The 48,035-nt window shown below is 68.9% G+C and carries 50 protein-coding genes and 5 pseudogenes; 26 read left to right on the forward strand and 29 right to left on the reverse strand.

Features of this window, described 5'->3' with window-relative positions:
- Positions 1–225 precede the first annotated feature (225 nt).
- The 3 genes from AB0N07_RS33505 to AB0N07_RS33515 all read right to left on the reverse strand — a co-directional run bounded on the left by AB0N07_RS33505 (position 226) and on the right by AB0N07_RS33515 (position 2,161).
- The gene (locus tag AB0N07_RS33505; RefSeq protein ID WP_365841583.1) at positions 226–1,095 is read right to left on the reverse strand and encodes an ABC transporter permease; all 870 of its coding nucleotides are present in this window, start codon (positions 1,093–1,095) and stop codon (positions 226–228) included.
- A complete protein-coding gene (locus AB0N07_RS33510; protein ID WP_365841585.1) occupies positions 1,092–1,697 on the reverse strand; it encodes an ABC transporter ATP-binding protein in 606 nt (201 codons plus the stop codon). Before AB0N07_RS33510 ends, AB0N07_RS33505 begins: the two co-directional genes overlap by 4 nt.
- Positions 1,698–2,032: 335 nt before the next feature.
- Positions 2,033–2,161 carry a hypothetical protein gene (locus tag AB0N07_RS33515; protein ID WP_365841587.1) on the reverse strand — a complete coding sequence of 43 codons (129 nt, stop codon included), beginning with the start codon at positions 2,159–2,161 and terminating at the stop codon, positions 2,033–2,035.
- 17 nt (positions 2,162–2,178) lie between these two features.
- On the opposite strand from AB0N07_RS33515, the gene AB0N07_RS33520 reads away from it, so the two are divergent.
- On the forward strand, positions 2,179–2,409 hold the full coding sequence (locus AB0N07_RS33520) for a hypothetical protein (protein WP_365841589.1): 231 nt from the start codon (positions 2,179–2,181) through the stop codon (positions 2,407–2,409).
- Between the two features lie 330 nt (positions 2,410–2,739).
- On the opposite strand, the gene AB0N07_RS33525 is transcribed toward AB0N07_RS33520, so the two are convergent.
- Positions 2,740–3,144, reverse strand: a complete 405-nt coding sequence (locus AB0N07_RS33525) for a helix-turn-helix domain-containing protein (RefSeq protein WP_365841591.1) — start codon at positions 3,142–3,144, stop codon at positions 2,740–2,742.
- A gap of 144 nt (positions 3,145–3,288) precedes the next feature.
- Between AB0N07_RS33525 and AB0N07_RS33530 the strand changes: the two genes are divergently transcribed.
- Entirely contained in the window at positions 3,289–4,161 is an 873-nt protein-coding gene (locus tag AB0N07_RS33530) for an SDR family oxidoreductase (RefSeq protein ID WP_365841593.1), read from the forward strand.
- Positions 4,162–4,195: 34 nt separating this feature from the next.
- Here the strand turns inward: AB0N07_RS33530 and AB0N07_RS33535 are convergent.
- The 4 genes and pseudogenes from AB0N07_RS33535 to AB0N07_RS33550 all read right to left on the reverse strand — a co-directional run.
- Positions 4,196–4,461 (reverse strand): annotated as a pseudogene (locus tag AB0N07_RS33535) (transposase); the annotation flags it as partial.
- Positions 4,462–4,604: 143 nt separating this feature from the next.
- Positions 4,605–4,863 (reverse strand): annotated as a pseudogene (locus tag AB0N07_RS33540) (IS630 family transposase); the annotation flags it as partial.
- A 323-nt stretch (positions 4,864–5,186) separates the two neighbouring features.
- Positions 5,187–5,312 (reverse strand): hypothetical protein, encoded by a 126-nt coding sequence (locus tag AB0N07_RS33545; RefSeq protein ID WP_365841595.1) that lies wholly within the window; start codon positions 5,310–5,312, stop codon positions 5,187–5,189.
- 82 nt (positions 5,313–5,394) lie between these two features.
- Positions 5,395–6,558, reverse strand: coding sequence for an epoxide hydrolase family protein (locus AB0N07_RS33550; RefSeq protein ID WP_365841597.1), 1,164 nt, complete (start codon positions 6,556–6,558; stop codon positions 5,395–5,397).
- 101 nt (positions 6,559–6,659) lie between these two features.
- On the opposite strand from AB0N07_RS33550, the gene AB0N07_RS33555 reads away from it, so the two are divergent.
- Positions 6,660–7,259 carry a TetR/AcrR family transcriptional regulator gene (locus AB0N07_RS33555; RefSeq protein ID WP_365841599.1) on the forward strand — a complete coding sequence of 200 codons (600 nt, stop codon included), beginning with the start codon at positions 6,660–6,662 and terminating at the stop codon, positions 7,257–7,259.
- A 1,045-nt stretch (positions 7,260–8,304) separates the two neighbouring features.
- Here the strand turns inward: AB0N07_RS33555 and AB0N07_RS33560 are convergent.
- On the reverse strand, positions 8,305–8,889 hold the full coding sequence (locus tag AB0N07_RS33560; protein WP_365841601.1) for a CGNR zinc finger domain-containing protein: 585 nt from the start codon (positions 8,887–8,889) through the stop codon (positions 8,305–8,307).
- A gap of 51 nt (positions 8,890–8,940) precedes the next feature.
- On the opposite strand from AB0N07_RS33560, the gene AB0N07_RS33565 reads away from it, so the two are divergent.
- Together AB0N07_RS33565 and AB0N07_RS33570 are read left to right on the forward strand one after the other, a co-directional pair.
- The gene (locus AB0N07_RS33565; protein ID WP_365841603.1) at positions 8,941–10,386 is read left to right on the forward strand and encodes an MFS transporter; all 1,446 of its coding nucleotides are present in this window, start codon (positions 8,941–8,943) and stop codon (positions 10,384–10,386) included.
- 52 nt (positions 10,387–10,438) lie between these two features.
- Positions 10,439–11,560, forward strand: a complete 1,122-nt coding sequence (locus AB0N07_RS33570; protein ID WP_365841605.1) for an epoxide hydrolase family protein — start codon at positions 10,439–10,441, stop codon at positions 11,558–11,560.
- A 917-nt stretch (positions 11,561–12,477) separates the two neighbouring features.
- Here the strand turns inward: AB0N07_RS33570 and AB0N07_RS33575 are convergent.
- The 4 genes from AB0N07_RS33575 to AB0N07_RS33590 form a co-directional block, all read right to left on the reverse strand.
- Positions 12,478–13,449, reverse strand: coding sequence for an MBL fold metallo-hydrolase (locus AB0N07_RS33575; RefSeq protein ID WP_365841607.1), 972 nt, complete (start codon positions 13,447–13,449; stop codon positions 12,478–12,480).
- 80 nt (positions 13,450–13,529) lie between these two features.
- Entirely contained in the window at positions 13,530–13,826 is a 297-nt protein-coding gene (locus tag AB0N07_RS33580; protein WP_365841609.1) for a hypothetical protein, read from the reverse strand.
- A 246-nt stretch (positions 13,827–14,072) separates the two neighbouring features.
- On the reverse strand, positions 14,073–14,639 hold the full coding sequence (locus tag AB0N07_RS33585) for a hypothetical protein (RefSeq protein ID WP_365841611.1): 567 nt from the start codon (positions 14,637–14,639) through the stop codon (positions 14,073–14,075).
- A gap of 474 nt (positions 14,640–15,113) precedes the next feature.
- A complete protein-coding gene (locus tag AB0N07_RS33590; protein WP_365841613.1) occupies positions 15,114–15,719 on the reverse strand; it encodes a TetR/AcrR family transcriptional regulator in 606 nt (201 codons plus the stop codon).
- A gap of 161 nt (positions 15,720–15,880) precedes the next feature.
- On the opposite strand from AB0N07_RS33590, the gene AB0N07_RS33595 reads away from it, so the two are divergent.
- The 5 genes and pseudogenes from AB0N07_RS33595 to AB0N07_RS33615 form a co-directional block, all read left to right on the forward strand.
- A complete protein-coding gene (locus AB0N07_RS33595; RefSeq protein WP_365841616.1) occupies positions 15,881–16,375 on the forward strand; it encodes a cupin domain-containing protein in 495 nt (164 codons plus the stop codon).
- A gap of 59 nt (positions 16,376–16,434) precedes the next feature.
- Positions 16,435–17,244, forward strand: a complete 810-nt coding sequence (locus tag AB0N07_RS33600; protein ID WP_365841618.1) for an alpha/beta hydrolase — start codon at positions 16,435–16,437, stop codon at positions 17,242–17,244.
- Between the two features lie 152 nt (positions 17,245–17,396).
- Positions 17,397–18,734, forward strand: a complete 1,338-nt coding sequence (locus AB0N07_RS33605) for a DHA2 family efflux MFS transporter permease subunit (protein WP_365841621.1) — start codon at positions 17,397–17,399, stop codon at positions 18,732–18,734.
- A 127-nt stretch (positions 18,735–18,861) separates the two neighbouring features.
- Positions 18,862–19,038 (forward strand): hypothetical protein, encoded by a 177-nt coding sequence (locus AB0N07_RS33610; protein ID WP_365841623.1) that lies wholly within the window; start codon positions 18,862–18,864, stop codon positions 19,036–19,038.
- A gap of 288 nt (positions 19,039–19,326) precedes the next feature.
- A pseudogene (locus AB0N07_RS33615) lies at positions 19,327–19,526 on the forward strand (IS5/IS1182 family transposase); the annotation flags it as partial.
- 494 nt (positions 19,527–20,020) lie between these two features.
- Here AB0N07_RS33615 and AB0N07_RS33620 read toward each other — a convergent pair.
- The 4 genes from AB0N07_RS33620 to AB0N07_RS33635 all read right to left on the reverse strand — a co-directional run bounded on the left by AB0N07_RS33620 (position 20,021) and on the right by AB0N07_RS33635 (position 22,505).
- Positions 20,021–20,428, reverse strand: a complete 408-nt coding sequence (locus AB0N07_RS33620; protein WP_365841625.1) for a VOC family protein — start codon at positions 20,426–20,428, stop codon at positions 20,021–20,023.
- 296 nt (positions 20,429–20,724) lie between these two features.
- Positions 20,725–20,922, reverse strand: a complete 198-nt coding sequence (locus AB0N07_RS33625; protein WP_365841627.1) for a hypothetical protein — start codon at positions 20,920–20,922, stop codon at positions 20,725–20,727.
- 165 nt (positions 20,923–21,087) lie between these two features.
- Positions 21,088–22,089 (reverse strand): winged helix-turn-helix domain-containing protein, encoded by a 1,002-nt coding sequence (locus tag AB0N07_RS33630; protein ID WP_365841629.1) that lies wholly within the window; start codon positions 22,087–22,089, stop codon positions 21,088–21,090.
- A gap of 203 nt (positions 22,090–22,292) precedes the next feature.
- Positions 22,293–22,505 carry a hypothetical protein gene (locus tag AB0N07_RS33635; RefSeq protein WP_365841631.1) on the reverse strand — a complete coding sequence of 71 codons (213 nt, stop codon included), beginning with the start codon at positions 22,503–22,505 and terminating at the stop codon, positions 22,293–22,295.
- Between the two features lie 757 nt (positions 22,506–23,262).
- On the opposite strand from AB0N07_RS33635, the gene AB0N07_RS33640 reads away from it, so the two are divergent.
- Positions 23,263–23,892, forward strand: a complete 630-nt coding sequence (locus AB0N07_RS33640; protein ID WP_365841633.1) for a hypothetical protein — start codon at positions 23,263–23,265, stop codon at positions 23,890–23,892.
- A gap of 52 nt (positions 23,893–23,944) precedes the next feature.
- Here AB0N07_RS33640 and AB0N07_RS33645 read toward each other — a convergent pair whose 3' ends face one another.
- The gene (locus AB0N07_RS33645; RefSeq protein ID WP_365841635.1) at positions 23,945–24,559 is read right to left on the reverse strand and encodes a PadR family transcriptional regulator; all 615 of its coding nucleotides are present in this window, start codon (positions 24,557–24,559) and stop codon (positions 23,945–23,947) included.
- A 100-nt stretch (positions 24,560–24,659) separates the two neighbouring features.
- Here AB0N07_RS33645 and AB0N07_RS33650 point away from each other — a divergent pair, with 100 nt between their 5' ends.
- Positions 24,660–25,118 (forward strand): hypothetical protein, encoded by a 459-nt coding sequence (locus tag AB0N07_RS33650; RefSeq protein ID WP_365841637.1) that lies wholly within the window; start codon positions 24,660–24,662, stop codon positions 25,116–25,118.
- Positions 25,115–26,323, forward strand: coding sequence for an NAD(P)/FAD-dependent oxidoreductase (locus AB0N07_RS33655; protein WP_365841639.1), 1,209 nt, complete (start codon positions 25,115–25,117; stop codon positions 26,321–26,323). The genes AB0N07_RS33650 and AB0N07_RS33655 overlap by 4 nt, the downstream gene beginning before the upstream one ends.
- 1,224 nt (positions 26,324–27,547) lie before the next feature.
- Here AB0N07_RS33655 and AB0N07_RS33660 read toward each other — a convergent pair.
- Together AB0N07_RS33660 and AB0N07_RS33665 are read right to left on the reverse strand one after the other, a co-directional pair.
- Positions 27,548–28,291, reverse strand: a complete 744-nt coding sequence (locus tag AB0N07_RS33660; protein WP_365841641.1) for an SDR family NAD(P)-dependent oxidoreductase — start codon at positions 28,289–28,291, stop codon at positions 27,548–27,550.
- A 65-nt stretch (positions 28,292–28,356) separates the two neighbouring features.
- The gene (locus AB0N07_RS33665) at positions 28,357–29,070 is read right to left on the reverse strand and encodes a VC0807 family protein (protein WP_365841643.1); all 714 of its coding nucleotides are present in this window, start codon (positions 29,068–29,070) and stop codon (positions 28,357–28,359) included.
- Between the two features lie 217 nt (positions 29,071–29,287).
- Between AB0N07_RS33665 and AB0N07_RS33670 the strand changes: the two genes are divergently transcribed.
- From AB0N07_RS33670 to AB0N07_RS33685, 4 genes are all read left to right on the forward strand, one after another.
- A complete protein-coding gene (locus tag AB0N07_RS33670) occupies positions 29,288–30,580 on the forward strand; it encodes a sensor histidine kinase (RefSeq protein WP_365841645.1) in 1,293 nt (430 codons plus the stop codon).
- Positions 30,520–31,176, forward strand: a complete 657-nt coding sequence (locus AB0N07_RS33675; RefSeq protein ID WP_365841647.1) for a response regulator transcription factor — start codon at positions 30,520–30,522, stop codon at positions 31,174–31,176. The genes AB0N07_RS33670 and AB0N07_RS33675 overlap by 61 nt, the downstream gene beginning before the upstream one ends.
- A 150-nt stretch (positions 31,177–31,326) precedes the next feature.
- Complete coding sequence (locus AB0N07_RS33680) at positions 31,327–31,491, forward strand: hypothetical protein (protein WP_365841649.1); 165 nt, start codon at positions 31,327–31,329, stop codon at positions 31,489–31,491.
- Between the two features lie 91 nt (positions 31,492–31,582).
- Entirely contained in the window at positions 31,583–32,164 is a 582-nt protein-coding gene (locus AB0N07_RS33685; RefSeq protein ID WP_365841651.1) for a hypothetical protein, read from the forward strand.
- Positions 32,165–32,411: 247 nt separating this feature from the next.
- Here AB0N07_RS33685 and AB0N07_RS33690 read toward each other — a convergent pair whose 3' ends face one another.
- Positions 32,412–32,684 carry a hypothetical protein gene (locus tag AB0N07_RS33690; protein WP_365841653.1) on the reverse strand — a complete coding sequence of 91 codons (273 nt, stop codon included), beginning with the start codon at positions 32,682–32,684 and terminating at the stop codon, positions 32,412–32,414.
- Between AB0N07_RS33690 and AB0N07_RS33695 the strand changes: the two genes are divergently transcribed.
- On the forward strand, positions 32,677–32,862 hold the full coding sequence (locus AB0N07_RS33695; RefSeq protein WP_365841655.1) for a hypothetical protein: 186 nt from the start codon (positions 32,677–32,679) through the stop codon (positions 32,860–32,862). The genes AB0N07_RS33690 and AB0N07_RS33695 overlap by 8 nt on opposite strands.
- 931 nt (positions 32,863–33,793) lie before the next feature.
- Here the strand turns inward: AB0N07_RS33695 and AB0N07_RS33700 are convergent.
- Positions 33,794–34,699, reverse strand: a complete 906-nt coding sequence (locus AB0N07_RS33700) for a LysR family transcriptional regulator (RefSeq protein WP_365841657.1) — start codon at positions 34,697–34,699, stop codon at positions 33,794–33,796.
- 139 nt (positions 34,700–34,838) lie between these two features.
- Between AB0N07_RS33700 and AB0N07_RS33705 the strand changes: the two genes are divergently transcribed.
- The 3 genes and pseudogenes from AB0N07_RS33705 to AB0N07_RS33715 form a co-directional block, all read left to right on the forward strand.
- Positions 34,839–35,657, forward strand: a complete 819-nt coding sequence (locus AB0N07_RS33705; RefSeq protein WP_365841659.1) for a 3'(2'),5'-bisphosphate nucleotidase CysQ — start codon at positions 34,839–34,841, stop codon at positions 35,655–35,657.
- A gap of 41 nt (positions 35,658–35,698) precedes the next feature.
- Entirely contained in the window at positions 35,699–36,295 is a 597-nt protein-coding gene (locus tag AB0N07_RS33710) for an NAD(P)-binding domain-containing protein (protein ID WP_365841661.1), read from the forward strand.
- Positions 36,296–36,656: 361 nt separating this feature from the next.
- Positions 36,657–36,920, forward strand: a pseudogene (locus AB0N07_RS33715) (polysaccharide deacetylase family protein); the annotation flags it as partial.
- 26 nt (positions 36,921–36,946) lie between these two features.
- On the opposite strand, the gene AB0N07_RS33720 reads toward AB0N07_RS33715, so the two are convergent.
- The 3 genes from AB0N07_RS33720 to AB0N07_RS33730 are packed head-to-tail and all read right to left on the reverse strand — an operon-like array spanning position 36,947 to position 41,169.
- Entirely contained in the window at positions 36,947–38,329 is a 1,383-nt protein-coding gene (locus tag AB0N07_RS33720) for a HAMP domain-containing sensor histidine kinase (protein ID WP_365841664.1), read from the reverse strand.
- The gene (locus tag AB0N07_RS33725) at positions 38,326–39,003 is read right to left on the reverse strand and encodes a response regulator transcription factor (RefSeq protein WP_365841667.1); all 678 of its coding nucleotides are present in this window, start codon (positions 39,001–39,003) and stop codon (positions 38,326–38,328) included. The genes AB0N07_RS33720 and AB0N07_RS33725 overlap by 4 nt, the downstream gene beginning before the upstream one ends.
- Before the next feature lie 3 nt (positions 39,004–39,006).
- Positions 39,007–41,169 (reverse strand): MMPL family transporter, encoded by a 2,163-nt coding sequence (locus AB0N07_RS33730; protein ID WP_365841669.1) that lies wholly within the window; start codon positions 41,167–41,169, stop codon positions 39,007–39,009.
- A 204-nt stretch (positions 41,170–41,373) separates the two neighbouring features.
- Here AB0N07_RS33730 and AB0N07_RS33735 point away from each other — a divergent pair.
- Positions 41,374–41,460: pseudogene (locus AB0N07_RS33735) on the forward strand (M24 family metallopeptidase); the annotation flags it as partial.
- A gap of 206 nt (positions 41,461–41,666) precedes the next feature.
- Here the strand turns inward: AB0N07_RS33735 and tnpA are convergent.
- Entirely contained in the window at positions 41,667–42,095 is a 429-nt protein-coding gene (tnpA, locus tag AB0N07_RS33740; protein ID WP_365841671.1) for an IS200/IS605 family transposase, read from the reverse strand.
- A gap of 26 nt (positions 42,096–42,121) precedes the next feature.
- Here tnpA and AB0N07_RS33745 point away from each other — a divergent pair, with 26 nt between their 5' ends.
- From AB0N07_RS33745 to AB0N07_RS33755, 3 genes are all read left to right on the forward strand, one after another.
- Entirely contained in the window at positions 42,122–42,298 is a 177-nt protein-coding gene (locus tag AB0N07_RS33745) for a hypothetical protein (RefSeq protein WP_365841673.1), read from the forward strand.
- Positions 42,299–42,333: 35 nt separating this feature from the next.
- Positions 42,334–43,320 carry a transposase gene (locus AB0N07_RS33750; protein WP_365841675.1) on the forward strand — a complete coding sequence of 329 codons (987 nt, stop codon included), beginning with the start codon at positions 42,334–42,336 and terminating at the stop codon, positions 43,318–43,320.
- Positions 43,321–43,618: 298 nt separating this feature from the next.
- Entirely contained in the window at positions 43,619–44,023 is a 405-nt protein-coding gene (locus AB0N07_RS33755; protein WP_365841677.1) for a hypothetical protein, read from the forward strand.
- 99 nt (positions 44,024–44,122) lie between these two features.
- On the opposite strand, the gene AB0N07_RS33760 is transcribed toward AB0N07_RS33755, so the two are convergent.
- On the reverse strand, positions 44,123–44,437 hold the full coding sequence (locus AB0N07_RS33760; RefSeq protein WP_365841679.1) for a hypothetical protein: 315 nt from the start codon (positions 44,435–44,437) through the stop codon (positions 44,123–44,125).
- A gap of 642 nt (positions 44,438–45,079) precedes the next feature.
- Between AB0N07_RS33760 and AB0N07_RS33765 the strand changes: the two genes are divergently transcribed.
- Positions 45,080–46,075: a hypothetical protein gene (locus tag AB0N07_RS33765; protein ID WP_365841681.1), complete on the forward strand. Its 996-nt coding sequence runs from the start codon at positions 45,080–45,082 to the stop codon at positions 46,073–46,075.
- Between the two features lie 96 nt (positions 46,076–46,171).
- On the opposite strand, the gene AB0N07_RS33770 is transcribed toward AB0N07_RS33765, so the two are convergent.
- Together AB0N07_RS33770 and AB0N07_RS33775 are read right to left on the reverse strand one after the other, a co-directional pair.
- On the reverse strand, positions 46,172–47,050 hold the full coding sequence (locus tag AB0N07_RS33770) for a GNAT family N-acetyltransferase (protein ID WP_365841683.1): 879 nt from the start codon (positions 47,048–47,050) through the stop codon (positions 46,172–46,174).
- A 23-nt stretch (positions 47,051–47,073) separates the two neighbouring features.
- Positions 47,074–47,907 (reverse strand): lipase, encoded by an 834-nt coding sequence (locus tag AB0N07_RS33775; RefSeq protein WP_365841685.1) that lies wholly within the window; start codon positions 47,905–47,907, stop codon positions 47,074–47,076.
- Between the last annotated feature and the right edge of the window lie 128 nt (positions 47,908–48,035).

A 48,035-nucleotide genomic window follows, 5' to 3' on the forward strand; every position in this document is an offset into this window, starting at 1 on the left:
TCAACCCGCCACCGAACGCGTCACCTACACCCTCCAGCTCCACCCACTCACACCACGACCGCAGTCATCCTGAAACGATCAAGGAAGCGACGTTGCCTGATGTGCTGCTCATGCGTACTCCTTCGTCGGTGTCGTGAGGGTGAGGGCCTGAATGTGTGCCCGCACTGCGATCTGCCGGAGAGACAGCTGATGCCGCCCGAATCGGGTGAGTGCGGCGGATATCAGTTACAGGGCGTCCGGTGAGGAGTTCTGGCTGGCAGTTGGTGCACGTTGGGCTTCGAGTGGCGCAGCGTCGCGTGGTCGCGCGGCTACGGACCGGTCGGGACGGCTTGGTTGGGGCAGGGCGTTGCGGGTGCGGTGGTGGAAGGCCAGGAGGCCCAGGAGTGCGGTGGCGGCGAACCAGAGCAGCTGCAGAGCGAGGTATGCGGGTGCGGAGGTGGTGGAGAACCCTGCCGCGGTGGCGGCTTGGACGGAGCCGTAGGTGGGCAGCAAGCGTGTCAGCGGGTTGTCGGCACCGGAGCTGACCATGGGGTTTTGCAGGGCGACGTCGATGACGCTGGTCATCACCAGGGCGAACATGCCCTCGACCTCGCGGCGCAGCAGGGAGCCGAAGACCACGCCCATGGCGCCGTAGGTCAGCGCCGCGCAGAACAGGGCGGCGGCGAGCAGGCAGGGCTGTTTCGGCGTCCAGGCGATGCACATGGCTTCGGTGGCGTAGGCGGCCAGTAGGGCGGAAGCCAGGATCATGGAGGCGGCCTTCGCCAGGACGAGATGAGTGCGGGGGTAGCCGGCCATGGCCAGGCGCCGGTCGAAGCGCCCGCCGGTGAAGGTCGCGGCGAACATCATGAACCCGGTGACCAGGGTGACGGCGTTGAGGGCACCGGTGATCTGCGTCAGCTCATTGCCGGCAGGCGCCAGCCTCTCTCCGGTGGCGACCAAGTGGAACGGGGCCGCTCTGCGGGGGATGGTGAGGTAGACCAGGCTGACCCAGGTGGGAATGAAGAAGACGACCAGCAGCATGGCGAACCGGTTGCGGGCGTGCTCGATCAGGTCGTACCGGGTGGCTGTGGTGAACAGGTTCAGGTGTGTCTTCATGCCGCTGCTGCCGTCTCCAGGCGCAGCGCGCCCGCCTCCAGGCGCCATAGCTCGTCGAGCCGTTCGGTGTCGTAGGCCAGATGGGAGACCACCAGGACCGAGCGGCCGGCGTCGCGCAGCCGGGCGGCCAGCTCCCAGAACCGCTGGTAGGTGTCCCAGTCGAAACCCTGGTACGGCTCGTCCAGCAGCAGAACCTGCGGGTCGTGCATGAGCGCGAGGGTGAGGTTCAGCTTCTGCCGGGTCCCGCCGCTGAGCACCCCGGCGCGCACATCGGCGTACTGGGAGAACCTCAGAGCCTCCATGACCGTCTCGGCATGACGCAGGTCGGCAAGCGCGAAGGCCGTCTTGAAGAACTCCAGGTGCTGCCGGACCGTCAGAGCGTCGTTGAGGACCACATCCTGCGGGCAGTAGCCAAAACGCCCCCGGTGATGCACCGCACCACGATCCGCACGTAGTTCACCGGCGAGGATCTTCAACAGGGTCGTCTTGCCGGCACCGTTCTCGCCGACTATCCCGGCCAGCACACCGGGCCCCAGGTCCAAGTCGATCCCCCGCAGGACCGCATGCCGACGATAGGCATGATGCACCCCCCTGACCTCCACCGCGCCGTCCCACCCATCCCGTAGGCACTAGTAGCCAGATCATCCGCAAATGCGGTGGTACGGATACAGCAAGATCCACAGACCTGTCACCAAACCGCCCGACACGGTGAAACAGACACACAACGCAGTTCGAAAGAGACGCACCACGCGGGCACTTGTTCGTGATTCACATCCGGGTCGTCATCCCGGCGTGGTGTCGCCACCCGCATACCGGGCCAGGGCCGTGGTGGCTACCAGGCGGTCTTGGCGGTGCTGTAGGAGGTGCGGCAGGTGGCGTCGGAGGCCGCAGAGGAAAGCTTGGTCATGGCCTCGGTCCACACCCTCTTGACCGCCTCCTACAGACCCCGGGCCGCCGCTGGGGTGTTCGGAGGGAACTTCCTGACCGTTTCCGCAGTGGCGACGGTGAACTTGTTGCACACCGGCAGGGCGGCGTTGCGGTAGCGGCTGTCGAGTTCGCCCGTCACGATGGAGCTGTTGGCGGGTGGCCCAACTGTTCGACGCCGCACAGGCAGGCCCGGTCAGTTCGGCCCGCTCGGTCTCGGGCAAGTCCCCTCAGGACTTCGTCCGCGATGCGGCTCTCAAGGCTGCCGACGACCTGTTCCTCAAGGCCCTCGACCGGACCCGCGACCACGTCCCGCAGTTCGCGGAGGTCTTCGCCGCCCAGGACGCCCGTGCTGCCGACACCAGCACGGAAGCATGCCCTGACCGGTAGGAGCTGTGGATGCGTTCCGTGCAGTGGGAGCAGTCGGGGCAGACGGCCGCGATGGGCGTGCACCGGGCCTCGACGCGTATCGCCTTGCCGTCCGTATGCACGGCCACGACGGCGACTCCGGGAACCGATGGGAACAACAACTCCCGCAACCGGGACAGCACCTCGTTCACGGCCATCGAATGTCGGCCGTGTCACCCACGCGAGGAGCGATTTCAAGGCGACTTCCGTACCACGTGACGGAAGACCAATAACTACCAGGCGTGACCTTCTGATTGTCGGGCCGGTCTCGGCGAGGCAGCAGTCTATGACCAGACCGCCGACCGCCGCCGATTACCGGGTGCGCTCGGTGCGGTCGTCGTACGCTTCGCGGGCGGTGATGACTTCTTCGATGTGCAGCACGGACCACTCCGTGAGCGCCTTCAGCGGTTCCCGCAGCGTCTGGCCGAGCGCGGTCAGCTCATACTCCACGTGCGGCGGCACCTCTGGGTAGACGGTCCGGCTGACCAGCCCGTCGCGTTCGAGGGTGCGCAGCGTCTGGGTGAGCATCTTCTCGCTCACGCCCGCCAGCGCCTGCCGGAGCCGGCCGAACCGGGAGGTCCCGTTCCGGCCGAGCTCGCCCAGCACGAGGACCGCCCACTTGCTGCCGATCTGGTCGAGCAGGTCCCGCGACGGGCAGCCGCGCTCGTACGGATCGAATGACGGTATGGGCCCGGTCACGTTCTCGACAGCCGTCATACGTCTCACCTCAATGCTATCGGCCTGGTAAGTACCCTACCAATAAGTGGCTACTCCCCAGCAGAGAGTGTCCAGGTCATTCTGGGTTCCATCCCGCCGCGGACGGACCGTGGCAGGCGTGCGAGGCACGCGAGGAACGAAGGAATGACCATCATGTCGATCGTCGTCACCGGAGCCACCGGCCAGCTGGGCAGGCTCACCGTCGAGGCGCTGCTGCGGCGTGGGATCCCGGCCGCGGACATCATTGCCACCGGCCGGGACATCGCCGGGATCAAGGACATGGCCGACGGAGGCGTTACGGTACGCCGCGCCGACTTCGCGGACACCGACGGCCTGGTCGAGGCATTTGCGGGGGCGGACAGGCTGCTGCTGGTCTCGGCCTCGGTTCCCGTGGGCGAGCGGGTCGCCAATCACCGCCGCGTGATCGACGCCGCAGCGTCCGCAGGCGTGTCGCTGGTGGCGTACACGAGCACGACGCACGCGGACACGGCCACCACCGTCATCGGTGCCACGCACCGCGAAACCGAGGAGTATCTGCGGGACCGCGGAATCCACAGCGTGCTGCTGCGCAACAGCTGGTACCTGGAGAACTACACCAGCCAACTGCCGCAGATCCTGCAGAATGGCTCCGTCGTCGGCGCCGCAGGCCAGGGGCGGATCAGCGCCGCGTCCCGCGCCGACTACGCCGAGGCCGCAGCGGTCGTCCTCACCACCGAAGGCCACACCGGCGCCGTGTACGAGCTCGGCGGCGACGAATCCTTCACCCTGACCGAGCTCGCTGCCGCGATCTCCGCTGCAGCGGGCAAGCAGGTTACCTACACTGACCTCCCGGTGACCGACCTCACCCAGGTACTGGCCGCCGCGGGCCTGCCCGCCGAGCTGGCGGAGGTCCTCGCTGACGCTGACCGCGGCATGAACCACGGCGAGATGTACACCGACTCTGGTGACCTGCGCCGCCTGATCGGCCGCCCGCCCGTGACCCTGGCCGAGGCACTCGCGGTCGCCCTGCATGACTGAGGTTGAACTCGTGATGTGGCCGGGCTGCTCGGGTGGGTCTGACTGGCAGGCCGGTCTCGGCGGGGCAGCCGTCCATAAGTTCGCTGCGGTACTGGATGCGCCGTAGGCCGCGCCGGATGCGCTGGACGAGGTGTTCAGGGGTGCTGAAGACGACGTTGGAGAGCCAGCCGCGTCTTGGCGGGACCAGATTCCCTCGACGGGATTGAGGTCGGGCGCGTAGGGCGGCAGATGGTAGATGGCCGGCCAGTCCCGAGCCTCGGCGAACTTTTGCCGGTCGACGGCCTTGTGGACGTTGAGATTGATGCCCCTATGGGGACACGTCCGTTCGCCGAGTGCCGGCACGTCCCGCTCGCACCACGGCCGACAGATCAATTCTCTGGACACCAAGGTCAGTCCCAGACCGAGCCAGGCCGTGGTCCGAGCGGGACACCGTCATTCTCACAGTCCCAGACGAGCACGATCGGGCCGCCGAGCTGCTGGTGTGCTGCGATCAACAGGTCCCGGCAGTCGCGCCAGGAGAGGCTCTTGTGCCCATCGCGACGGCCGTCGTCATGGAGGGGCTGGTAGATGAGCCTGGAGCGGGTGACCGGGTTTGTAGCAGGTCAGCGCGGCGATGGAGATCCGTCTGAGGGAGCGTCCGCGGACCGGCACCACCGGGGTCCGGCCGCGCTGTGACCAGGTCTTCGCGTGCGGCTCCTTCAGCAGACCGACGACAAGCGGCTCGCCGTACTCGCCGGCCAGGGCGTCGTGGTGGCTGCCGACCTGCCGACGATCCTGCGCACCCACCGCCCGACACCGGGGCCTGGTCATCGGCCTGGCCCGCCACCCCGACGAGATCCACGCCGCGATCGGCCTGCTGCCCGGCATGCACGACACCGCCATCGAGGACGTCGTCACCGACTGGGACCCCAACCATCACCTGTACCGGCCGGACGCCGAACCGGCCCCTCCCATACCTCCGGCGCTCTTCGACGCGGTACTGGATGGAGTGCGCCCTCGCGCCGCTCGCCCGGCTACTGCAGGACTCACAGCACGAGGAATGGCAGTTCGCGCAACGTGCCGACCTGGGTCTGCCCAAGAAATTCGGCGAAGGCGCCCCCTGGCGCATCCTCGCGACCTGCCCCGACCGGTGGCGCGACCTGGTCGAACACCTCACACTCCCCGAACTTGCGTGGGTATCCCCGGCTTCAGCCGGGGAGGGAAACGCATTGCTCCTGAGCTCGCGCGTAGGTGTCAGGAACGAAGGGTGCGCAGGCCGGTGCGGATTTCGCTGACCAGGATCTCGGGCTGTTCCAGGGCCGCGAAGTGCCCGCCCTTGTCGGCCTCGCCGTAGTGGATCAGATTGCTGTAGGCGTCTTCGATCCAGCTACGTGGCACGCGTGGGATGTCCCTCGGGAAGACGGTCACCGCGACCGGGAGCGTCACCTTCGGGCCGGCGAAAGTGAGCGACTTGTTCTCCCAGTAGATGCGGCCGGACGACGCTGCGCTGTTGGTGAACCAGTAGAGGGATATCGCGTCGAGCATGTCGTCGATGCTGAGAGCGTCCTCGGCGAGCCCGTGATTGTCGGTCTTGGACTGGAACTTCTCGTAGATCCAGGCTGCCTGGCCGGCGGGAGAGTCCGCCAGGGCGAATCCGACCGTCTGCGGCTTCGTGCCCTGAAGGTGGTTCGACCCGCCGAGATCGCCGGTGTAGAGGGCGAGGGTCTCGACGGCGTAGCGCTGTTCGGGCGACAAGGTGTCGGGTATCTGTGCGGGAAAGGCGTACTGGGTGTTCAGATGAATTCCGAGAAGCCCGTCAGGTTGCATGGCCCCGAGGGCGGTGGTGACGACGGCACCCCAATCGCCGCCTTGTGCGGCCCATTTCGTGTAGCCGAGACGTTTCATCAGCTCCACCCATGCGCTGGCGATGCGCGATACGGTCCATCCGGTCTTCGTGGGTTTCTGGGAGAACCCGAACCCGGGGAGCGACGGGATGACGACGTCGAACGAGTCGGTGGCGTCTCCTCCGAACGAGACCGGATCGGTCAGCGGGCCGATCAGCTTCAGGAACTCGAGGATCGAGCCCGGCCATCCGTGCGTGAGGAGCAGCGGCATCGCGTGGGGGTTCTTGGACCTGACGTGGATGAAGTGGATGTCCAGCCCGTCGATCTCGGTCAGGAACTGGGGGAAGCGATTGAGTCCGGACTCCAAGCGCCGCCAGTCGTAGCCGCGCTCCCAGTACGCGACCAGAGACCTGGCGTTCTCTACACGAACCCCTTGCGACCAGTCGCCCACTGTTTCCGGATCCGGCCACCGGGTTCTGGCCAGTCGCTGCTTGACGTCGTCGATCTCCGATTCCGGGATCGAGACGGTGAACGGACGGACGAGGGCCGAGGCAGGCGGCGTCGGTGCGGTCATGGCCTTCTTCTCTTCTCCTGAGATTCGAAGCGCAGCGCAACTCTCGCTGCACACTGCTGTACAGCCAATCTCACTGTACACCGGTGTGCAATACTCGTGCCGTGCCCACCGAGTCCTCCCGCGTGCGCTCGATGAACGAGACACGCGAACGCATCCTCGACGTCGCGCTTGATCTGCTCGGAGACAACCCCGACGCCGGAATGGGCGAGATCGCCACCACCGCAGGCGTCGTCCGCCGCACGGTCTACGACCACTTCCCCTCGCGCCTCGACCTTGTCCGGACACTCACGGAACGGGCCGTCGCCGAGATGACGGCCGTGCTCACCGAAGTCAACGCCTCCGACGCGGAAGCGGACGCGGCGTGGGTCGAATTCGTCGCCCGCCTCTGGCCGGTGGCGCACCGGTACCGAGTGCTGCTGGCGCTGCGCCGAGGCGAGTACGGCGAGGCGATCCACGCCCTGCTCGGGCCGGTCGATGAGCTCCTCGCCGACCTCGTCAAACGGGGCCAGGACGCCGAGGTGTTCGCACAGCACCTGCCGGCGGGCATTCTGAGCCAGGTCGCCTACGGCGTCGTGTTCGCCATCGCGGACAGCGACCTGTCGAACAGGACCCTCGGCGCCCGAGCGGCGACGATCACGAGCCTGCTGATGCTGGGAGTTCCCGAGACGCGCGCCATCGCTCTTGTGGGCGACCAGCCCTGACCCGCGGCACTTCGAGCGGAGCCGCGGATCGTCCTGGGGCGGTTGACTGGAGCCAGAGACCCGCCACGGGATGATCTCAGCGTCGGAAGGCCGGCTATGGTGTACCACTCGCCAGAGCGCCGACGCGGTTCTCGTGCTCGCGGCGGGTCTTGTGCTGAGCCGGGATCACCGGGACGCCCTGGGTGCCGTCGACGGGCTGGCAGCGGGCGAGGAGCCGGCGGGGACGGCGGTGACGCGCAGGGTGTAGCCCTGGCCGCGCCGTACAGGCACCCCTTGGTCGACTGCAGCCCGCTCGGCGGCCCCCAGGCCGCGCGCGGAGGAAGCCGGCGACCTGCCGGGCGTGTCGAGGGTGACCGGCAGCTCCGGAGCGGGGGCGCCCTCCTCGCTGGCGGTGTGTTCGGGCAGGAGATCGGCGACGGCCCTTTCGTACGGAGGAATGGACCCTGTCTGTCGTCAAACCCTGTCAGCAATCGTCATGGGATCTTGGATTCGAGCGGCCGCCAACCCCACGTCATCCCGGCCCCGAGGCTTGGACCACCCGGATTCCGTGTGAGGTCCTGCTGTGTTACATGCGTGCCCCGGGGCCTGCTTCCGGCACCAGCACCCATGGCTCGGCTCAACCTTGCTTGAGATCTGCCGTTGCTTGGACGTCGAGGTCGAGAATTGCCCGTCGAATCGCGCGAAGGTCCTGGACCGAAACGTCCACCCTGACGTGTTGCTCCTCGCTCGTCGCTCTTGAATGGCACCTTGGGGAGCGTGGTTGTTGTGGAGCAGATCGACGTAGGCACCGTTGTCGATCACCCGGACGTCAGTCGGTCCGGCTCGGGATACGCGCGGAGAGCACGCGTCTTGTCGGACCGATACCAGGCTCGCGCTGCGTCCTGGACGATCGGAACGGAGATCTTGCGGTCCCGGGCCTGCGTTGCGGCTTTCACTGCGATGTAGATCGCATCGCGAGGAACGCCCTCGCAGGCCCGAACGAGTTCCCCGAAGAGGGTCTCGGACGAAACCCCGGCACCGGCCTGGCGGGGTCGGGTGTCGGCGCTCAACGCGGGCTGCGCCGGCTCCGGTAGGCCGCGACGCTGGCCCGGTGTGCGCAGGTTCGGGTGCAGTACTGCTTCGAGCCGTTGCGCGAGAGGTCCACGAAAGTGGCCCGGCAGGTCGGCCCGGCACATACGCCGAGACGAGCGGGACCGAGCGTGGCGATCACGGAGGCCAGGGCGCTGAGCGTAGTCGCGGCAAGGTGCGCCGAGCAGCGGTCGGTGTCGGAGGTCACCTCGGTCCACCAGCGGTCGTCCTCGTGGCGCAGTACCGGGGTGGCGCGGCTGCGACGCAGACCGTCGTTGATCAGAGCCGCGGCTTCGACCGCGTCCGCGTTCGCCCGTTCGAGCACCTCACGCACCGTCTTGCGCAACGCGCGGACTTCTGCCAGGTCGGCATGGGTGAGATGCCGCGGACCGGTCCCTCGGTTCGCGGCCGATCTCGGAGGCTCAGCCGCGGGATGGTCGTCAAGGAAGTTCCGGAGCTGCTCCACGGTCTCGAGCGCGTCCTCTCCCTTGATCGGCCTCAAGGTGTTGGCCAGGTCGACGGCCGCCTGGACCACCAATGGGATGTGATACGCATCCTGCATTTGACGTGTCTCCTCACTGCTCCGTAACGTGACACTCAAAGGAGCTTTAGCATGTCACAACGCGCTCGGCAGGGGACAACGCCGCAGGCCATCCCGTCTGGAGGGACCCAGGCACCGGAGCGGGTCGACGCCCCGGACGGGCGTCGGCTGGGGCTGACTTTGGGGATGCTGGTGCTGCCGATGTACGTGGCACTGGGAGCGCCGTCGGTGGCCCTGCCGGCCATCGGCCGCGCACTCGCGGTGCCGTTCGGAGCCACCGCATGGATTCTCGCCGCGTGGTCGCTGACCTCCGCGCTCGCGATGCCGGTCGCGGGTCGGCTGCTGGTCCGCTGGAGCCCCTTCCAGGTCCTCGCCGGCGGGGTCGTGGCGCTTGCCTCGGGCTCCGTTCTCGCCGGAGCCGGGCCGATACTGTCCGTCGTGATCGTCGGACGACTGATCGGCGGCGCCGGGGCGGGCGCGACCGTGATCGCTGTCTTTGCCGCGGCCACCGCCCTTCCCGGGCGGCAACGGATCCGAGCCCTGGGAATCATCGCGGCCGCCGGCGCGACGGCGTCGGGGTGCGGGACACTGTTGGGCGGGGCGGTGACCGCATGGCTCGGGTGGCGTGCCGTGCTCGCGATCCCGGTCCTCGCGCTGCCCCTCCTGCCGGCCGCATTGCCGAGTCGACGCGCGCTGACGCGGAGCGGTAGCGGCGAGGGAAACGGCTCGAACGGGCGACTCGATATCGTCGGCGCGGCCGTGCTGTCGGTACTCGCCGGCTCCTTGATCACGTTGCTGCAGGCACACTCGGTCGGCCTGCCCCCTCCGGTCACGCTCGTCGTGGGTGCCGCCGGGGCGCTCGCCGCAGTGGGACTGTGGTGGCGCGTGCGCAGCACGCCCGACGGGTTCGTGCCTCGGCGGGTGATCGCATCCCGCGGCTTCCTTGCGGCCGGACTCATCGGCGGGACCGTCTTCGCCGGCTACTACGGGGTGCTGTTCCGCGCGCCGTCCCTGATCGAGCGGGCCACGGGCAGTGGCCCCCTGGAAGCCGGCGTGCTCCTGGTCCCGGCCGCCGCCTGCTCGGTGCTGGCCGGGCGGCTGGTCGGCACCTTGACCGACCGGTTCACCGGCTGGCAGGTGTCGGCCGCGCTTGCGGCACTCACCGTCGTCGGCGTGCTCGTGGTCGCGATCTTCACCGGGCCGGTCCAGATTGTCGTCGGCACGGCGTTGACCGTGTGCGGGTTCGCCGGCGCCCAAGCTGTACTGATGAGCCTCGCGCCTGACCTGGTCGCCGCGGACGACCGCGACACCGCACAGGGCCTGCTCAACTTCATGAACGCCTTGGGTGGCGGCATCGGCCCGGCCGCTGTCGCGGGTCTGTCCGGCATCGTGCCGGTGCCGGTGGCCCTCGCCGTGCTTGCGGCACTTCCCCTGGCCGGACTCGTCCTCAGCCTGACCCGACGCCCTACCGCCGACCGCCGCCCCGAACCCGACGCCACGGGTGGGAGCCCGCGATGACGGTCCACCTGCACCTGCTCCGATAACGCCGTGACCAGTAAGGAGCCTTGCCATGTCCGCCGAGCCGTTCGAGGTCAGCATCACCGAAGCCGAGATCGCGGACCTGCGTGAACGATTGCGACGGACACGGTGGCCCGAGCGCGAGCCGGTGGACGACTGGTCACAGGGTTTGCCGCTGGCGTATGCGCAGGAGCTGTGCCGCAGCTGGGCCGAGGACTACGACTTCGGGTTCGCCGAGCGGCTGAACGTTTTCCCTCAGTACCGCGACACGATCGACGGGTTGGGCATCCACTTCCTGCACGTCCGCTCGCCGGAGCCGGACGCGTTCCCGCTCGTGCTCACGCACGGGTGGCCGGGTTCGGTGCTCGAGTTCCTGGAGGTCCTCGGCCCGCTGACCGACCCGCGCGCGCACGGCGGTGACCCGGCGGACGCGTTTCACGTGGTCGCGCCGTCGTTGCCCGGGTACGGCTGGAGTGACAAGCCGTCGACGACCGGGTGGGGCATCACTCGCACCGCGCGCGCCTGGGACACGTTGATGGTCTCGCTGGGTTACGAACGGTACGGCGCGCAGGGCGGAGACTGGGGTTCGGCGGTGTCCGCGGTGCTGGGCGAGGTGGCGCCCGAGCGGGTCGCCGGCGTGCACCTGAACCTGGGATCCGTGGCGGCGGGCACGTTCGACGACCCGACGCCCGCGGAGCAGGCGAATCTCGAGGCCGAGAAGGAGATGCAGCGCACCGGCCGGGGGTACTCGGCGATCCAGGCGACCCGGCCGCAGACGCTCGGCTACGGCCTCACCGACTCCCCGGCGGGGCAGGCCGCCTGGATCGCCGAGAAGTTCTGGGCGTGGACGGACAACGACGGCCATCCCGAGGACGCGTTGTCGCGGCAGACGATCCTCGACGAGATCTCGGTCTATTGGTTCACCGCGTCGGCCACGTCGTCGGCGCGCCTGTACTGGGAGAGCTTCGCCAACTTCCGGGACAAGGTGACCGCGCCATCCGGGCTGTCGGTCTACCCGCGCGACATAACCCGCCCGTCGAGGCGGGAGGCCGAGCTGCGGTTCACCGACCTGCGCTGGTTCGAGGAGCTGCCGCATGGCGGCCACTTCGCCGCGCTGGAGCAGCCGGAGTCGCTGGTCGAGCAGGTGCGCGGGTTCTTCCGCCTGTTCCGCTGACTGTCCGTGCCACAGCCTCCAGGACCTCATCAACATGGTCGCCGAACTGCGCGACCGAGAAATCGGCTTCACCTGCACAACGCACAAAGCTCCCGTGCCGTTGGGGGAGGTGTTCGAAGTCTCAAACCCACAGGCACAGGAGCCGCGATGGTTCCATATCCTGCTGCACTCGACCTGCCGCCCGCTGCCGAGGTCGAAGTGCGGATCCTCGTGCTGCGGATACGGGTGCCCACGATGTCGGGTGTCCACCCCCTGGCCGGCGGAGTCGGACCGGTTGACCTGCACGGCGTAGGAGGCGGCGGAGCCGGTGCCGTCGGTGATCGTGACACGGCCGCGCTCGGGCGCTCCGGCGAGCCAGGCAGACCTGCCGCCCACGAGCTGTCCGGCATTGCGCCGGGCCGGGCGGTGGCCGGACCTCTGATCAGCCGTCTTCGACGGCACCCCTCGGACCCGGTGACACCACCCCCCAGGTCATCCGATATACAGGGGGCAACAGTCATGCCGGGCCCCGGAGACCAGCGCCCCCCTGCAGGACCGCGAAGAAGATAGCGGGGCACGCTCCGGCTGTCGCGCCCGGCACGTGCTCCTGTTCGCCCCGCCGTCGTCAGGAACTGTCCGTCGCGCGCAAGGCGATCGGCTGGTCGCGGTGGCCGGCACCGTAGTCGGCCGGGGACAGCTCAGCATCGCGCTGGTCAAAGTTCCCCACGCTTACCGCGAAGACGGTGCCGAGACCGTCACCTCAGTGGCCGACCCCAGGGGCTGTGCAGCCCTCTGCTTTTGCCGAATTCGGGTGCCGGAGAACCACAACTCCTTCGACTGACCGCGGCCCTCATCGGCCCGCACCCAGCATGAGATCACCGAATGCGGTCCCCCGCTGACGAGCGCTCAAGGCCTCTGGCGTCGGCCAGGACACCCCCTCACGTTGCTGAGAGGATGCGGCCTCGGGTGGTGACGTTCGGCAGTTGGCTCATCTCCGCGAAGGCTCGCTGATCATGGGCCGGTACCACGATCAAATCGGGGATACTCTGCATGATCGAGGCCATGCGGAGGATGTTCTGGCGGTTGCCCTCGGCGTCGAAGTCGCCCAGGCGCCTGATGGGAAAGGGCCTCTCCAGACGACGCGTGAGTCCCTCGCGCTGCCACACGAGGTCCCCGACGAGCGCGTAGCGCACCTGGTGGGTCAGGGTGACGAAGATGATGATGCTGCCCGGCGTGTGTCCGGGGGCAGGGACGCAGACGATCGAGCCGTCGCCGTAGACGTCGTGGTGCCGGGGGAAGCCGAGATAGGGGCCGCCTTCGAAGCTGAATTCCTGCCACTTGAAAGGTGTGTCGCGGAAGTATCCGCGGAAGTTGCCGAAGATCTCAGGGTTGTAGAACGCTGCCCGGTCACGCCGCGAGACGAGGACCGGCAGGTCGGGAAAGTCGGGGATACCGCTCATGTGGTCCCAGTGCGCATGGGTCAGCAGGATCCCGGACAGTCGGCTGAAGTCGTAGTCGGCTGCCTCCAGTTGCTCGACGGCGGGCTTCCAGACCTCGTACTTGGTCATCTTCTGGAACAGACGCGGCATCGTGGCGAACTGCTTGGCGATGTCGCGCCCGAAGCCGGAGTCGACCAGGAGATCACCCTGCGGATGCTTGATCAGCGCAGCGCCGATGTAGAAGTCACGCTTGTCGAAGAAGGAGCCACCGGTGTAGGCGTAGGCAGCGACCCTGTTGTTGACACCGGTCGGCACGGCGACCAAGTCCATCTCAGCCGGTGGGTCGGCGTGCGGGACGGGGACCGATGGGGGCAGCGGGGCGGGCTGGGGGAGCCCGGATGAGGAAAGCTTGCGGGCGAGGCGTTGCGCGGGCACTGCCGCGGCGGCAGCCAGAAGTGGCCACTTCTTCATGATCCCTGCTCCTGGATCTTCAGTAACGGATTACTGCTTCAGTCCGACCGCGTTCGACGGCACGTCAAAGGCGGTCAGGGTCAGCTCTTCTCGTGCTCGTAGTTGGCGTGGGGCGCGAGCCAACGGCCAGTGACGATGTTCGTGACGATCTCGATATCCGCCTTCGACAGCGACGAGTCCGTCTGGACGTAGGCTCCGGTCGGCGCGATTGCCTTCAACAGCTTGGGATTGGCCAGCCAGATCTTGTGCGGTCCGGGCACCAGGCCGCGCGACTGACGCGTGTACTCGTACGCGCTGCGCATGTCCGGCAGCATCTCTTCGACGGGCGTCTCGACGTAGCGGCCGGACGTCCCCAAGTCTGCGGGATCCTCGAACACGACGGTTCCTCCTCCTTTGTCGGCTCTCGTGGGCCTCGTTGTTCCCGTGTCGCGAGCAGCTCAGACCGCGTTTCCGGTCTCCTCGCCGGTGCTGCCGGCAGGTACGTCGTAGGCATTGAGGGCAGTTGCGAGCGCCAGGTAATGGACGGTCACGAACACCATCGGTGTTGCGTACCTCGAATCCGGTGTACTCGTCGGTCCTCACCATCGCTTCGAGGGCGTCGAAGAGGGGCCGTTGCCTGGGTGTCAGTTCGTTCGGGCGGAGCAACGGTAGGTGCATGTCGATCTCCTGTAGTGCCTGAGAGTTCCTGCCCGCGAACGATGGTTCGCCTGAGCTTCTCGATGCACGCCGTGCGCGGCGCTACGCCGGCCACAACGCCTTGACCGCTCCGGGTACCCCCTCGACGGCATGCGATCCGAACAGGGCGAGTTGGAGAAGGAAGCCGGGCAGGACCGAAACGAAGCCCGGTTTGAGGAGCGTCCAGTGGGGGAAGCCGGCCGCGCGGGCCGGTCCTGGATCGCGCTCTTGGCGCCCAGTGTGGGTTCCATCGAAGCCCAGCAGCCTTCGGCGCAGCCGGGATAGCGGGCCTGGATCAGGGTGCGCATCTGCTCCGTCTCCGCCGCGACCCGCTCCAGGTCGGCCGGGGCGACGTCGGCGGCGGCGTCCAGGAGCTCAAGCGGCATGAACAGGCAGTAGCCCGGGGCCAGGGCGCCGATGGTGGGCAGCAGCAGCACCCGGCCGCCGGCGGTCTCGGTGATGATCCGGGTCGTGCTCTCGCGTGCGGTGACCTCGGTGCAGAACTGGCAGTCCATCAGGGTCACCTCCGGATCGGGCCCGTCCAGGGCGGAGACGAGCAGGCGGGCCAGCGGGAGCGGCGCCTGGGGACCATCCCCGCGAGTGCGGGGAGCAGACTCTGTCCCCCTCGAACTGCACCGACTGTGTGGGGCCATCCCCGCGGCGAGCGCTTTGCACGCCTGCTGGAACCCCTGCTCACCGCGCCCGCGGGGATGGTCCCCTGATAGGGGAGCAGTACCACTCTGCGGCGTGGGTGATCACGGGCCAACTGGCTCCCGGAGCAGAGGTCACACAGTCCCTGACCGCCTTTGTCCACTGAGGACATCGGACTCAGTCATCCGGGCTCCCGGCTGCTCTCTCAACGGACGCCCGGGACCGTATCCACCTCGTCATCCTCGCTCACGAGGCGGAACTGGTTGTTCGGTAACCTTCCGGCTGACCCGCCGCCGCCCGCGCCGGACGCCGCCGGAAGCAGCGGCGACCTCCGGCCGCTACGAGATCGCGCGCGCGGCCTCGGTCAGGGTGGTCGCGGTCCGTACGGCGCTCGCGACCGCGGCCTCCGGGTCGAGCCCGCACAGATCGGTGAGTGTGAACAGCGCCTCCGCGCTGACGACCACGGCGAGGTCCCGCTTGAGCTGGGCGAACGCCCCGGGATCCGTCGCCCCCAGCGTGTCCTCGAGGGGGGCGAGTGCGTGGTCGATCAGGCCGAAGCGGATTCCGGGGCGCGCGGACACCGACGCGGGCCGGGTGATGGTGGCCGAGATCATCGCGCGCACCGATCCCTGGCGGGCGAGTATGCCGCGAAGCAGGAACTCGCAGGCGAAGGCGACGCGTTCGACGGGGTCGGCGGAGTCCGCGACCGGGGCGAGCGCCTCTGCGGGGGGCGGCCAGGCACCGGCCAGGGCCTCGCTGATCAGTGAGGGCAGGTCGGGGAAGTATCGGTACGCGGTGGCCTCGGAGACCAGGGCCGCGCGGGCGACCTCGGGCATGGTCACCTCGCCGCCCGTGCCGATGAGCTCACGGGCGGCCTCCACGAGCGCCGCACGCGTGCGCTTCTTCTGGTTGGCGCGGCCGGTGCCGGCCTGCGTCGTCGCCATTCGTACGCCCTCACTCCTGCCTGTGAACCCCGGACACATCTTACCACGGTCGACCCTCGTGATGAGAGTGCACTTGCATAACGAGAGTTGACCACCTAATCTGAACCCCGAGAGCCCGTGAGAGTGAACTCTCACGAAGATGGAAGAGGACGGAGACGGCCATGAGCGACATGAACGGCACGAATGAGGGGACCGGCGTGAACGACGTCTCCCTGGTCGGCCCCGACGGCGGCGAGACGATCCGCCTGGGCCCGACCCAGATGCGCATCCTCGAGGACGGCAGCACCACCGGCCACCGCATCGGCATCGGCGAGATCACCCTCGCCCCCCACACCCAGGGCCCACCGCAGCACCGCCACGCCCAGCACGACGAGGGCTTCTACGTCGTCTCCGGCACCGTGCACTTCACCATCGGCCAGACCACCCACGCCGCCCCTGCCGGCACCCTCGCGATGATCCCGCCCGGCGCCCCGCACACCTTCGCCAACCTCGGCGACGAACCGGCGGTGATGCTCAACACCTTCACGCCCGACCTGTACGTGCAGTACTTCCGCGACCTGCGGGACATGATCGCCGGCGGCCAGGAGATGACCCCGGAGTCGACCATCAAGGTGATGAGCCGCTACGCCACGGTCCCCGCCGCCGACTTCGCGTAACGACGGCCCGACTTGCCCATCCTTCCCCCCTCAGCTCAGCCCACTCAAGGAGAACCACCGTGATCAGCACCACCCACCCCGTCACCATCGATCAGGGCGACCTGGACATCACCGTCGACCTCCACGGCGAGAAGGGACACCCCTTCCTGCTCCTGCACGGCGGTGGCGGACCCCAGACCGTCGCCCCCTTCGCCCAGCTCCTGGCCGAGCAGCGGCCGGCGAGGGTCTTCGCCCCCGTCCACCCCGGCTTCGGCGGCACCGCCCGCCCCGACTGGCTGACCGATGTCACCACTCTGGCAAAGGCCTACATACGGCTGCTCGACGTACTCGGTCTGGAGGACGTCGCCGTCGTCGGCAACTCCATCGGCGGCTGGATCGCCGCCGAGATCGCCGCGCTCGGCAGCGACCGGATCACCAGCGTCACCCTCATCAACGCCGTCGGTATCGACGTCCCCGGCCACCCCGTCGCCGACACCTTCCCGCTGACTCCCGTCGAGTTGTCCCGGCTCTCCTTCCACGACCCCTCGAAGTTCCGCTTCGACCCGAGCGCGCTCTCCGACGAGCAGCGCGCGGTCATGGCCGGCAACCGCGCCGCCCTGCAGATCTACTCGGGCCCCGACGACATGGCCGACCCCACCCTGCGCGAGCGCCTGGCCAAGGCGAGGGTGCCCACCCTCGTCGCCTGGGGCGAGAGCGACCAGATCGTCGACGCCGACTATGGACGCGCGTACGCGGCGGCCATCCCGGATGCCCGGTTCGAACTGCTGCCCGGCACCGGCCACATGCCCCAGGCCGAGACTCCCGGGCAACTCCTGCCCGTGGTCTGGGACTTCGCGGACGCCCACGCCACCAACCGGCCCACCCACTGAGCCGGGAGCGCCTGGTGTCCGAGGGCCTGGAAGCACCCGAAACGCCGGGAGTATCTGAACGGGAGCAAGCATCCGAGGTATGCGAACCGGCAGATGCGCACCACACACCGGCCGAACCCGCCCTCCGGCGGCGGCAGTCGATCGTCCTGGCCGTGTGCTGCCTCAGCGTGCTGCTGGTCAGCCTCGACACCACCGTCCTCAACGTCGCGCTGCCCGCCGTGCAGCGGGACTTCGACTCCTCGGTCTCCGGCCTGCAGTGGACGCTCGATGCCTACACCATCGTGCTGGCCGCCCTGCTGACACTGGCCGGCTCCACAGCCGACCGCGTCGGGCGGCGGCGGATCTTCCGGCTGGGGCTAGTCCTGTTCACCGCCGGGTCGGCGCTGTGCAGCCTGGCGCCGACACTCGGGTGGCTGGTCGTCTTCCGGGTGGTGCAGGCACTGGGCGGCTGCATGCTCACCCCGGTCGCCATGGCCATCCTCACCAACACCTTCAGCCAGCCCCGGGAGCGAGCACGAGCGATCGGCATCTGGGGCGGGGTCGTCGGCATCAGCATGGCGGCCGGGCCGATCCTCGGCGGCGCGCTGGTGCAGTCGGCAGGCTGGCGGTCGGTGTTCTGGCTGAACGTGCCGATCGGCCTGGCCGCACTTCTCCTCGTCACGCTGTACGTCCCCGAGTCCAGGGCGCCCCGCGCCCGCCGCGCCGACCCGATGGGCCAGCTCCTGGTCATCACCTTGCTCGGCACCCTGACGTACGCCGTCATCGAGGCGCCCAACCAGGGCTGGACCTCAACCCCGATCGTGGTGTGCCTGATCACGGCGGCGGGCGCGCTGGCCGGCTTCGTCCCGTACGAGAACCATCGCACCGAACCTCTCATCGACCCCCGCCTCTTCCGCAGCGCATCTTTCAGCGGGGCCACCGCCACCGCGGTCTTCGCCTTCGCCGCACTCGGCGGCTTCCTGTTCGCCAACACGCTCTACCTGCAACGAGTGCTGAGGCTGAACGCCCTGGACACCGGCCTGCACCTGCTGCCGATGGCGGTGCTGTCCCTGGTGTGCCCGCCGCTGTCCGGACGGATCGTGGGCAGCCGCGGCCCGCGCATCCCCCTTCTGCTCGCGGGGGCGGGCATCGCCGCCAGCGGAGTGCTGGCGGTGCTCGTCACCCGCTCCACCCAACCCTCCTACACACTCCTCTCTCTGACGTACGCGCTGTTCGGCTTCGGCTTCGGCTTCGTCAACGCACCGATCACCGACACAGCGGTCGCGGGCCTGCCGCGCGCCCAGGCCGGGGTGGCCGCCGCGGTCGCCGCGACCAGCCGCCAGGTCGGCTCCTCGCTCGGTATCGCGGTGATCGGCGCCGCGATCGCCGCCGGGGCACGCCCGGCAGCCTGGTGGATCATCGCGGCCTGCGGCCTTGCCATCCTGGTCCTGACCACCGTGACCACGCACCGCCGGACCCCCCCAGCCGGCACGGCGACCGAGCGCTCATGACGCCGGTCACGCCGAGCGAAGCCGACTTCAAAACGCTACTTCGAGGACCATGCCCGCGGACATCCCGCGGTTCGCCATGGCAGACCGACGCCTGCATCTCCAACAGCTCTACCGTCACAAGTGAGTTGTGGCCTCCCGTTTCGGCGCCGGGCACCTGATGCTCGGGACCGACCACCCCTTCCTCAACGCGCCGCTGGAGACCGCCCCGGCGCCCCTCACCGAGGCCGGCGACCGAGGCATCCTCGACGCGTCGCGGGTGGCGCGCATTCTCGGGCGCAACGCAGATGATTTCCTGGGCCTCTGAGAGACCGCCCAGGACAGGGAGGGAAATGAAATGGATCTCAAGCTCGGCGGCAAGCGGGCGATCGTCGCTGGTGGCAGTCGTGGGATCGGCTTGGCGGTAGCCCGGGCACTGGCGGCCGGGGGCCCGTGTCGCCCTGGTCGGAAGGGACGCGGCAGCCCTTGAGGTCGCGCGCGACCAGGTCGCGGGGCGCGACGCCGACACGGTGTCCTCAGTGACGCCTCGCGCGCCAACAGTGTCGCCCAAGGACCGAGTGCCTGTTTCTGCCTACGCCAAGAACGGCCTGGTGCCTGGGCGAAGAAGTACCTGGACATCACCATCAATACGGTCCGGCGTCCGCCGGGCAACAAGGGCTTCATCGTCCTTCCGCGCAGGTGGCCGTTGAACACGGTTGGGCGTGGATCATGAGCGACCATGAACGGCTGCTCGAGACGAGCGAGTTGCTGATCACCTGGGCTGCCATCACGCTCATGACCCGGAGCCTCACCCGCCGCAAGGCAGGCCCCGCCGAACGCCGTGACGCTGTCCACGGCTACGTGATGGCAGAAGTCGCCTGACCTGCCGGGCCGGAAAAACTCTTTGGCCAACCACGTGCCGGTCCGGCACGCTCCGCGGCAGGACCACGCCCGCCTTCATCCCCGGCCTGGACCTATCCCGCCGTTTCTACCTCGAAGCCGTACACCCCTTGCTGGAGCAGGCAGTCCCCGGGATCGAGCCACCAGTGGGGCCATCGCCTGCAGATCCTTGTGAGTCCGCAAGACTCCACCAGACACCGTGGAAGGATCAGGGAACTGCTCTCCGACCGCCTGCCGAAGACCTTCTGCGGCTGCCCGACTCACTTCGCCCCCCACCGGCGAGGCAGACATCGGGGTCCTACAGGTGACGACGGGCCCGTCCTCCACTGCGTCGACGTCACCGATCCGGGCGCCTGGCCGTTGCCGAGGTAGCGGTATTACCGGTTGGCGCCGTTGCGGGCGGTGCGGGGTCAGCCCTGGACCGCGGCCGGATCCATCCAGACGACCTCCCAGGTGTGGCCGTCGAGGTCGTCGAAGGCGCGGCCGTACATGAAGCCGTGGTCCTGGGTCTCGCCGCTCGGAGTGGCTCCCGACGCGAGGGCCTTGTCCACCAGTTCGTCCACCTTCTCGCGGCTCTCGGCGCTCAGCGCGACCAGGACCTCGCTGGTCTGCGTGGCGTCGGCGATCTCCTTCTTGGTGAACGTGGCGTAGAAGGGCTTGGTGAGCAGCATCGCAACGATGGTGTCGCTGATCACCACGGAGGCGGCCTTCTCGTCGCTGAACTGCGGGTTGATCGTGTAGCCGAGTTCCGTGAAGAACTTCTTGGAGGCGTCCAGGTCGTTGACGGGCAGGTTCACGAAGATCATCTGCTGGTACATGGCGGGCTGTCTCCCCTGGTGGTCCGTGCCGAGGTCGGCGTGTCTGGTTGGGTAGACCCGGGGTCCCGGGAGAACTCACCGGTCGCCGGAGATTTTTTTTCGGAGGCTTTTTTCAGCGGCCCACGGGGAGGGTCGCCAGGGTGGCGACGACGAGGGTGAGCTTGCCGAGGGTGGTCAGGGTCGAACGCCGGTGCCGAGCCGGCGCACAGGGTGGTCACGGCGTAGCTGGCGGACGTGGCCGCGCAGACGACGCCCAGCGGCGGCCGATGCGGGTGGCCTTCGCCATGAGCACCCGCCTACTGATAGCAGTTGCCGCTGCACAGCACGGTGACCGTGCCGGCCTCGCTGTCCGCTGCGGGGGTGCGGTGGGTGATGGCCGTGGGGGTCTTGCTTGTCTCCCAGGGCATGGGTGCGGCCATGGCCTGGGTTCCCAGGGTGGTGAAGGCCGCGGTGGCCACGAACACAGCGGCCAGTGCCCGCTTGCGCAGATGCATCTGAACTCCTTGACCGATCAGTGAGGTTGAGCTGTCGGCGCTTCTCCCGTCACTCCGACCGGTCAGAACGTAGGTTCTGCCGGAGGACAACCGCCAACGTTTCGAACTCCATCGAAAAGTTGGCGGCCACGGTGCTCTCTCCCGGCTTCGGCCCGGTCGTTCCATTCAGGCGAAGGGGTGCCTCCGCTCCAGCAGCGCGATGCCCAGTGACGTGACGGTGTGGACGACCGCCTTGCCTTCGCGTCGGGTGGTGACCAGGTGGGCATTGCGCAGCACAGTCGCGTGGTGGCTCGCGGTCGCCGGCGAGATGTTCACGCGGCGGGCCAAATCCGTGGTGCTGCATCCGCCGACGGCCGCTCTCAGCACCGCGGCCCTGGTGCGTCCCAGCAGATCGTCAAGTGCCTGGGTGGTGAACTCGCCGACGCCCTCCCACAGTGCGGTGTCGAGCGAGGTCCCGCTGAGGGTGGGGACGGTCAGGGTGGGGGCCTTGGCCGGGTCCAGTGGCGGATACCACAGTCCGACCTGTGGTGTGGAGAAGACCGTCGGCGCGATGACGAGGCCTCGCCCATTCAAGTGGATGTCCGCATTGTGCGAGTGGGCCACTTCGAGCACGGGCGGCCGCCAGCGGACCAACGGACTGCCGAGTGTGGTGAGGAGCTGTTCGACCCCATCATCGGCCATCGTGCCCGCGTACGCGGCCCGGGCCTTGTTCAGATGGGAGCGCACCCTGCTCCAGTAGGGGGCGACGGTGACGCTGTGGCAGGCCCTGAGCGCTGCGGCCACCTGGAGGCGAGTTTCCCGGTCGCCGTCCATCAGGTTCCGGGCCCAGGATCGGTGTGAGGGATGGAAGTCGATGTTCTCCAGTTCGAGGCGCATCAGGGCACGGGGAGCCGCCATGAAGTTGTCCACCGCCTCGTCGATGGAAGCCGTGTCTCCCATCAGACTCAGCGCGTCGATCAGCGGACCGCGTTTGGGTAGCAACGCGGCGAGGGGGCCAGCCTGTTCGCCCAGCCGTCCACGCACCGATACGTGCCAGCGGCGGAAGGCGAGATTGGTGTCGCGGTCTTTCAACAGCTTCACACTGTCGAATGTCTCCGCCGCCACGCCAATAGTCCTGGCCACGCGGGTCCGCGCCAGGTCCTCCGCCGTGAAGTGAATGCGTTTCACCGGGCGCCCCGTCCTACGCGTCGCTGTTTGTCCCACAGCAGTCTCAGTTCAGGACGGAAGTGACGCAATGATCAATCTGGCCTCAGCCGGTCGACCCGGATCGCAAACAGGTGACGCATCAACACTCGACGCCCCCGTGCCGAATGTCGGCAGCGGGGCGTCGATGAAGCCAGACATCCTCTTTCAGGATCGTTCCCAGGACATCAAAACGCCTTGGTGATTCCGTACTTCCGCAGGATGCCTTCCGCGATTGCCACGATTTCGCTGAGGCCGGGCCCGACGAGGCCGCCGTTGGCAACGCGAGGGGCCAAGCTGACCGGGCCTTCCTGGGCGGGCATGGGCGCGGCGTGCGCGGCTGGGGTAGCCGGGGCGAGGGCGGCGGTGGTGACCGCGGCGGCCGAGATGATCTTATTCATACTCTGCAAACAAGCCCTACGGGGGGACACGGCGGAGTGCGTCGCCCGCCCCTGCACGTCGCGTGGACCTGCTTGAGCTCAATGCGGGGCACCAGGTCTTCTCTGTGAGCACACGACAACGCCGGACATTATGAGACGCGACGGGCCTGCACCGAGTGCGTTCGGCACGGACCCGACCGAAGCCTACTGCTCCCGATCTCAGCTACCGTCGCCGCGCTGCGTCCGCAACTGAGCGCTGTAACAGCTGGGTTGGGGGAGTGGCGTAGATCGGCGCGCCACCGACAGGATGGGCCCGACCAGCAGGCGACAGGACGGGCCGCAATGGGCACCGGGAAGCACTCGGTTCGGGCCGGCATCGGTAGCGAGTAGCGACTCCCGGACTTGCAGACGAACGACTCCCGCTCTCGGGCTCTGGTCCACTTCGTGTGGTTGCGTACGCAGCGTGACTGTCGGTCTCCTCGTGAGGCTGGCTGAGATAGCCCGAAAATCGCCCGGTCGGTGTGTGGTGTGGCCGACAGCGCTGCGCCGTGAACGAAGTACGGCCGGAGCTCGATGAGTTGCTGTTCTCCTCGCTGCAGAACGTGTTGGTGGAGTCGGTCGAGGCAACCGACATGGTCGTCCGGATCGAGGCCCTGAGCACTGCTCGGCAGACGACCTGCCCTGGCTGTGGGTACTTGTCGGGGCGAATACACGGCTCCTGTCTGCGGTTTCCTCACGATCTACCGACGGCGGGCAAGTCCGTCGTGGTGGCCTGAGGGTGCGCCGGCTCGTCTGCGCGGAGGTCTCCTGCTCGCGCAAGACTTTCGCCGAGCAGGTTCCGGGGCTCACTCTCCGGTTCGGCCGGTGGACGGAACGGCTGCGATCGACGCTGCACATCCTGCAGGCCGTCTGTCGCGACGACGCCCGGCCTGGTTTGCGGGAGTTGAGGTCGGTGCAGGTCCTGCGGCAGGTCTGGGCCCAGCAGTGCTGGCACGACGAGTTCGGCCAACTGCGGTGGCGGGCAGCGAAGTCGACCCGTGACCGGGCCAGCCGGAGGGCGACCGAGCAGAGGGACACCGGCAGGTCCTGGGCCGACGGCCGGCCGGATCCTGCCTCGGCACGGGTGCCGTGGTCGACGATGGAGATCGTCACCCCGCCCGGTCCCGAGGCCCGCTACAGCCAGAAGGTCACCGCGGCCGGCCAGCGGGATTGGATCGGCTATCGCGGCCACGGGACCGAGACCTGTGACGAGACGAGCCCGAACGCCATCGTGCAGGTGGTCACTCGCCCGGCGCCGCAGCAGGACAGAATCCCGAGCTGGGAGTTCCCATCCGACCTGGCAACCCCGCGGCTCAGCGCAAGATCCACAGGCGAGCTCAATTCGACGGGACAGGCGGCTGGGTTTTGACCCCGGGAGAGCGCAACGCTTCAGGCCGTCCCCGGACGCGTCGGAGGCGGGCTCACTGTTGCACCGGCTCGGCCGCGAGGGCGTCCAACTGCTCCTTCGACCACGAGAGCCGGCCGGCTCGCAGGTCTTCGACCACCGTGCGCACCCACTCCAGCTCCGCGGCCGTCACCGCCCGCAGGTACTCGCTCTCCAGGCGGGTGATGCGCGGCAGCCCCCGCTCCGCCTCTGCGGCCATGGCCGCTTCCAGTCCGTCGAGCTGCGCCGCGAGGGCGTCGGCCCGCCGCTGCAGTACGTCCCCCATCTCTTCGGGCGTGAGCAGCAGCAGATTCGAGAGAGCGGCCGGGAACTCCGGGAACTCCTGCTTGGGCGCGGAGAGCATCTCCTCCAGCCAGGCGCGGGCGGTCTCACGCCCCGCGTCGGTGACTTCGTACACGGTCCGCTCGGGGTACTGCTGATCGCGCCCGGTCTCGCGGACCGCGATCAGCCCGTCGCCATTGAGTCTCTCGATCGTGCGGTAGAGGCTCGCACGCTGCCTGACGTTGACGACCTGCTCCTTGCCCCAGTCCTTGACCAGCCGCTGGATGGCGTACGGGTGCAGCGGCTTGTAGTGCAGCAGAGCCAGGACGGTCAGGGCGAGGGGGGAGCTGCGGGGAGCGGATGCGGTCATGGACTCGATTTTAGCCCCGCAATGACTAGTTGACGAGAGACTAGTTTCAGTGAAACTATTAAAGTGTCACCGCGACGCAGTCCCGAGAGGAACCACCGAGATGTCCCTCACCGAGCGCATCCACTCCGACCACGACCTCGTCAAGCACCTCGGCAACTGGACCGAGGCCGGCCACTTCGAGATCAAGGCCCGCCATGGCACCACTGTCCTCGACCTCCGCTCCCCTGACCTTCCCGACGACGTCGAGATCCACCTCGACCTGAACCGGGCCATGGTCAAGCTGCTCGTCGACGACACCACCGCCATCGACCACTGGAACCTGAGGTGGACGGCCCGCGGCAAGGTCAAGGACTCCCAGTCCTCGTGCACCCACAACACGACGGCCGACCGCCGTGTCCGTCTGTCCGGCTCTGCGACGAACAGCGAAATCCGCATCCACCGAGGTGGCATCGCGATCCTGTCGGCGATGTTCTCCCGTGCGTACTTCCAGGATGTGCGCCGCGCACACAAAAGCGGCGGCGTACCGACGATCGACGACCCGAGGGGGCACCAATCATGACTCGCATCGGCAAAGCCCGCACCGCGCTCGTCATCGGCGGCGGTATCGCAGGCCCGGTCGCCGCGATGGCCCTCCGCCAGGCAGGTATCGAGGCCGCCCTCCACGAGGCGTACGACTCCACGGCCGATGGGGCCGGAGGCGGCATGACCATCGCTCCGAACGGCCAGAACGCCCTCGACGCGATCGGCGCGGGCGACCTCGTCCGCGCCATCGGCACACCGGTCACAGCCATGGGACTACGGAGCTGGACGGGCAAACACCTCGCGCAGTTCGCCCCGCCCTCCCGCCTGCCGTCCCTGCAGTTCGTGTGGCGCGCCGATCTCTACCGGGCGATCTACGACGAGGCGGAGGGCCGCTCCGTCCCCATCCACCACGGCAAGCGGCTGACCGGCACGACGGAAACCGGCTCCGGCATCACCGCGCACTTCGCGGACGGTACGGAGGCGAGCGCCGATGTCCTCATCGGCGCCGACGGAATCCGCTCCACGGTCCGCTCCCTGATCGACCCGGCCGCAGCACAGCCGAACTACGCCGGTCTGGTCTGCTTCGGAGCGCGGATGCACCAGTCAGGGATGCCCTCCACCGACGGCGTCATGTACATGTGCTTCGGTAAGCGCGCGTTCTTCGGCTACCAGGTCTTCGAAGACTCCTCGGCGGTGTGGTTCGTGAACCTGCCCCACCGTGCCCCGATGACAGTCTCCGAGGCCCAGGCGATCGGCGCGAACGAGTGGATGCGCATCCTGCGGAACGCCTTCGCCGACGACCGCACCCCAGCCCTCGAGATGATCAGCCGTACCAAGGCCGGCGAGCTCCTCATCGCTGGCCCGATGGAGAACATGCCGAGGGTCGCGAACTGGACCCATGGCCGCATGACCCTGATCGGCGACGCGGCCCACGCCGCCTCATCCAGCTCCGGGCAGGGGGCCTCCATGGCTGCCGAAAGTGCCGTCGAACTGGCACGCTGCCTACGGGACTTGCCCTACGACCAGGCTTTCGCAGTGTACGAACAACTGCGCCGCCCCCGCGTCGAACGCATCATCAAGCTCGGCGCCCGCACGAACAGCAACAAGACCGCGGGCCCGGTCGGCCGAGTACTGCGCGACCTCGTGATGCCGGCCACCATGAAGCTGATCAACCCGGAGAAGATGGCCTGGCAGTTCGACCACCACATCGACTGGGACGCGACGGCAGCCCCGCTCACGTGAGGCGAAGGAGCAGTTCGACATCCCCGCGCAGGTCACAGGTAAAGCACTGCAACGTTCTATGGCCCTGAACGGCGAGCTCGGCTCACAAGCCCTGGAGGAGTTCTTCTCCCCGGGTCCTCCTGCAGGGGACCGAGGACTGACTGAGCGTTTGGTCCGGTGATTCGTGTTTGGTCCCGGGTCAGGTTCCGTGCCAGTTCAGGGTGGCTTCGCCGGTGAGTCTGCGGGCCATGAGGTCGATCATCGCGAAGTCTGTCACAGGCTGCACACGCACTCCTCGCGGCGACGGCTGGCGTCAGCTCCGCAAAGTTGTACGGACCACCCTGGTCACCACCGCGGCAGTCGCGATCGTACTCGTGGGAAGCCCGGCCATCGCCGCCGCCGACGGAGGGTACGACCCAGGGTGATCGGCTGCGGTGGCCACCGGATCGGTTACTACTGCGACGAAGTGGACACACGTGGCAACCCCGCCATTGTGAACTACATGGACGACAGATGGGATCGCGTCGAGGCCTGGAGTGGCCGGTTGCTGGACCCCACCAACCTCGCCACCAACGTCTGGGTGCTCTGCTGATAACGGTGCCGGCGCCGCTCATGTCGAGAACCTGGCGGCGGCTCCGTCCCAGGGTCATAGCGGCCTTGAAATGCCGCGCGACAGGAGAGGACGATGATTATGGATCCCCGGCAGATTGCACAAGTAGCTGGCCGACGCCCACGAGCTGCTGAGCCAGGCATCGATGGCGCGTCTGGCCTACAACGGACTCGACGGGCGGCCCCGGGTCATCCCGATCGGGATCTTCTGGACCGGCGACGTCGTCGTCCCGCTCGCCAGTCCGCCCGCGTCCTCGCACTTGGTGACAGTGAACTCCATGGTCGCCGCCATACCACCCGCGACCGGGCGGCCCCCGCAGCCCTCAGAATCACGTGATCAACCGGACAGATCGCTTACACGCAAAGACCCTGCTCCGTGGGTCGGTTTGCCGAGACTGCTCTCTTTACATCACGAGCGCGGAGATGCTTGCGCAGATCTCGACCGAGCGGCATCTCGAGTTGTTGTTCTGACCCGACTGGTCGGGACGAAATCTACTGCAGCTCATGTCGTGCTCGAAGTGGGATTTGTCCAGCTTGACGATGATGCCGATGATCTCCGGCAGCCAAAGGGGAGGGTAAGGGGACCGCCGTCGCGAGAGAACGGCGAATTTCTGCCACCGCCGGAAACCCCGGGCACTACGTGTCCGCGCGTACCAGGTCCAGCTTCGGGAAGCTCACCGGCTCGGGGGCGCGTCCCGCTTGCAGGACGTACGCCCGGCCCGTCTCCTGACCCGCGGTGATCTCGGCGGCCCCCGCCGCGATCTCGGCGGTCTCGGCCAGGGTGTAGCCCTGGCCGGTGATGTACTCGACGGTCTCCGGTGGCAGGATCGGCGTGCGGACGAAGCCGGGGCAGATCGCGTTGATCCGTACGCCCTTGTCCTGCCAGACCGGGGCCAGCGAGCGCACCAGCCCGATCACGCCGTACTTGCTCGCCGCGTACACCGGGTCGAAGGGCGCCAGCCCGACCCCGGCCATGCTGGAGGTGACCAGCAAGGAGCCGCCGCCGTGTGCCGCGAGTGCGGGCAGCGCCGCGTGCAGGCCGTACATCACGCCGTGCAGGTTCACTGCGAGCACCCGGTGCTGACGGGCCGCGTCGTAGTCGTCCGCACCGAACCCGCCGCCGTCGCCGATGCCGGCGTTGAGGTGCACCAGGTCCAGCCCGCCGTAGGCCTCCACGGCGGCCGCGATCATCGCGAGGTTGTCCGCCTCCCGCGTGGTGTCGGTGCGGACGAACAGGCCGTCCACCTCACGCGCCACGGCCCTGCCGCCCGCCTCGTCCACGTCTGCGACGACCACGTGCGCGCCGAGGGACCCGAAGTGCCGCGCCATCGCCGCGCCGATCCCGCTCGCTCCTCCGGTGACCACCACTACCTGCGCCATCTCCGTGGACCTTCCTCGTCGGTTGTCGCTCACGTCGCTCACGTCGCTCACGTCGCCCGTGCTGCTCACGCGTCCGCTGCCGCGGTCTCGCTGCGGATGGCGGCGATGCGGGAGGGCGCCCGACCATAGCGCCGGCTGAAGATCTCCAGGGCGACGAACAGCGCCACGTACTGGAGCGTGGTCACCAGCATCACCGAGTCGACGGGCAGTGTGTAGGCGAGCACCACCCGGAGGACGGAGTCCAGCAGCAGGCCGACGCCCCAGACCGCCGTCAGCAGCCGCATCACGTGGCGGAAGGTCGGTGACAGCTGCCAGTTGCGCTCGATCTGAGCGCGCCGTTCGTCCTTCGTCACCGACGACAGCATTTGGTGGATCGCCGGCTGGCCGCGCAGCGTGCACAGGAAGACCAGCCCGACGATGCCCGTCATCCAGCCCTCCTTCGCGAACATGAACCGGGGGCTTCCCGTCACCGCCGTCAGTGCCGCACCCAGGGCCACCATGCTGAGCACCAGGATGCCCAGCATCCCCACCCGCCGCTCGCGCACGACTGTCAGCAGTGCCTCGACGGTCGGCGGTACGGCGCTCGCCAGCACCGCCCACCACAGGCCGGTCCCGGTCGCCCGCAGACCGTAGAACACGGCCAGCGGGGCGGCGACGTTCAGCAGCAGGCTCTGCACCAGCAGCCTGTTCGGCGCCTTGTCCCGCTTGTTCCCGGCGTCCTGTGCGTCCGCGACGTTCAGATTGTTCCCGTCGTTCCCTGCCGTGATCATCTCGCTCATGTCCGCTGTCTCCGGCTTCAGTCCGTGTCTGTCTCCGTGTCTGTTTCGACGCCTTTGACGCTACGGAGCCGGGGGCGGGCGGACATTGCGTCCATCTGCCGAACGGGGGTGGGTCCAGACCCACCCCTCGTTGAGCCTGGACACACGTCGTCCGGTCGCCGGGCACGCCACACTGGACAGCCGTGGACCCGCGAACCCGAAGGGAAGGCTGGGGCTCATGACCACCACCGCTCTGCGCCGCTTCGGCAGACGACACCGGGAGCTCGGTTACTGCTGGTCGATCGGCTGGTGCGGTCTGGCCCCGCTGCCGGTGGTCTGTGTCGCCCTGCCGGCCCGGCTGTTCGGGGACGGCGATCCGCAGCACGGCCCGCTGCGTGCGGCGCGCAAGCTGGCCTCCAACTATCGCGGGATTTCCGGGCGTTGGGGCGGCACGGCGGTTCCCGACCCGTATCTGCCCGACCGGCCGTCGCGCGAGGACCCCGCGAACCGTCGCGACCTGCTCTTCCTCGCGTTGGAACCGTGGGTCGCGCTGGTGCTGCTGCTGGTGCCCTCCGCACTGGCCTGGTACGGCCTGTTCGGGCTGCTCGCCCCCGGCATCGCCGCTCTCTTCGACAGCCATCGTGGTCTCTTCGACGGGCCCGTGCTCAGCCGGCCGGCCGTGGGGGTGCCAGGGGGCCTGCTGCTCTACTACGCCGCGCTACGGCTGTCCGGTCCGGCCGCCCGGCTGCACGCCGGCCGCTGGCTGCCGTTGCTGCTCGGTCCCGCGCCGTCCGTCGCCGCCGAGGTGGAACGGCGCCGGCTGGCCGAGCGTGTCGCCGAGCTGACCGAGACCCGGCTCGCGGCCGTCGACAGCCGCGAGGCCGAACTGCGCCGTATCGAAAGGGACTTGCACGACGGCGCGCAGGCCCGGCTGGTCGCCATGGGCCTCACCCTCGGCGCCCTGGAGACGCTGGTGGAGAGCGACCCGGAGCGGGCGCGGGAGCTGGCGCGGCAGGCCCGCGAGAGCTCGGCGCGCGCCCTGGCGGAACTCCGCGCGCTGGTACGGGGCATCCACCCGCCCGTGTTGGCCGAGCGCGGGCTGGTCGACGCGCTGCGGGCGCTGGCCCTGGACGCGCCGCTCGAGGCCGAGGTGGACGCCGACGGGCTGCCGGGCCGCCCGGAGGGCCCTATCGAGGCGGCGCTGTACTTCGCCGTCGCCGAACTGCTCACCAACGCAGCCCGGCACGGGGAGGCGACCCACGCCAGGATCGTTCTCGCCCACGACGGCACGGCACTGTGGTGCACCGTGTGGGACGACGGGCACGGGGGCGCGCACGAGGAGGACGGACCCGCGCTCGGCGCGGGCGGCAGCGGGCTGCGCGGCATCCGGCGCCGGCTGTCGGCCTTCGACGGTACGCTCGGCATCGCCAGCCCGGACGGGGGGCCCACCTTGGTGACGATGGAGCTGCCGTGCGTGTTGTCCTCGCGGAAGATCTCTTCCTCCTCCGAGAAGGACTCTGCACCCTTCTGACGGCCCATGGGTTCACCATCGCCGAAGCCGTGGCCAGCGGGCCGGAGCTGCGCAGGGCACTGGCCGAGCAGGAACCGGACGTCGCGGTGGTGGACGTACGGCTGCCGCCGACCTTCACCGACGAGGGACTGCAGGCCGCGCTGGAGGCCCGCCGGCGGCGGCCCGGACTGCCTGTCCTCGTGCTGTCGCAGCACGTGGAGCAGTTGTACGCACGCGAGTTGCTGGCGGACGGCACCGGCGGCGTCGGCTATCTGCTGAAGGACCGGGTGCTCGGCGCCGACGAGTTCGTGGAGGCGGTACGGCGGGTCGCGGACGGCGGCACCGCGATGGACCCGGAGGTCGTGGCAAAGCTGTTGGGCGGCCGGCGCCGGGACGATCCGCTGGCCACGCTCACGCCGCGCGAGCGGGAGGTGCTGGCGCTGATGGCCGAGGGGTACTCCAACGCGGCCGTCGCCGCCCGGCTGTTCGTCAGCGAGAGCGCCGTCGGCAAGCACTCGGCGAGCATCTTCGCCAAGCTGGGCATCACCGCCTCGGACGAGACCAATCGCCGGGTGCTGGCCGTACTGGCCTATCTGAACGGCAGTCCCCGCTCCTGACAACGCCTGGCGTGTGGGCGTATTCATTGCGGGCGGCAGCAGCGATGAGTGAACACGGCACGAGCCCGACCGTCGTCATGAACAAGAACAGGACCGCGGTGTGCCCGCGCACTGCCCCGGCGGACATGCGGCGCGCCGGCCGCACTTCGTGTGACGCGCGCCCCCACCAAAGAAGGCGGCACCCATCTTCCTGCCGGCCAGTGGGAGATCACCTGGGTCAAGGTCCAGGAGAACAAGTCCCAGGGCGGACGGATCACCGCGTGGCGCGGCCAGATGCACGTCATGGACGGCGACCCGTTCTACGTGATCGCCTGAGCCTCCCTACACTTCCGCCAAGCCAGACAGGGTGCTCCTTTTCCCGCATCGCCAGGGGAAGGGGCACCCTGCCCGTTCCAGGAGACCCCTCATGCTGGTTCGTGCGTCCTCGTTCACCGTCGAGCTCGGTGAAAACGGCTACCTCATCGGCTTCACCGACGACTACGAGTACCCCGCCGAGATGCCCTTCGGCTGGCGCTGCGGCCCGGCCACCGACGCCAACGCTGTCGTTTTGGCCACCACCGACACCGGCCCCCTCCAGATGACCATCCAGGTCCACGATGCCCCACCGGTCCCGGAGACAGACGGCGGGTGGGAGCCGGCCGAAGAAATGAGCCTGCGCGCCGACCTGCCCACCCTCCATCTCGCGACACTGGAGTCGGGCGACATCATGGACGCCTGGCCTGACGAGGAAGCGCCCCTTCGTCTCCGGCCCGCCCCGGACGGCGGCGACTGGGTGCGCATGCGCCTGTACTGCCATGCCGACGACCCCGAACCCGGCATCGGCGACCACGGGGAACGCCACCTGGTCCAGCTCTGGCCCGCACCCGAGACACCCCCGGTGCACCCGGATATCACCGAGGAGGACCGGCAGGCACGCGCCGACTACGCCGCGGACCAGGCCTTGGACGTGGACGACTACACCGTCGCCTACCCGACGCAGACGGAGTGAGGGGCATCGGTGTGCTTGTTCGCGCGATACCCCGCGCGATGTCGTACCGGGCCGGTGGTGCAGCGTCTGCTCAGCCATCGCCTGATCAGAGGGGTCAACATACGTTCCGCCCCGCCGTGCCGCGTCCACTGTGGCTTGCCTGCTTGCCTGCTTGCTGCGGTGAGCTGTAAGTCCGGCTAACTCGGCACGTCGACGTCGTCCGAAAGCCCGAGTCCGGTGGCGGGAGTATCGGGATCGGCCCCGGCACTCAGTGCCGGTCGTGGGCCTGAACCGCGGCTCGGGCGTTGGTGACCCAGATCTTGGTGATGGCCTGCGAGCGGCGGAGTTCGGTGCGGTTGTGGGCGATGGCTGTCTCCTCGAAGTAGGTGACGGCAGCGCTCCACTTTTCGTAGAGCTCTGTAGTGGTGCGGCAGTGTGCGTCGGCGTTGGCGGTGGCGATTTCCTTGGCGTTCGGGTTCGTGTGGAAGCGCCCGTCCATGTACGGGGTGCCGACCGTCGACGGCCCCCGGGGAATGGACACGTTCACAGCTGGACTGCTCCAACGCAGCCGGGCAACAGAGGCTGACCTGTTGCGCGCCCGCCAGGAGGGAGACGACTTCCTGATCGAGGTGGAGGAGGCCGAACTCGCCGACCTGCGGCGGCTGGCGGCAGAGCACGGAGTCGAGATAGGAGACCGCTGGTCCTCACAGACGGAGTGAGGAACAGGTCTGGTCACAAAGAGGTGCTCCGACGATGGTCGGAGCACTGGTTGCGGACGTGCGGTCCGATAGGAGCCGCCTCAGCCGGTTGCAGTCAGGCTGCACGATCGGCTGCGGTGGCGGCCCGGAGGTGCGCGTTGGGAGTGCTCGTCCTGTGCCAGGTGCGGCAGGTTCGGCAGGCGCTCGAAGTCGACGTTGGTGGGCATAGGTGTCCGGACCACTTGAGCGACGGAACGTCGCTGCCCCCTTCTTGCCGTGCCGCTCTCGAGCGGTGCAGAGGGCCGGACTGCACGGCATGCCCGCAAACCGCCGGTCGCCGACCTGGTCAACTGAGACTTCACCCGACGCGCCCCGGACCAGCTGTGGGTCACGGACATCACCGAGCACCCCCCTCGGAGGACCTCCTCCAGGACGCGCGACAGCGGGACTCTTGAGTACGTGTCAGCACTGCACTCGCCCCGTCCCTTACGGAACGTCACCGAACAGCGATGGGGACGGCGCGGCCCGACCGGTGCCTGATGACCACCTTCTGCGGAGCGTCCCGGGGGTGAGCGGTGTCCATCCGTCACCCGAACCACGCGCAGGTCCCTCCGAGCTCGACCGGTACATCACCGCGCTCCTGGACTCCGGCGGCGAGGACACCGCCGCGCAGGCGACCGGCGGAGTACGAAGCACGCCGGGAACGACGCCCCGAGATCGAGTTCCGCAGTGACATCCCCGTGCCGCAGTTCGGACAGGCGGAATCGCTGACGGTGGCAACGCCCGACCAACTCGTCGAGGCACTGCGGGCGGTCCGGATCTGGGCGGGCTCCCCATCTCTGTGCGAGCCGTCTGAGCAAGAGCAGTGTCAGATCGACCGGCCACTCGCCAAGATCGCCGTGGTGGTCGCGTGGACCGTGGACGTACGGGTGAAGCGGCCGGACGTCGCCGACTACGACGCTCCGCACCTGGCCAGCGCGGTTCGCGCCAGCCCGCGCAGCCAGGCGTGGGCGTGGTCGGTGTCGTAGCGCTGATGCCACGACAGGTATATCGGTGCCGACGGCAGTTCGAGCGGCAGGGGGAGCACCACCAGGCCCAGGTCAGCGACCGCTGACCGCGTGGTGGCCTCGGGGACGCTGATCAGGATGTCGGAGCCGCGCGCGAACTGCAGCGCAGCCGCTTCCGTGGGCGCTGTCGCCACGACGCGGCGGGAGAGGTCGAGCCGCGCGAGGGCGTCGTCGATGGCATTGCTGAGGTTTCCACGTCGCGAGACGGTGACATGCTCAGCGGCGGCGTAACGCTTCGCGGTGACGGTCCGGACGCGGGTGAGGGGGTGCCCCTGCCTCACGACGATGACGAGGCGGGTCTCGCCCACGTGCTCGGCACGGATGTCCGGTGCGCTCGGGCGGTTGGCGTTCGCCTCCAGGTCGACCTCGCCGCGTCGCAACTCGGGGGTGTCGATGCTCGATTCCGCGACGAAGCGCAGTCGCACGCCCGGCGCTTGTCCGCGCACGGCCTCGAGCAGCGTGGGGCCGCTCAAGGCGACCAGGGAATCGTGCCAACGGAGTGTGAACGTGCGCTCCAACGTTGCCAGATCCAGTTCACGGCTCGGTGCCAGCACCCCCTGGACCTGGTGCAGCAGCTCATGCACCTGTTCTCGGACGGCGATCGCATACGGCGTCGGGGTCATCGTGCGGCCGGTGCGCACCAGGATCTGATCCCCGGTCGTGCGTCGAATCCGGCCCAGACTCCGGCTCATCGCGGGGGCGGTGACATGCAGGCGCGCCGCCGCCCCGGCCACACTGCCCTCCTCCAACAGCGCGTCGAGGGCGGCGAGCAGGTTCAAATCCAATTGCATGAGAGTAATCCTAACCATGCCTTACATGCATTTGAAGTTAATCGTGGGGCTGCCTACCGTTGAGGCGAAAGCGCAGGAAACAACGCGCAGTTGGGTCCTCGACCGGCCTCAGCACCCCTCGTCAGACGGGAATAGCACCATGTCCGAAACGCTCCAGACCACTGACGTCGCCGTCTCCGACGCAGACCTGCTCGCCCAGACCGCGATCGCCGTGCGTGAGGCGGGTTCGGCGTTGCGCGAGCGCTTCGGCGAGGTGGTCCGCCACCAGACCCGCGAAGAGCTGATGCGCGCGCTCGCCGTCAACGACGACGCGGCCCTCGATATCCTGCGCCCCCGCCTCACGCGCCTGCGCCCGAACGCCGGCTGGGTGGAGGACGAACTGGACGGCGGGGCGCTGCCGCCCGGCGAATGGTGGGTCGTGGATCCGGCCGAAGGCAACGTCAACCACCTGCACGCCCTGCCGGAGTGGGCGGTGACCGCCACCCTCGTGCGTGAGAACCAGCCGGTGCTCACCGCAGTCCACCTGCCGTTGACCGGCGAGACCTGCACCGCGCTCACCGGCGCGGGTGCCCAGCTCGACGGCCGGCCGCTGCACGTATCTCAGACCGCGGACCTCGGCCTGAGCGTCGTGGCCACCAGCCAGGCCCGGCCGGACGAGGACGAAGGGGTCGTGCGGCGCGTCGGCTCCTCGATCACCGCGATGCTCTTCGACGCGCTCGTCGTGCGCGCCGCCGTGCCCGCAACCATGCACCTGCTGAACGTGGCCGCCGGCCGGATCGACGCCTTCTGGCAGTTCGCCGGTGCCCGCGCGGACCTGCTTCCCGGGGCGCTGCTCGTCACCGAGGCCGGCGGACGGATCTCCGACGCCGAGGGCCGACCGTGGACCCCGCAGAGCCAGAGCTTCCTGGCTGCCGCGCCCGGCGTCCACGCCGAGGCCGTATCCACGCTCTCGCGGTGACCGCGCACCACAACCCTCACGTACGGAAGGACCAGATCATCATGACCACGATCGCAGTTCTCGGAAACGGCCGCGTCGGCGGCAACCTGGCCGCAGCCCTCGCCCGGGCAGGACACGAAGTGACCGTGGCGGACCGCATGCCGGGCGTCGCCGCCGACGCCGCCCGGACTGCTCGGGTCGTCATCAACGCCACCCCGGGTGCCGGCTCGTTGGATCGGCTCGCCGCTCTGCGCGAAGAACTCCGGGACAAGATCCTCGTCGACGTCTCCAACGCCACCACCGACGGACCGGACGGACTGCCCGCCGATCTGATCTACCCGGGCTCGAGCCTCGCCGAACAACTCCAGGAAGCGCTCCCCGAAACGCGCGTTGTCAAGACACTCAACACCATGCTCTTCCCGGTGATGACCTCGCCTGCCAGGCTCGCCCAGACTCCGACCGCGTTCCTCTCCGGCGAGGACCTGCAGGCCAAGCAGACCGTGGGCGAACTGCTCGTCGACCTCGGCTGGCAGAAGGAATGGATCACCGACCTCGGCGGGATCTCGACCGCCCGCGCCACAGAGGCCGCGATCCTGTTCGTACCGCACGTCATCCGGTCCGCCGGATTCACACCCTTCGCGATCTCAATCGCCCGCTGACTGTCGAGCTGCGCCGGCTGGAGGTAGTCGGAGACGACGCGTGGCATGGATGGTTTCACTGGTGAAGTCTCGGTATTCGAGAGTTGCAGCATTCGCCCTCAGGGCGAGCGCCCTGTACTCGATATTCGAGATGGTGGGAGTGCATGCCAGGCGCACTCTCGCCCAACGCGTCCCTCATCGGTTGGACGGCCCCCGCACGCCTCTCGTCCTCCCCGGAACAGCCGCCGACCACTCCCTCTCAAGGGCAGGCTCCCGTTGGCCGATGGCGGTGGCATGGAAACGCAATTCCGTATTCGCCGCACACCGCCTTGTGGCTCACCGCCTGCTCCGGGTGGCCATCGGGCTGTCCGCCGCCCTGTGCATGGTGGTACCCGGGCCTCCGGCCGCGATCGCCGGGACGGCCGCGCCTCGCCCGGCAGCTGCCGCGGACCAAGAGGGCCTGCGGGCGCTGTTCGGATCGGAGAACCGCGTGATCCGCACGCGCGAGCCCGTGGTCGCGGTGACGTTCAACGCCGCCTGGAACGACGCCGGCCTGAACCGCGTCCTCGGCGAGCTCGCCCGCCGGCACGCACCTGCCACCTTCTTCCTGACCGGCGACTTCGCCCACCGATACCCCGAGCCGGTGAGGAGGACCAAACGCCACGCTTCAGGTCAGCGCGGCAGGGCCACCACGGCGCGCGTTCCGCCGTCGTCGGTCTCGGTGAGTGTGATCGTGCCGCCGTGCGCCGTGGCGATCTCCCGGGCGATGGGCAGCCCGAGCCCGGTGGAGCGGGTGCTGTGTCCCCGGTCGGCGTCGAGGCGGACGAAGCGGTCGAAGACCCGTTCGCGTTCCTCGACCGGGATTCCCGGTCCGTCATCGCCTATCTCGACCCGGATGCCGTCGGGTTCGACCTCCGCCGTGACGGACACCTTCGTCCGCGCGTATCGGGCGGCGTTGTCGATGAGGTTGCGGAACAGCCGGGACAGGTCCTCCGGGTTGCCGGTCACCGTGGTGTGCGCCGGGACCGTGAGCTCGATCTTCAGGTGCGGCGCCGTGGTTGTCGCCCGGATCTCGGCGAGCAACGCGGACAGGTCGGCGGTTTGCCGGCGCGCGGCCAGCTTTCCGGCGTCGGCCCTGGCCAGTGCGAGGAGTTGGGAGATCAGCGCTTCGAGGCGTTCGGTCTGCCGGGCGGCCCGTGAGGCGATGTCGGGCCAGGGCGCGCGGTCGGGGTGTGCGAGTCCGACCTCGAGGCCGGTGCGGATGGCCGTCAGGGGGCTACGGAGTTCGTGGCTGGCGTCGGCGACGAAGCGGCGTTGCCGTGCGGCGGAGTCGTCCAGCCGGGCGAGCATGTCGTTCATGGTGCGGGCCAGGTGGCCGATCTCGTCGTCGGTGCCGGGCTCGGGGACGCGCTGGGACAACTCGGCGGCGGTGATGGCGGTGGCGGTGCGCCGGATCTGCTCCACCGGCCGCAGCGCGCGGCCGACCACCCACCACACGGTGCCACACGCCACCAGGAGCGTGCCCGGCACGCCGATGACGAGCAGCCGGGCGAAGGTCTCGTCGACCTGGTCGCGTTGGTTGCTGGCAGTCAGGGCGATGACAGTGACCGGTCGGCCGCCGGCCTTGGTGTGCTCGCCGAGGACGGAGAGCTCGCCGGGAAGGACGCCGTCGGCGGCTTTCTGCCGAACCGGGGTCGTGGCATCCGCCGCAAGCGTGAACACAGCCGGTCTCCCGGCCAGATTGCGTGTCGAGGCGATGACGGTCCCGTCCGGCGCAAGGACCTGGGACTGGGCCTGCGCGTCGAGCACCGACGGCGGCAGTGGCTGCGGGAACGCCCCGCCGGTGGCCGACTGCTCGATCTGGACCGCGTAGGTGCGCAATTGCCCGGCGATGGTGCGCTTGGCCTGGCCGACCTGCAGCAGGTACATCACGAGGAGCCCGATGATGACGGCCGCGGTGAGCGCGAGACCCGCGATGACCGTGACGCGGGTCCGCACGGTGCGAGGGCGCGCGCCGTGTGCCAGACGGCGCCAGGCGCGCGCAGGCCCGGTCATGGTTCCTCGCTTCTGATGACGTATCCCTTGCCGCGCACGGTCTCGATGACGGTCGGCCCGCTCGGCCTCTCGATCTTGCGCCGCAGCCGGTGCACGAGGACCTCGACGATCGCCGGGTCGCCGGTGGAGTGGGCGTCCCAGCAGTGTTCGAGCAGTTCGGCCTTGGAGATGACGGAGCCCTTGCGCCGCAGCAGGTACTCCAGCACGGCGGCCTCCCGGCCGGTCACCTCCAGGGGCGCACCGTCGCGGGTGACGGTGCGCCCGGCGGGGTCCAGCGCCAGGCCGGCGGCGATGAGCACCGCCGGCCTGGCACCGAGGGTGCGTCGGGTCAGGGAGCGCAGGTGGGCGAGGAGGACCGGGTAGGAGAACGGCTTGGAGAGGTAGTCGTCCGCACCGGAGTCCAGCCCCTCGGCGTGGTCGAGGTCGTCGTCCATGGCGGTGAGCATCAGGATCGGCGTCCAGCACTCGCGCTCGCGCAGGCGCTTGGCCACCTGGTACCCGTCCAGGCCGGGCAGCATGACGTCCAGCACGATGACGTCGTAGGCGTTCTCCGTCGCCATCCACAGCCCATCCGTGCCGTCGTCCGTCGCGTCGACTACGTATCCCTCGGCCCGCAGACCCCAGACCAGGGCTTCGGCGACGTCCGGCTCGTCCTCGACCACCAGCACCCGCACGGCCTATGCCTCCCCGATCCGCTGCGGAACCGGCTCCGGACGGGCCTCGTCGGCTGACCGCGTCACCGGGAGCCGGAGCAGTCGCGCGGCCCGGTCCGGCAGCCACCAGTTCCAGTCGCCGAACAGCGAGACCAGTGCGGGCAGCAGCAGCATCCGGACCACCATAGCGTCCAGCACCACCCCGAACGCCAGGCCCATGGCGATCTCGCGCACGGTGACGTCGTTCGCCGTGGCCAGCGAGGCGAGCGCGAAGAACAGGATCAACGCGGCGGAGGTCACCAGGCGGCCGGTGCGCGACACACCCTCGATGATGCCCTCCCGCGTGGATCCGGTGCGGTCGTATCCCTCGCGGACCCTGGCCAGGATGAACACCTCGTAGTCCATGGACACGCCGAACAGGAACCCGAAGATCAGCACCGGGGCAAGGGTGTCGATCGCGCCGTAGGTGGACGCGCCCCACAGCGCCTTCATGCCGATGCCGTGCTGGAAGACGATCACCAGCAGGCCGTAGGAGGCCGCCACGGACAGCATGTTGAGCAGCACGGCCTTGGCAGGCAGCAGGACCGACCGCATCCCGCGGGTCAGCAGCACGAAGGTGACCACCGCGACCACAGCGAACAGCAGCGGGAACGAGCCGTAGGTGGCGCTGGTCTCGTCGATCTTCTGTGCGCCCTCGCCACCGGCCAGTACACCGGGTGGGACGCTGCGGCGGATGTCGGCCAGCGAGGTGCCGCCGTCGGCGCTGCCGACCTCGTGGTACGGGATCGCGATGACCATCGCGCTGCCCCCGGTGTGCCAGGCCGGTCCTGCCGGGGCTGCGGCACCGTGCAGGCTGGAAACGGTGTCCAGGGCGTTCACGGTGTTCCCCGCGTCGACGGCGTTCGGGACGTACACCGGCACCGCGGTCAACGTCCCGGACGGGAATCCGTCGGTCTCCAGGGTGTGCAGCCCGTCGGTGTAGGCGCCGGCGGTGGCCAGTGCGTGGCTGCTCGGCGTGCTGATGTCGATGGTCGCGGCGGTGGCGGTCAGCGCGGCCAGGATGCCCAGGCCCGCGACCGCCGAAGCCACGCGGTGCTTGATCACGAACTTCGACCAGCCGGTCCAGAACCGGCTGTCCGCCTGCCGTCGCGACGCCCGCCGCGGCCAGTCCACCCGCGGCCCGATCTTGGACAGCGCCGCGGGGAGCAGCGTCAGCGCGACCAGGGTCGCGGTGGAGGGGATGAACAGCCCGGACACACCGATGCCGCGGACCATCGAGTTGGGGATGACGGTCAGCGCGAACAGGCCGAGCGAGGCCACCATGCCGCTGAACCAGACGCTGTGCCCGGCCCGCTGCACGGCCGCGCGCACCGCTTCGTCGTTGCTCCTGCCGGCCGCGCGCTCCTCGCGCCAGCGGGTGACCACCAGCAGCGAGTAGTCGATCGACAGGCCCAGGCCCAGCAGCGCCACGATGTACTGCACGGCCGGGTGGATCGGCGAGGACGACGGCATCACGAACGTCAGCCCGTAGACGAGCAGTTGCATCGTCAGCACCGAGATCAGGGCCATGACCAGCGGCAACAGCGCCAGCAGCGACCCGAACACCCAGGCCAGGATCACCAGCGCGCCGATCGCTCCGATGATCAGCTCACCGGTGACGCTGGAGTTGCCGCCGCCGGTGGTGTTGCCGGCCTCCAGGGCCCGCAGACTGGTGCCGTGCACGGTCAGACCTGGCGCCGCGGCTGTGACAGCCCTGGTGAGGGCGTCGATCTGATCGGTGGCCATGTCGTCACCCGGCTTCGGCGGATAGGCCAGGACGATCGTGCTCGTCCCACCGTTCCCGACCAGCGTCCGACTGCCGGTCGAGGCATAGGAGACCAGGCGCAGGCTCGGCGCCGCCGTGGCGATGCCCCTGTCCACCGCCCGCAGTTTCGCCTGAGCCTGCGGCGAATTGACGGTCTGTCCGGTCGGGAGGTCCAGGACCACGACAGCGGGGTCCTGGGTCGCGCCTCCGTAGCTCCGGGCGATCTGCACGTTGGCGGTGTAGCCGGGGCCGGTGACATGGGTGCCTGGTTGCAGCCGGCCCGAGAGCGACGGCGCCACCAGCATGCCCACCACCGTGATCACCAGCCAGCTGAGACCCACCACCAGCCGATGGCGGATCACCCATCCGCTCAGCTTCTCCACGAATTCCTCCCAGTGACCGGCAGCGGCGGCAGCCGCTGCTCACCTCACTGACGGACGGTAGGGAGAGCTTCCTTACCGGACGCTTTCAGCGCCCGGCACGGACCGGCACACGTTCGTGCGGTGCCGCGTCAGGAACGTCCCGTTCCCGGCCCTACGGCGCGCGCCTCACGGGCACGCCGACATGTCCTGCTCGCCGCCTTCGGCGCCTCCGTGCACGACGCCGTCGCGCACGGCATCCCCGACGACCACCGCCTGCGCGACGGCGACCTGGTCAGCTTCGACTGCGGAGCAGCCGCAGTGCGTCATGAGGTAGGCGCCGGCGAGCATGGCCGCTCTTCCCGGTCGTCATGAAAGGCGGCACTCGGGCCGACGTCGCGCTCGACAGCAGTACGTTCAACGTGATCTAGCAAGGTAATCCCGGCCCTGTAGGGCTCGGGAGGAATTGCTTCGCTGGATAGGGGTGACCCTCGCGTGTGTACGGGTCTGTGGTGGGGGCCTCAGTCGGGGCGCTTCTGGTTCTCGATGTACTCCTTCACCACGGACAGTGGGGCGCCGCCGGCGGAGGCTGCGAAGTAGGAGGGGGACCAGAAGTGGTCGTCCCACAGGTATCGGTGGATGTGGTCGGCGTACTCCTTGCGCAGGTAGTGAGCGGAGACGCCTTTGAGGCTTCCGACCAGGGCGGAGAGTTTGACCTGCGGGGGGTAGTGGATGAGGAGGTGGACGTGGTCCTTGTCGCCGTTGAACTCCTTCAGCTCCGCGTTCGCCTTGGCGCACACCTCCCGCATGATCTCTTCGCAGCGCGTCAGGATCTCGTCGGTGAACACACCGCGCCGATACTTCGGGACAAAGACCAGATGTGCATGGAGGGCGTATTCGACGCTGCGTCCCCTGCGGAGGTCGGAGTTTGGTTCCCATCTCGGTGACATAGACGCGATGCTACGATGCCCGATATATGAAGATCGTCGCGCAGGTCAAGCTCCTGCCGTCTGTCGAAGTGGAGGCGGCGCTTGGGGCGACCCTGCGCGAGGTCAACCGGGCGGCGTGCTGGCTGTCGAAGCAGGTCCAGGCGAAGGAGTCCGACAAGGACCGCACCCGCAAGGCGGTGCAGGCTTCGCCTACGCGGCACTGAAGGAACGCGGTCTGTCTGCTCAGCCGGCACTGCATGTGATCCGGAAGGTCGCCGACGCCTATAAGACGCGCCGGGCGAACCTGAAGGCCGGGAACTTCGGTCCGCCCGATGGTGAGCGTGCTGAGCGGATCGCGTCCCGGCCTGTGACGTTCCGCCCCGACGCGGCGCAGCCGTTCGACGACCGGTGTCTGTCCTGGCAGTACGACCAGCAGACCGTGTCGATCTGGACCACATCGGGGCGTCTTCGCGGGATCCGGTTCGTGTGCTCGCCGGGCACGCTCAAGCTCCTCACGGAGCATCGCCAGGGCGAAAGCGACCTGGTCCACCGTGACGGGGCGTGGTTCCTGGTCGCGACGTGCGAGATACCCGCGGCCGACCTGAACGAGCAGCCGTCCGGCTGGCTCGGAGTGGATCTCGGGGCCGCCGACATCGCCACCACGTCCGACGGCGGGGAGCCGTTCGCCGGAGGGAAGCTGAACAAGTACCGGCGCCGTCAGCTCCGCGTCCGGGCCGAAGTCCAGGCCCGCGGCACGAAGTCCGCCAAGCGGAAGCTGCGCAAGCGTTCCCGCCGCGAGGCGCGGCACGCGACCAACGTCAACCACATCATCTCCAAGCGCATCGTGACCGAGGCTGAACGCACCGGACGCGGAATCGGTCTGGAAGACCTGACCGGTATCCGCACCCGGGTACGGCTGAGGAAGCCCCAACGGGTCGCGTTGCACTCCTGGGCGTTCGCCCAGCTCGCCGCCTTCGTGCTCTACAAGGCCGAGCGAGCCGGGGTTCTGGTCGTCCAGGTCGATCCCGCCTACACGAGCCAGACGTGTTCGTGGTGCGGGCACTGCGAGAAAGCCAACCGGCCAACACAAGAGCTGTTCGCCTGCCGGTCCTGCGGCGTCGTTGCGCACGCAGACCACAACGCGGCCCGCAACATCGCGGCCCGCGCCCAAGACACCTGGGCTGCCGTCAATCAGCCCCATGCGGCGGAGCCTTGCCATGCTCCAGCTGCAAACCCGGCCCCTTAGGGCTCGGGTGCATTGACTCGGGTTCACGGCTCCGCCCCCCTTCCCGGCCGAGAGTGACTGAGCTCGGCCCGTCTGAGACCTGCGTGGTCTGCTGGACCATCCAGGCAGGAGCTTTTCCCCCGGCTCGTCGAGGGTCGCCAAAAAATAGGGGATTGCGGGGCAACGGCGCTCCCTCGTTCGCCCTCTGACAGGTTGCGATCAGCGAACTGAACGGCTGCTGCGGGCCGGTGACCAGGCTCGCATCCTTCGTTTTTCGCTGCCGCCGAGCAGGAGACCATCCAACAGGGGGAGTCAGACGATGAGCTTTCTCAACCGGCGGGCCGCGCGTACGGCCGTCGTCGCGGCAGTCGGGATATCTGCACTCGGGCTGAGTGCGGTGACGGCTTCCGCGAAAGTCGACTACGACTTCAAGGCGAGCCCGCACACTGTGAAAGCCGGGGGCCGCATTCACCTGAAGGGGCACGCCGGCGCAGACAGCGACGTCTTCCAGAAGTTCTGTGTACAGCAGAGGCAGGGCCGATCCTGGCGGACGGTGAAATGTGCCCACGGCGCGGTCTTCGACGGCGGCACTGTCAACACCTGGGTGAAGGCGACGCACCGTGGCACGCTCAAGTTCCGCGGCGCGCTCTACGAGGCGGACTGGGGCTCGAACAAGCTCCGCCTGCAACTGGTCACGCCGGCCGAGACCGTCAGGGTGCACTGACCGCCGGGCCGATCCAATGGGCGCTGGGGGCTTTCGGAGGCCACAGCGGTCCCGAGCAGCCTCACGGCGGGACAGCTGCAACGCTACTCGGACGCGTAGCTACTTGCCTGCGGCGACCTTGGCCACGTCGGCCTCAGCTATCTGGCAGTCGTGAGGGAACCTGTTGGCGTCGTCCTGAACCTTCTGCCGGTACGTAGCATCGTCTGGGCCGCCGACGCCGAGGCCGTCGTTGGCGAGCTGCGCGATGTCGGCGGAGAGGGTGCTGTTGTCGTCGCGCCAGTCGGAGATCGAGGCAGGTTCGTCGTCGGCGGTGAAGTAGGCGTCGGCCTTCGTGAAGGCGTCCATGCCGGGCTGCACGTCGGTGGCGGCTTCTGCTGCCAGGAGTGGAGGCAGTGATCCGGGTCCCGATTTCATCACTGGACGGGACCTGGGTCTGGCCGGTGCGGACGGAGCCATCCGGCGCGGAACATCGGACGGTGGCTCGCGCCCGTGGGCTCCCCAGCGCCTGGTCGGGCGCGGCTACCGCCGTCACCTTGGTCACGACGGCCTCGGCCTTCCGCCGCTCGGTTCCCGGGCGATCCCCGACGCGACCGTGTCCGCGGTCACCGCGCCCACGATCACTCCGCCCACGAAGGCGATCAACCATGCGATGAGTAGGACCCAGATGTCCATGACGTCGCTGCGCCGCCAGAACGGGCCGTGCCGAAATCGCCACCGCGAGAGGAAGGAAGCCCTCAATCCCATGTGCAGCGCCTGTGGGCCTTGCCCGGCGCCTGCGTGCCGTCACCGGTGCTGATGGCGGCACTCGCTTGTTTTGGCGGGTACCCCAGGCGGCGCTCCCCTTCCGATGCCGTCAGGCTCGCGCGCCGGACGTGCGCAGTCGCCCGAGTGCTCTTTCTCAGGCCGCTGAGCCAGGGCATTCGGCTCAACGCGGGTTCGCGATAGGGGCAGTAGTCGGGCGGGAAGATGCGGGGGTGGCTGTTTCGGGGCACGGTGGGAGTAGGGGGCGGTGGCCGAATTCCCGGCCGATTCTTCCCGAGCATCCGAAGGAATGTGATGTCCGTAGCCACAGATGTGCTCGTTCCGGCGCTGCGCGAGGTCCGTGAGGCCAAATCGGCGCTCGCCGACCGCTTCAGGGCCCACCTCGCCGTCACGCCACCCGGTGATCACCGGGAGGTTCTCGAGCGTCGCCTGGGTGACGCTCGAGGCCACGTCTACCGCATCGACGAACGTCTGGGCACCTTGCAGCCCCGTGGGCTCGTTCAGAGCGTCCTCGGGGGCGCCTGGCAGTTCACCGAGCAGGCCGCCCGGCTGCCCCTCGACATGGCCGTCTCCGTGCCGGGCGTCATGTTCCGGAATCGGGGGTTGGCAACGGAGTACCGGCTGCTGAAGAACGCCGAGGACGAGTACGCGGTCACCGCCCTGGCCCTGGCCCTGTGCCGGGCCGCCGAACGCATCGCCCAGGACGCCGAGGACACTGTCAGTGCGCAACTGCTCACGTCCATCCGTCAGGATGACGAGGAGGCGCTGGAGGAGTTCGCCGAAGCCCTCGAACAGCACGCTGACAAAGCGGTGGCATCCGCCGAGGCCACCAACGGCCTGAGCGTCAGCGGTGCGGCGCGGGCGGTGCGTGACTGGAGCAGCTGGTTGCGGGAGACCGCCGAACGGATGCCGGGCGCGGACCGGCTGTACGGCGTACCGCGGGGAGCCCTCATCAGCGAGGAGGAGCTGCCGATCCCCGACTACCGCCGCCTCAGCAGCAAGATGATCATCGACCGGCTGCCGCACCTTACGCAGACGGACCTGGCCGTCGTCGGCGCCTATGAACGGTGCCACGCGGGCCGCTCGGCTGTCTTGAGCCGTATCGCCGCCCTGCTCGAGCCGTTGCCCTGGCCCGGCTACGACAGCATGACCGCGGAGGAGGCCGTCAAGCGGCTCAACGATGCCGAGCCCAGACACTGCCGACGGGTGCTGGAGTACGAGCGGCGCCACCAGGCACGCTCAACCGTCCTCAAGGCCGCGGAGAGGGCCGCCGAACGAGTCCCCGCCTGAGCGTTCGGGCTCCACCAGCGCGACACCCCCCTGTCGGCCCCTGTGAAGGCGGCGCCGCTGCCGGCGTTTCCGCTCGGCCGGCCTTCGGTCTCCGGCTCAGGGGTGTCGCCGCTGGTAGGTCCACAGCTCGTCGACGAGGGTGAAGCCGGAGGCGTCGAAGAGCCGGGAAACAGCCCTGCTCTCCGAGGCACAGGCTCCACTGTCGTCGATGACCAGCGCGGCCTCGACGGCTCGCTGCTCGGCCAGCAGTGCCAGTGCCTGGCCGAGCAGCTTGCGCCCCAGGCCCCTGCCCCGGTGGGTGGGGCGGGTCTCGATCCAGTACACCGTCGCGGTGTGGTCCGGTGCGACGCTCACCACAGCCTCCGCGACCGGCTCGGCCCCGTCACGGATGATCAGGCGATGCCCCGGAGGGAACTCACAGGGATAGAGGTCGGCTACCAGCTTGGCCGGCGCCGGCCACGGATCGCCCGGTAGCGCCCGGTGCAGGTAGGAACCCTGGCGGCGGCCGGTGAACCCGGCCTCCAGCAGGGAGTCGTGGGTGGCGGCGCGGCGGCCGCGTGGCAGGCCTCCCGGCCCCAGAGGTCCCGGGGGAGCGCCGACGAACGCATCAATCCGTCGGCAACGGGCAAGCTCGGCGCATGCATGGCCGAGGAGGGCACGCAGGGCAGGCGGGTCCTCGCGGGCGTACAGCCAGCAGATCACGCCTGTGCGGACATCGCTCCACGACACGAACGCGATAACTCCGCGGGGATGGTCTGCGGTGTCGGCCAGGATGCTGATTCGGGGGTGGCCGGCCGGCATGGTCCAGCCGGCCAGGGCGAGCGGGCTGCGCCCCGCCGCGGCCAGCCGTTGCGCTGTGCAACGCTGCTGACCGGGCAGTCGGTCGGCATCGATCAGTTCACGCACCCCCGCCTCGTCCTGCGTGCGATACGGGCGTACGGCAGCGCTGCTGTCGGGGCTGGGGGGAGAAGCCATGCTGTCGGTCCCCACAGACGTTCCTACTGGCTACGTTCAGCGTGCCCCGTTTTGCCTCGGCTGTCACGGCCGGGCCGGGCCGGGGCGTGGCGAAGCCCGGTCCGCCCTGCGGCGGTCAGCAGCGCCCGCACCTCGTCGATGACCGGCTGGTGCAGCGGAAGGGTCAGGTGACCCACCCCCGGCACCAGTACGTTGCGGGCCGTCAGGTCGGGGTGATCGATGCGGCCCCTCGCGGCGGGCACGACGGCCTCGTCCAGGTCGCTGTAGAAGGCCACGAACCGGCTCCGGCATACCGCAGCCGGTCGGGCGAGTTCTGTCAGCACCTCGCTGCCGGGCCGCAGCTGGCGCAGGAGCGGATGGGGCGGGGCCAGCAGCGCGGTGACCGTCCCGCCGTGCGGCGTCGCCAGGGTGATCACGAGCGGCACATGCGCATCCCCGCCGAGGCGCTGCACGTAGTAGCGGGCGACCAGCCCGCCCAGGCTGTACCCGATCAGGACCAGCGGCCGCCCGGCACACCGCCCGACCGTCAGCTCCACCTGTTCACCCAGTACCCGGGCGGCCGTGCGGATGTCCGGGCTGAACCCGTTGTACGTCACGGAAACGAAGGGTCCCGCCCCGCAGCCGCCCAGTCCGCGCTCCAATGACGAGACGACCCATTCCCGGTCGGCCATGCCGTGCACCAGCATCACCGGAAGTTCCGACCCGGCGTGCGAGGGTTCGCCGTCGGCTGTCGACCGCGAAGGCTGGGCAGAGCCTAGCCGTCCGGTCAGGTGCTCGACGCTTTCCGCCGCGAGGTCGAGCGGGAGCCGGACCAGCCGTGCCACCGCCCGGCCGGCCTCGGCACTGATGCCACGCACCGGCGACAGCCCCGGCACCGACAGCTGTGTCTTGAGTCATCGCCATCTTCGAACATGCCTGGTCGGAGGCTCTGGCGTGCGGTTGGGTGGGGATACTCGGGCTGGTCGCGGGCGCAAGTCTGCGGTCT

Source organism: Streptomyces sp. NPDC051172 (assembly GCF_040682555.1).
Taxonomy (GTDB): domain Bacteria; phylum Actinomycetota; class Actinomycetes; order Streptomycetales; family Streptomycetaceae; genus Streptomyces.

What these genes read in the sequence shown, in the direction of transcription:
- AB0N07_RS33625 (WP_365841627.1), bottom strand. Translation starts at nt 20,922, where the DNA reads ATGCATCTGCGCAAGCGGGCACTGGCCGCTGTGTTCGTGGCCACCGCG.
- AB0N07_RS33570 (WP_365841605.1), top strand. Translation starts at nt 10,439, where the DNA reads ATGTCCGCCGAGCCGTTCGAGGTCAGCATCACCGAAGCCGAGATCGCG.
- AB0N07_RS33765 (WP_365841681.1), top strand. Translation starts at nt 45,080, where the DNA reads ATGTCCGTAGCCACAGATGTGCTCGTTCCGGCGCTGCGCGAGGTCCGT.
- AB0N07_RS33595 (WP_365841616.1), top strand. Translation starts at nt 15,881, where the DNA reads ATGAGCGACATGAACGGCACGAATGAGGGGACCGGCGTGAACGACGTC.
- AB0N07_RS33505 (WP_365841583.1), bottom strand. Translation starts at nt 1,095, where the DNA reads ATGAAGACACACCTGAACCTGTTCACCACAGCCACCCGGTACGACCTG.
- AB0N07_RS33720 (WP_365841664.1), bottom strand. Translation starts at nt 38,329, where the DNA reads ATGACCGGGCCTGCGCGCGCCTGGCGCCGTCTGGCACACGGCGCGCGC.
- AB0N07_RS33565 (WP_365841603.1), top strand. Translation starts at nt 8,941, where the DNA reads ATGTCACAACGCGCTCGGCAGGGGACAACGCCGCAGGCCATCCCGTCT.
- AB0N07_RS33695 (WP_365841655.1), top strand. Translation starts at nt 32,677, where the DNA reads ATGGACACGTTCACAGCTGGACTGCTCCAACGCAGCCGGGCAACAGAG.
- AB0N07_RS33705 (WP_365841659.1), top strand. Translation starts at nt 34,839, where the DNA reads ATGTCCGAAACGCTCCAGACCACTGACGTCGCCGTCTCCGACGCAGAC.
- AB0N07_RS33665 (WP_365841643.1), bottom strand. Translation starts at nt 29,070, where the DNA reads ATGAGCGAGATGATCACGGCAGGGAACGACGGGAACAATCTGAACGTC.
- AB0N07_RS33650 (WP_365841637.1), top strand. Translation starts at nt 24,660, where the DNA reads ATGTCCCTCACCGAGCGCATCCACTCCGACCACGACCTCGTCAAGCAC.
- AB0N07_RS33655 (WP_365841639.1), top strand. Translation starts at nt 25,115, where the DNA reads ATGACTCGCATCGGCAAAGCCCGCACCGCGCTCGTCATCGGCGGCGGT.
- AB0N07_RS33635 (WP_365841631.1), bottom strand. Translation starts at nt 22,505, where the DNA reads ATGAATAAGATCATCTCGGCCGCCGCGGTCACCACCGCCGCCCTCGCC.
- AB0N07_RS33550 (WP_365841597.1), bottom strand. Translation starts at nt 6,558, where the DNA reads ATGACCGCACCGACGCCGCCTGCCTCGGCCCTCGTCCGTCCGTTCACC.
- AB0N07_RS33770 (WP_365841683.1), bottom strand. Translation starts at nt 47,050, where the DNA reads ATGGCTTCTCCCCCCAGCCCCGACAGCAGCGCTGCCGTACGCCCGTAT.
- AB0N07_RS33710 (WP_365841661.1), top strand. Translation starts at nt 35,699, where the DNA reads ATGACCACGATCGCAGTTCTCGGAAACGGCCGCGTCGGCGGCAACCTG.
- tnpA (WP_365841671.1), bottom strand. Translation starts at nt 42,095, where the DNA reads ATGTCACCGAGATGGGAACCAAACTCCGACCTCCGCAGGGGACGCAGC.
- AB0N07_RS33525 (WP_365841591.1), bottom strand. Translation starts at nt 3,144, where the DNA reads ATGACGGCTGTCGAGAACGTGACCGGGCCCATACCGTCATTCGATCCG.
- AB0N07_RS33620 (WP_365841625.1), bottom strand. Translation starts at nt 20,428, where the DNA reads ATGTACCAGCAGATGATCTTCGTGAACCTGCCCGTCAACGACCTGGAC.
- AB0N07_RS33745 (WP_365841673.1), top strand. Translation starts at nt 42,122, where the DNA reads ATGAAGATCGTCGCGCAGGTCAAGCTCCTGCCGTCTGTCGAAGTGGAG.
- AB0N07_RS33590 (WP_365841613.1), bottom strand. Translation starts at nt 15,719, where the DNA reads ATGGCGACGACGCAGGCCGGCACCGGCCGCGCCAACCAGAAGAAGCGC.
- AB0N07_RS33685 (WP_365841651.1), top strand. Translation starts at nt 31,583, where the DNA reads ATGCTGGTTCGTGCGTCCTCGTTCACCGTCGAGCTCGGTGAAAACGGC.
- AB0N07_RS33670 (WP_365841645.1), top strand. Translation starts at nt 29,288, where the DNA reads ATGACCACCACCGCTCTGCGCCGCTTCGGCAGACGACACCGGGAGCTC.
- AB0N07_RS33530 (WP_365841593.1), top strand. Translation starts at nt 3,289, where the DNA reads ATGACCATCATGTCGATCGTCGTCACCGGAGCCACCGGCCAGCTGGGC.
- AB0N07_RS33575 (WP_365841607.1), bottom strand. Translation starts at nt 13,449, where the DNA reads ATGAAGAAGTGGCCACTTCTGGCTGCCGCCGCGGCAGTGCCCGCGCAA.
- AB0N07_RS33660 (WP_365841641.1), bottom strand. Translation starts at nt 28,291, where the DNA reads ATGGCGCAGGTAGTGGTGGTCACCGGAGGAGCGAGCGGGATCGGCGCG.
- AB0N07_RS33585 (WP_365841611.1), bottom strand. Translation starts at nt 14,639, where the DNA reads ATGGACTGCCAGTTCTGCACCGAGGTCACCGCACGCGAGAGCACGACC.
- AB0N07_RS33560 (WP_365841601.1), bottom strand. Translation starts at nt 8,889, where the DNA reads ATGCAGGATGCGTATCACATCCCATTGGTGGTCCAGGCGGCCGTCGAC.
- AB0N07_RS33700 (WP_365841657.1), bottom strand. Translation starts at nt 34,699, where the DNA reads ATGCAATTGGATTTGAACCTGCTCGCCGCCCTCGACGCGCTGTTGGAG.
- AB0N07_RS33755 (WP_365841677.1), top strand. Translation starts at nt 43,619, where the DNA reads ATGAGCTTTCTCAACCGGCGGGCCGCGCGTACGGCCGTCGTCGCGGCA.
- AB0N07_RS33645 (WP_365841635.1), bottom strand. Translation starts at nt 24,559, where the DNA reads ATGACCGCATCCGCTCCCCGCAGCTCCCCCCTCGCCCTGACCGTCCTG.
- AB0N07_RS33760 (WP_365841679.1), bottom strand. Translation starts at nt 44,437, where the DNA reads ATGAAATCGGGACCCGGATCACTGCCTCCACTCCTGGCAGCAGAAGCC.